Raw genomic sequence first — 57,671 nt, forward strand, 5'->3', positions numbered from 1 at the left:
CTGCGCTATCCTGGTTCCGCTGTCGTCGGCCTGCAGTTCGACGCCTCGCAGTTCCAGTCGATCCCGACCCGGTCCTTCGACCTACGCGGCCGCATCATTCGCGTGCCGAGCAATTACGACCCGGAAAGCCGGCTGTACTCCGGCATCTGGGATGGTTCGTTCAAGTCCGCCTGGACAGATAACCCGGCCTGGATCTTCTATGATCTGCTGCTGCACTTCCGCTATGGCCTGGGCCACCTGCTGAACGAGGGCCAGGTGGACCGGTGGGAGCTGTACCGCATCGGTCAGTACTGCGATCAGTTGGTGCCGGACGGGAAGGGCGGCCAAGAGCCGCGGTTCACCTGCAACCTGTTCCTGCAGACCAGGTCGAACGCGCTGGACGTGCTGCAGGACCTGGCCACGACCTTTCGAGGCATGTCCTACTGGGCCGCCGGCTCGGTCATGGCTATTGCCGACATACCCGAGGACCCGGTTTATACCTATTCGAACGCCAACGTGATCGACGGCAAGTTCGGTTACTTCGGTTCGGCGAAGAAGACCCGTTACACCGTGGCCCTGGTGAGCTGGAACGACCCGGCCGACTTCTACCGGCAGAAGGTCGAGTATGTCGACGACCAGGCCGGGATCACCCGCTACGGGATCCAGCAGACCGAGATCACCGCCACCGGTTGTACTTCCCAGGCCCAGGCGCAGCGCATCGGCAAGTGGGCGCTGCTCACCAACCGCCTGGAAACCGAAAGCGTGGGGTTCTCTGTGGGCCTGGACGGCACCCTGGCACGCCCTGGGCAGATTATCCGCATCGCTGACAACGATAGGGCAGGGCGGCGCATTGGTGGGCGCCTGCGCTCGTCCACGCTCGACACGCTGATCCTTGATGCCGACGTTAAGGCATACCCAGGTGACACCATCACAGTGATCATGCCCACGGGCACCGCTGTCTCCCGCAAGATCAAGTCGGTCGGGTATCCGCTGACCTGGGACCAGAATGGGATCACCTGGGACAACGGCCGGATTACGTTCGACACCACCGGCTTTCCGTCCGACGTCCAGCAGGTAGTGCTGGCACAGAACCTGGACGATCTGCCGCCTCAGCATTCGATGTGGGCGATTGACTCGACAACCCTGGCCACGCAGCTGTTCCGCGTGATGTCGGTGGCGGAGGATTTCTCCGACTCGGAGATCAAGTTCACGATCAGTGCGGTACGCCACAACGCCAGTAAATACGGCGCAATCGACAACGGCACGCGCATCGAGCGGCCACCGGTGACGGTTATCCCGCCGAGCGTCCAGCGTCCCCCGTCGAACGTGACGGTGAGCAATGACCACTTCGTCGACCAGGGCAGCGCGGTCAGTGTCATGACGATTGAGTGGGAGAAGCCCGAGGCTGCGATCGCCTACGAGGTCTACTGGCGCAAGAACGACGGTGACTGGATCTTTGCCGGCCGCACGGGGACCACGTCTATCGACGTGAGCGGGATTTACGCAGGGCGGTATGTGGCCAAGGTGCGGGCCATAAACTCGCTCGACATCGGCTCAGTGTTCGCGACCTCGGTCGAGACTGTCCTGAACGGCAAGACCACGCCGCCGCCAGTGCCGTCGTCCTTCACTGCAGAGTCGATTGTGTTTGGCATCAAGTTGGCTTGGGGTATTCCGGCAGGAGTCACCACCGCGGACCTGCAGCGAACAGAGATCTGGTACAGCGAAACAAGCCAGGTGGCGACGGCGACCAAGTTCGGCGACTACGCCTATCCGCAAACCGATCTGACGATCATGGGGCTGGCCGCCGGCGTGCGGTTCTTCTTCTGGGCCCGTCTGGTTGACCGTATCGGCAATGTGGGGGCCTTCTACGGGCCTGTGATGGGTCAGTCCTCCGCCGATGCAGGTGTGATCCTCGAGTACCTGAACGATCAGATCACCGAGACGCAGTTGAGCCAGCACCTGCTTGAAAAGATCGACTCGGGTGGCGGTGCGCAGGTTGAGATCGAGACCCTGAAAAGCGAGCTCGCGGCCATGTACTCGATCAAGACCCAGCTCACGGTCGACAACAAGCCATACCTAGCCGGCATTGGTGTTGGCGTGGAGAACAACGAAGGGATCATCACCAGCCAGGTGCTGATCGCCGCAAGCCGATTTGCAATCGTCGACCCGAACGCGGCAGAGATCTACTACCCGTTTGTTGTTCAGAACAATGCTGCCTATATCGACACTGCATTCATCAAGAACGGCTCAATCGACATGCTCAAGATCGGCAGCAACTTGCAGTCGAACAACTATGTGCCCGACGTTTCGGGCTGGGCATTTCGACCCGATGGAACGTTCCAGATGATGGGCAATACCCCTGGAGGCGCAAGGCTCATGATCAATAACAAAGGGCTGTATGTGTTCCATCCGAATGGCGTTAAAGCCATCGACTTGAGCGTGGATGCGACATGACGGTCGGTCTGATTACGCGCGACGCAAACAACAACATCACAACCAACATGACCAAGAAGCTGAGCCAGGGGGCTGGCTCGGTCATCACCAATCGCAGCAATGGGTCGATCCCCATTTCGCTGCCGGCCGGTAGATCGTACTTCTACGTTGTTCAGCCACTGGAAGACTCTCAGCGCACAGCGGGCAAGAAACCTGGCGTCACGATTACGCAGAACAGGCTCGAATGGGGGTATGTGATACCGGGCGGCTTTGCGATGAACTGCGAAATTTTCTATGGGTACTACTGATGAATACCGCACTCATAGTCCGCGACGAGAGCGGCAATGTTCTCTATGACACCTCGAAGTCGATCTACGGCCTGATAAAGAGCGGGCCCGTCACCTATCACGGTAGATGGCAAAGGCTTCAATCAGGCGGAGGGTGGAGCGTCTTCTACGACAACATCTACAAGTTCGAGGTTGAGGGCGCAATCAGCCCGCTCGTGTTCGTGACTGGCGCGAGCAACAAGCCGTTTCAGTCAAAGGAGGGCAACAAGACGGTGTTCTACTTTGCCGGCCAAGTCGACGGCATCAAGGTTTACTGCTTTGACATCATGCGGCCAATCTTTACAGGGCCGGCGCTCAAGACGCGAAAGGAGGACGGAGGGTTCACGTTCAACAGCCTGCAGCGACCGCTGAACGTTGTTGGCACGTCGACTCCGCCGGGCCCTGTGACCTTTCCCAATGGAATGCAAACGCCGTTCTCTGGCGGTTCTGTTGCAGTGCTCATCCCTCAGCCGACTGGCTCGAGACTTGGCGGCGTGTTGTGGGCGTATTACACGGTTAACCTCAATCCAAGCAGGACATATGCCGCGCATATCCCATGGGACCGCGGCTGCGGCTTTGTGAGTCAGCTCGGCAGCGATACTGTCTTCAGAGGCGCTGTTCATGAGGGATGTTATGGCCAGCAAGGATCAATTGTGCACTGCATGTGGAACTCGCCGGAAACTACTTACGACGGCGTTCACAGCACGACTCCCCAGGGGTTCATGTCGCTGCTTTCAAACCGTATGCCTTCTTGCTCGTACATAGACACTGCTGAATACCCATACCCCTTTAATCCACAGCTGTAACTGAAGCGTCCGAATGTGCCCGCCCTGAGCGGGCTTTTTATCGCCTGCAGAAAACGAATGCCGATCACTGAGCAGCAGTTGCTGCAGATCCTCCCCCAAGCCCGCCAAGTCGCGGGCTTTTTTGTGCCTGGAGTTTGACAATGACCATTCAAAACGCCCGCGGTGTCCGCAACCGCAACCCCGGCAACATTGACTACAACCCCCGCAACCAGTGGGAGGGCCAGCTCGGCAAGGAGCCGAACGGCCGCTTTGCCATCTTCGACACTGCCGAGAACGGGATTCGTGCCCTGGGCAAGCTGCTGCTCAACTACCGAGGCAAAGACGGTATGCCGGGAGTCGGCGGCCCAGGCATCGACACCCCCCGTGAGTTCATCACTCGCTGGGCGCCCGGGAACGAGAACGACACCGAGGCCTACATCGCCGCAATCGCTAGGCGCCTGGGTGTGAAGGCGAACGACGCGATCGATATCAAGAACCCGGCGACCCTGCGCGCCGTGATGCTCGGGGTCATCGTGCACGAAAACGGCGGCAACCCTTACTCGAGCGAGGTATTCGAGGAAGGCCTGCGCAGGGCCCTGAAGTGAGCGCCGGCGCCTGGCGGGTGGTTGGCATTCTGCTGGCCGTCGTCCTGGTGTTGGCCGCCGGCGCTGCCCTGGGGGGCTGGATGGCTTCCAGGCATTACCGGCCGCTACTCGACACTGCCCAGGCGGAACTGGCCACGGTAAAGGCTGGCCGCGACAACCTGGAAGCCCTGGCGGGGGAGCAGGGTCGAAAGCTGGGTGACTTAGTGCTGGCTGGCCAAGAGCGTGAGCGCCGAGCCGCCCAGGCTCAGGCCGACGCCAAGGAGCTGGCCCAGCACGACTACGCCTCTGCCAATCGCCTGCTTCAGGAGCGCACTGGCAGTGACCCGGCGCCGGCGGCGGAATCGATCATTGATCAGGAGTTGGGGTTATGAAGTGGTTGCTGCTGGGAATTGTGGTTGCGCTGGTGGGATGTGCGGCGCGGGAGCCTGAAGTGCGCACCGTGCGGGTGGAGGTGCCTGTGCAAGTGCTGTGTAGGGCGCCAGTGGTGCCCGTGCCAGCCTGGGCCACGGATAGCCTCAAGAAGACCGACAGCCTGGAACTAAAGGTACGGGCGCTTCTGGCAGAGCGCCGGCAGCGGATCGGATATGAGCGTTTGCTCGCTGCGTCCGTTGCGGCTTGCCAGTGATAAGCAGATGCCGAACAAAGCCGGAGCAGAGGAATGATGGGTGAGCAGGTCTATTGCACTCTAGAAAAGTGAGGTGGCGAAAGCTGGCGGCGAATTATGAGTAGTGCTGTGAAAGAGGGGGCTAGCGTTTTTGAGGGGACGCATTTTATGCTACGGCCATCATGACATGGAGAAGTTTATGGCGAGTAAAAAACGCAAACACAAGCGTGCCAATCCAGTACCAAAAACAGGTATATGCGCTCTGTTGAGAGTCGAAGGTAAATTCGCAAAGTCTCATCTTATACCAGTCGCTTTGACTTCTCCTGATAAGAAAGGAGATAGATTTATAGAGTCGGGGCGAGGTCAAAGGCCAATTAGAAGATTCACGAGCTGGTTTGATCACCAAATGGTTATTGATGAAGGTGAGTCAATTCTTTCGAAAATTGACACTCGTGGAATCGATGAGTTGAGAAAGCATAAGTTGGTATGGAGCGGATGGAATGGTCTTTCGAGGCTTGAAGCTTCAGACTATGATATTCCACCTCCGCCTGGATCTGGCTTTGGTTTTCGAGGACTTGAAGGTGTTGACTCTAAGGCGCTAAGGCTCTTTTTCTTAAGCATTCTGTGGAGGTGCTTGAAAAGTAAAATTAAAGAGTTTGCATTTCTGCCCCGCGAAGGAGTGGATTTGGATTGGATCGGTCAGATGATATTAAATGGGGACTCGGGTAGTTTTGATTATCATCCGATGATACTTGATCAAATGAGTGACTCTGGGGTGACTCACAATTATTCTCCAACCTACGATGAGGACGAGATTCCACTGGATGGCGGGAAAGTAAAGATTGCTTATTATCGTCTTTATATGCAGGGGTTGGTTGTGAAGATCTATCCGGAATCCTGCCCAGAGTTTGTGGCGCAAGCCGGGCCACTTATCCTTGGAGCTAAGGATAAGCTAGTTTTGATTGCTCGTGCCTTTGAAGAGTCCAAACAATTCTTAAAAGCCAGAGATGAAATTCTTACTATATCGAAAACTTGGCCGGGAGCCATTGTATAATTGAAACATGGTTTCGAAATTATTATTTTCTATGTGTCTAAGCGACTAAGGCGCTAACCTGTAGATGCAGCATATTAACTAGGGTGTATGTTATAGAAAGCCGTATCCGCTTGGGATGTTAACCTGTCATTTATCGCCGCATGGGGTCGATCAGTTCTGCCGTCTGATTCCTGACATTCCCGATGGCGGCGTTAACCCTGAACCACTCGAAGGCCTCCGCGGGCTCGGCTTGGTGCAGGGCCATCTGTTCGGCGCGCTCCTTCGGAGTGTCCGGATCGAGCCATTCCCGGGCCAAGTCCGGGGCCAGGACCACCGGCCGGCGGTCGTGAATATCGACCATGCCGCCGGCGCTGTCGGCGGTGATGATCACAAAGCCGTCGTGCTCGCCCTGGTCCGGGGTCGGAAGTTGTCCGATCGAGGCGCAGAGGATGGGGGAGCCGTCGTGGTGCCTGATCAGGTAGGGCTGCTTCTTCGGGCCGCCTTCATCTACCCACTCAAACCAGTTGTCGATTGGGCATATCGCCCGGTGCGGCCATATCTGTCGGAAGAAAGGCCCGTAGGCCACTTTCTCGACCCGGGCATTGATCGGTGCGGCGCGGTCGGTTGCCCAGTGCGGCCGCCAACCCCAGCGCACGGCGTCAGCGTATAACGTGTCGTCGGCGACGTGGAAGAGGGCGAGCTGCATCGTCGGCGCGGCGTTGTAGCGCCCTAGGGGCTGATCACCGACGTTATTTATCAGGGCCCCGGGCATGCTCAGGGCTGCGACGAAGTCGTGGATGCCGCGGTATTGCGAGAGTCTTCCGCACATGGCTGTGTCCTCGGTTGCTCTCAGCGTAGCTTTCCGCGTGCGCCGGCGGGTATCTGTCGGCGCAGATCCTCGTTCGCCCGGTCCTTGCTCCGAACACTCAGTTCAAGGTCGCTGACCTGCTTTCGCAACAATGCAGCTTCTCCGGCCTTTTCACGCAGACGGGCTAGGGCCTCGTCGCGGTCCTTCTCGGTCTGCGCCTGCATGTTGACCAGCTTGTAGATGTTTTCCCGGGCTGCGCGCAGCTGCCGGTTCAGCTCTGCCACTTCATTTTCCAGCAGCAGGATGTGCTGCTTACAGGTTTCCAGAGGCGAGGGGATGCCCAGCCAATCGGCTGTGTCAGTGTCTTCGGTGTGCACGGTACTACCTCGAATCCAGTGCTGTATGTGCATACAGTAATCGAGGCTTGAGCGGGCCGCGATTTACGCCGACGAACTGTAGGGGGTAGGGGGGTACGGTCGGCAGAACGCCGTAGATGGTGTGCGCAAAACCTACGCTGGGGCCCGCGTATTTTCGTTTGCATAAGCACAGAAATGATGGTTTTTTGTCAGCCGTTGTTTAGTGGTTTTTTCTTTTAAAACAATGAGTTATTGATCTATAGGCCCAAGCATGGGGTGCTAGGGGTCGAGTGTTCGAATCACTCCGTCCCGACCATATTTTTCAATGACTTAGCCCAATCTTCACAGGTTGGGCTTTTTCATGTCTGGAGAATACTCCTACATTTCCTCCCACATAGTTTTTCTTCGAGTTGCTGGTATACAGCTCTCTAATTAGGCGGGGCGGCTTGCTGTATTTCCTGCTCTTACTTCTGGTGGCTGCTCCAGTAACCGAGAAAGTTGAGGGCCGACTCACTGGGAAAAACGGCCTCAAGGATTGGAAGATCGTTGTTTATCGTGATAGCTCTTTGCTCGAGGATTGAATCGTCCCGAGTTTTGTAGACGCTTCTATGCCTTAGCCCGAGTGCGATGGCTTTCAGATTTGTCAGGGCTTCGGATAACTTCCTGGTAACAAGATGTTGTGATCAATTTGCTGTACATCGGTGTATCCGCAAAGTGCCAGGGTCAGGTCCATTTCTTTTGCAATGATCTCCAATGCCTTGGTCACTCCTGCTTCGCCCATTGCTCCCAGTCCATAAAGATGGGCGCGCCCGAGCATGACGCCTTGAGCCCCCAGAGCCAGTGACTTGATCACGTCCTGGCCACTACGAATGCCACTGTCGAACCAGACGTTAATCTGCCCGCCGACTGCTTGAGCGATGGCCGGCAGCATGTTGATGCTGGAAGGAGCGCCATCGAGTTGACGCCCGCCGTGGTTGCTAACTATCAGTGCATCTGCGCCACTGGCAACGGCCAGGTGTGCGTCCTCAACATCGAGAATGCCTTTCAGAATCAGTGTTCCGCCCCAGCGATCCTTGATCCACTTGATGTCGTCCCAGCACAGCGTTGGGTCGAACTGCTCGTAGGTCCAATCGGCCAACTGACGCAAGTCATCCACGCCGGCAACGTGTCCCATGATGTTACCGAAGTAGTGACGGCGAGTGCTGAGCATGCCTTTGATCCAGCGTGGTTTAGTCAGGATGTTCAGAAGGTTGGAGGCAGTTAGGCGTGGCGGGGTACTGAGGCCGTTTTTCAAGTCCTTATGTCGTTGACCGCTCAGTTGCAGGTCGAGAGTCAGTACCAGTGCGTCGCAGCCTGCAGTTTTAGCCCGATCGATCAGTCGGCCGACAAAGTCACGATCACGCATTACATAGAGTTGAAACCAGAAAGGTGCCTCGATTGCGTCGGCGACGTCTTCCAGTGAGCAAATGCTGACCGTTGAGAGTGTGTAGCGAATACCGGCCGCAGTCGCAGCACGCGCCGCAAGGATTTCACCATCCGCATGGATCATCCCAGCCAATCCGGTAGGTGCTATGGCCAGCGGCATAGCCATATCAATGCCCAGTCGATTAGCTTTAAGCGATCGATTTTCGAGATTTCTTGCAACGCGCTGGCGCAGTTTGATCTTTGCAAAATCGTCCTGGTTAGCGTGGTAGGTACTTTCGGTCCAAGAGCCTCCATCGACGTAGTCATAGAACATGCGTGGTATGCGCTGCTGCGCCATTTTGCGCAGGTCTTCGATGCAAGTAACGATAGGCAATTGGACTGCTCCCGAGTGATGTTCAGAGTCAGCCTAACCGCCTGATGCATCATCAGCAGGGAAAAAATTTCGCATCTCGCGAGCCGGTTTTTCCTTAGTGCGGATCACTCAAGTAACGCTGCCCGTGCTCCACGGCCTCATGGCATATCTGTGTCAACCAGTGACTGAAGGCTTGTGCGGCCTCTGATCGCTGATGCATGTGCAGTTGGTAGTGGTAGGAAGGAACACTACGAACATTGCCGACCGCGACCAGTCGCCCACTTTCCAGCCAATCACGAGCCAGCGAGGGGCGCGCGAGGACGACCCCCTGAGCATTGGCCGCAGCCTCTAGCATCATCCCCAGATCCAGTAAGGACGGTCCCTGGTCTGGCTCGCTCAAGGCCAGGTGCGCTTGCTGAAACCAGGGTTGCCAGGGCTCTAGCGGTGAGCGCATCAGCGGCAGGCAGGCGAGCTCCTGCGGTAGCCGTATGTCTGGGTAACGGCTCAGCAGCTCTGGCGCAGCCAAGGGCTGCAAAAGCTCGTCGAGTAGCCTGTGTTGAGGCTCCACGGTGGCGCTTTCTCCAGATACCTGGATGTCTCGCAGCGGTGCTTCTGTACCAGACATGGGAGCGCTTAGTTGAATTTCCAGATCGATGTCCGGGTAATGTTGGCTATGTTCTGCAAGGCGGGGGATGAGGATCTGACGGGCAAACGTGGGTGGACAACTGAGTGTCAGGCGCTGCCTGCGTTGTGCCGGGCGTTGATGCACCGGTATGGCGATCAGTTGAGTCAGTACGGGGGTGAGTTGTTCCAGGTACATTTGCCCCTGCGCCGTCAGCGCGAGGGTTCCGCCTTGACGATCAAACAACACCAAGCCAAGCAGTTGCTCAAGACCCGCTATACGTTTTCGTAGTGCGCTTGCGGTCAGCGACAGTGCTTGGGCTGCACGCTCAAAACTCTTCAACTGCGCGGCAGTCTGAAAGGCCAGCAGTGCATCGAGAGAAGGGAGTCGATAGTCGTTGCAGCTCTTCATTCTTCACGGCCTCCTAACGACCAGAGCTCGAACGATGGTTCGATTTTCTAGCCTTGTTTAAGGTCTATTCGGGTTTCGATCTTACGGTCCCTGAGTGATTTGAGTCGTTCTACCCGCACGGCGGCGGAGGAAAAAGATTCCCGTAGATTGAGCTTTTTATTCCCGCTGCTGCGTTGTCGCGTTGGTTAGCATCGTCTTCGAGGTCTTTTAAACCAGAAAAAGGATGATCTGCCATGTTTAAAACTGCGATAGCCAGCCTGACCCTGGTCGCCCTAGGTACTTGCGCCCAAGCCGAGGCACTGACGGTCGTCTCCGTGGGTGGAATAAATAAAAAATCTCAGCAGGAGGCGTTCTACACCCCCTTTGAGAAGCAGCATTCTGTAGTCGTGCGAGCAGCGCAATACAACGGCGAAATCGGCATGATCAAAGCTCAGGTGGATACCCGAAGCGTTACCTGGGATGTGGTTGAAGTTGACCATGCGCAGTTGCAGCGCGGATGCGAGGAAGGATTGTTCGAGCGCTTGCCGGCGATTCCTGGAGTGCGCAAGGAGGACTTCGTCGAAGACGGGGTGAGCGAATGTGGGGTCGGTATTTTTATCTGGTCTACGGCTCTGGTTTATGACCCTAAAGCGGTGTCGAAAGCCCCAAAAGAATGGGCGGACCTCTGGGATCTGGAGAGCTTTCCTGGCAAGAGGGCTCTGCGCAAAGGCGCGAAGCTGACTCTGGAAATCGCCCTGATGGCCGACGGCGTACCACGTGATCAGGTTTATCAGGTGCTGCGACAACCCGGTGGCGTAGACCGGGCCTTTCGCAAACTGGACCAGATCAAAACACAGATACAGTGGTGGGAGTCAGGTGCTCAGCCGATGCAATGGCTGGCGGCTGGAGATGTCAGCATGACGTCTGTGTACATCACCCGGGCAATCAGTGCCCAAAAGGAGGGATACGACTTCCCGTTAGTGTGGAATGGCAGTCTCTATGACATGGATAGCTGGGCCATAGTCAAAGGCAGCCGGAACCAGGAAGCAGCGCTGAAATTCATAGCCTTCGCGAGCTTGCCGCAGCAGCAAAAGATATTCGCCGAAAAGATGTTCAACGGTCCCACTCATAAGCAGACCATGGAACTGATCGCTCCCGAAACGCGCAATAGTTTTCCGACCTCTGAGCAGAACATGACTCAGGCCCTGAAGGTTGATAGCGACTTCTGGATTGATCACGGAACAGAGCTTGAAGAGCGCTTTAACGCTTGGGCTGCGCGGTAAAGCAGACTGCCCGGCACTGAAGTGTCGGGCAGAGGATACGCACACAGAACAGTAAACGGTGCGGACAGCTCATGCCCGAGAGCTGAGTTCCAGAGGGGATTTCCATGCTCACAGCTTTTCCGATTCAAAACGCCATGGGCGAGCATGTGTTCAAGCCCAACATGTCGTTCACCAACGAGCCAAATCCATCGCTGTATAACGAGGGCTTCGGTATCAAGTTAGGCGATACGCTGCTCTGAGTCTGGAGGGCTCAAGCAGCTTGTCCACGTTGGCGCCTGAGCTGAGGATCAGCGACCGGGAAACCGTCTGATGGATATCGTTTGCGCAGTATCCTGCGTCAGGGCAATGTCCTTGCCTCATTGTGGGGCGCCTGATCTTGGCGCCCCACAAAAAATCAGCGCAAGACGCTGTATTCGCCCTGATCATCCCAGCGATACATCACGAAGTCAGGCGTCGCCAGGTCTCCCTTGGCGTCCCAGCGCTTATTGCCAGCAACGGTTTTTACACTGTTGTCCCTTAGCCACTGTCCCAGTACCGCGCCGTCATGGGATTGGGTGGCTTGCATGGTCTGAGCAATGGCTTCAAGCGCCGCGTAGGCATACAGCGTGTATCCCAGAGGTTCGAATCCCTCCTTGCGCAACGCGGCTACTGCAATCTGGCTTTCACTATTTTGTCGTGCGTCTTGGCCGAAGACCATCAAGACCCCCTTGATGAACTGCCCACCACCGGCCGCAACCGGAAAGTCATCGGAGGCGATGCCATCGCCAGCCACAAAGGGAGCGTCGACCCCCGACTCGCGTATCTGTCGGACCAGGGTGCCAGCCTCCACGGCGACACCACCATAAAAGACCGCGTCCACTTGCAAGCCCTTGATCTTGGTGGCCAGGGCATTGAAATCCTTCTCGCCGCGTGTGAGGCCTTCGAACAGGACAGGTTTGATCCCCATTTCTCCCAGGCGCTGTTGTACGGCCAGGGCTACTCCCATGCCGTAGGAGTCCTTGTCATGCACGATGGCGATGCGTTTGGCCTGGAGTTGTTCATGTAGATAATTGGCAGCAACCTCACCTTGCTGGCTGTCGCGTCCGACCATTCGGGTCACAGTGTCCAGGCCACGCTCAGTGATGGTGTTGGCAGTAGATGCAGGAGTCATCATCAGGATGTTGGCGTCCGAGTAGATCTCCGAGGCGGGGAGGGTGGAGGAGGAACAGACGTGGCCGATGACGGCCTGTACATGGTCGGTATCGATCATCCGGTTGGCTACCGCCATCGCTTGCTTGGGTTCGCAGGCATCGTCTCCTTTGACCAGGACAATCAATTTGCCGTTAATGCCGCCCGCGGCGTTTATCTGTTTGGCCGCTGCGTTGGTGCCGTTCCAGACCTGCGCGCCCAGCCTGGAGTAGCTGCCGGTGAAGGGGCCGGCTACACCTATGCGGATCTCCTGATCGGCATAAGCCGCCAGTGATGAACTGAGCATCAATACCAGAGCCGTTGCTCCTGCCATCGATTTCATCGTCATGCTCCTTGCTTGATGTATGAACTCAATACGCAATCCAAGCCGACATTTATCGGCCGGATCAGGAGGACCAAGCTACGTAACTCGAAGGAATTAAAGAATGGCTCTTGTCTTACCTTCAGGTAACCAGAGGCTTACCTATCTAAGCCGTTTCTGATCTGTCTGCTGAAGCATGGCGACAAGGGCGGTGGCACCTCTATAGTGCCGGCTCGCTGGATGTTCTGAACCTTGTGGCTTGGCTGCGGAGGTCTCTTGTGAGAGTGGGTCAGGTAAGTGACATCGATATTCGGTTGCTGCGGGTGTTTCGCGCGGTGGTTGAGTGCGGCGGATTTTCCGCTGCCGAGATAGAGCTGAATATCAGTCGTGCGGCTATCAGTTTGAGCATGGCCAATCTGGAAAGCCGTCTGGGTGTTTGTCTTTGCAAACGTGGGCGCAGTGGTTTCGCTTTGACGGTTGCCGGGCAGAGCATCTACGACGCGTCACTCCAGTTGTTCGCGGCCATAGGCAATTTTCGCACCCAGGTGAACTCCGCCACCACTCAACTGCGGGGGGAGCTCAACATTGGAATTACTGACAATCTGGTGACATCGCCTCACATGCGAATGACTGAGGCACTCAAGATTCTCAGGGCCAAAGGGCCCGATATTCAGGTCAATGTGCATATGACGACGCCAAGCAGCGTGGCCCGCGGCGTATTCGATGGTCATTTCCACATTGGCGCGATACCCACTACTCACAGAGTGAATGGCTTGGACTATCGACCCTTGTATGCCGAGGAGTCGCAGCTTTATTGCAGCCATGAACACCCTCTGTTCGGGGTTGAGGATGAAAGCTCGATCCTCGAACGCTTACCCCTTTGTGACGCGGTCACCATCGCTCAATCCCAGGAACCGGAGGTCATCAAGTACTCCAAGAAGCTGAAGGTAATGGCGACGTCCAGCGATCGCGAGGGGGTGGCGTTCTTGATTCTGAGCGGTGAATACATTGGCTATCTGCCCAGCCATTACGCTCAGCGTTGGGTCGATGCTGAACGCATGCGTGCTTTGTGTCCGGAGCACTACCGATACTGTACTCAGCTTTCGGTGATCACTCGCCCCGACCAAGCAGGAAACCTGCTGTTGGATCACTACCTGCAAGCCTTGGAAAGCATTGCCCCCTAGCGTTCTAGCCACGGTCAATTATCTGGTTACCTGAAGGTAAGCTCTGTGAAATCGAATTGTCAGCTGGAGCTTGGTAGCGTCCGTCCTTACTGACTGGTCCGGCTGTGGCCGGTGGGTCCCTATGGAGAACATGTCTGGGTGGTCCGCTTTTCTTGATGTTGACGGATACCCTTAATGACTTGAACAAGGATGCTTCGATGAACACTGCTCACGCTGACGCGGTTCTGTATTTCGTCAATCCTGGGTATTTGCCTTCTGCTAGTCGTCGCACACGGGAAGTTTTCGATCCGGCGACGCTGGAGCGCATTGGAGTCATCCCGTTATGTGATAAAGCCGACGTCGACGCGGCTATCGCCGTCGCCGACGCTGCACGCATCGAGTGGCGAGCATTCGACGGCAGGGCGCGTGGCCGGTTACTGCATGAAGTCGCCGAGACCATCGAGCAGTCAGTTGAGCATGGCCTTGAGGTTGCTTGCCTGATGGGGGCGGAGACGGGAAGGTCATTTTCTGACGCTATGGCTGAGCTGGCCGGTTGTGCACGGGTTTTTCGACACTACGCCGAACTGGCCAGTGAAGAGTCCAATGACGTCCTCAGTAGTTTGCGGTCTCTGACGCTGCGACACAGGCACTATGAGCCTTATGGAATCAGTGTGCATATTCTCGGAGTCAGTCAGCCGCTGCTATTGATGTGCCGAACCGTAGCGGCGTCATTGGCCGCAGGTAACAGCTGCATAGTGAAACCAGCAGAGACCGCTGCACTCTGTACTTTGAAGTTCATGGAGTACTTCAGAGGATTGCCTTCGGGTTTGGTTTCCTGTCTTCCTGGGGATGGCTTAACGGCACAATTGCTGGTGCAGTCTGCTGCTACTCACGTTGTCGCCTTTAGTGGCGGTGCCGCAGCAGCTAGCGCCGTAGCCGTGACTTGTGCGGAGCTGATGAAACCTTGTGTGATCGAGACCGGATGCAGTGCTCCGGTGATCGTTTCGCGACACGCATTGCTGGATGTTGCAGCAGCCTGTGCGGTCACTGCCGCGTTTCGTCTGGGTGGACAGACCTGTACCTCGGCAAAACGATTCTTTGTCGTGGATGAAGTACACGACCCATTTGTCGAGAGGTTTGCAGAAGGTGTTCGTGCGCTGCGTACTGGTTACAGCCGTGGTTACTCGGAGATTGGACCGTTGGTAAGCGAGGAAGCACGAAAAAAAGTGATGGGCCTTGTGGAGGATGCATTGGCCAAAGGGGCGACACGAGTCTGTGGTGGACAGATACCCGCCGATCACCCTATTGGCTGGTTTTATGAACCAACCCTTCTTACCGAGCTCAGCGAGAACATGGATATTTACCATGAGGAATGTTTTGGCCCAGTAGCCGCCGTTCGCCGTGTGCGGCACTTTGATGAAGCCCTGGAGCTGGCTAATAGTTCACCCTGCAAGCAGGGGGCTGTATTGTTTTCCGGCGATTTGGCCGAAGCAATCACGGCCGCAGATCGGCTTGAGGCAGGTCTGATCTGGGTCAACAACCCTTTGATTTACAACGAGGCGTTGACGGTTGATGGATGGACGTTGTCGGGGCTCGGAAGCGACGTAGGTCTGTGCGGGCTCAATGCCTTTCGCCGATCAAAGACCGTGTTCATCAACCATCCTGCTCGAGAGTGGCAGTGCTGACCCCGTCAGCGTGTTGGCTATCACGCAACTCAGGCTGCTGGACCCGACAACGCAAGCTGTCGGGTCACGTCAGAGGTTTATGGGGGGCTCAACGGTTCAAGGCTTTGCGTGCAATCCGGCACGCGGCCAGGTCCCACGCGGCTGCCATATCGACAAGAATCGCCAGGCGGCGGTGGTGATCGAGGTGCCGCAGCTGGCGGATTTCGACGAGTCGCTGTATCCGCTGCTTCGGGGGCACCCCGGAAGCGCTGTCCCTGGCGACGCTAGAGGTTCTTGCCCACCCCCTGGAAACCATCAGGGTCAGCCGTGACGACCTGTACCGCAGTTGGCAGGCACTGAACTCGGCCGATGATCGACAGGTGGACATCATCTCCCTGGGCAACCCGCATTTTTCCCTCGACGAGTTCAAGCGCCTGGCACAACTGTGCGCCGGTCAGCGCAAGCACCCGCAGGTCTCGATCATGGTTACCTGCGGCAGGACGGTGTCCGAGCAGGCCGAGGCGGCCGGTGCGATCGATGTCCTGGCAGCCTTCGGCGTGGAGTTCATGACCGACACTTGCTGGTGCATGATCGAAAAACCGCTGCTCAAGCCCAACGCCCGCTCCCTGATGACCAACTCCGGCAAGTACGCGCATTACGGTCCCGGAATTTCCGGCTTGGGCATTCACTATGCGGGGCTGGCGACCTGTGCCGAGACCGCACGTACCGGTCTGGCGCCGGCTGCAGCTCCCGCCTGGATTCGTTCGTAAGTTGATGCAGTCCGTGGCCGTATTCGTTGGGATGCGGCCATCGTCACGCAGGCCCGATCGCAGGGTCGCAGCGACCCAAAGGGTTGTGCTGCGCCAGGATGATCGTATTCGCCTGGGTCAATGCGTTTCATTTTCCGCTCGGCCGCGAGTGCCTAAACTAGGGTCATAGGTCTTTCCCGTGTTTACTCAACAGTATTCGTCGCTGCAGAGCCGAGGGGTGTTTCGTGAGCCAAATGCAAAGAGCTGCTGATGTTTTACGTAGGTCCAAGACAATCGTTTTTTTCTCGGGCGCTGGTATCTCGGCTGAGAGCGGAATACCGACGTTTCGCGACAAACTAACTGGGTTATGGGCGAAGCACGACCCTCAACGCCTGGAAACAGCGGACGCCTTTCGGGAGAACCCGGCTCTCGTATGGGGCTGGTACTTGTGGCGGCGGCACCAGGTCAGCGGGGCAAAGCCAAACGCGGCCCACCTGTGCATTCCCCGGTTTCAAGATGCCGGCTGGGAGGTGTCCGTCATTACCCAAAATATCGATGACCTGCATGAGCGGGCAGGTTCATTGGACGTGGTTCATGTTCACGGCAGCTTGATGGGCGCGAAATGCTTTGCGTGTCACCGGCCAGGCGAATTAACACCTGACCAGCTGAGGGTTTCTGAGGAAGGACAGTGGATCGAGCCTCCTCGGTGTGAGCATTGCAACGAAAGGCTTCGGCCAGGGGTGGTCTGGTTCAAGGAGAAGATGCCCGAGGACGCCTGGCGGTCCGCAGTACGGCTCGTGAGAGATTGTGATGTGCTGATTTCAGTGGGGACTTCCGGCGTAGTCATGCCGGCAGCTGGCATTCCGGAAATGGCGCTCGCAGCCGGGGCTGCGGTGATCCATGTCAACCTTGAGGAGGTTGGATGGGTTGGCGCGGACGAGATAATGCTGAAAGGAAGTGCTGGTGTGGTATTGCCCGAGCTGCTCCTGGCGGTCGGGGGAGGCGACAACGTCACAGCTTGATGGATCTATCTAGGAAACCAGGCACGAGACGAGCATGAGGCTTTCCAAACTGAGCCGCTCCGCGCGGATTTATAGCCCTTCACCGCAGTTGTTTCTGCCATCGTGACTTTCCAAGTGACCCTGGCCTTCTTCCAGGCTGAGTCATTCATGTGGTGGAACGTCGTTTCATTCCCCTCGCCATCAGGCTTGCCAAGCGGGAACGCGTAGAGCGGATGCTTTCCGCGCTGCTTCTCGATTACCGACTTGGCCAACTCCCCGACCATGGCAAGGATGCTATAGAAGGGCATTCCACTGGACGAGAAAGCCCTACGGAGTTTGAAAGACTGTCAAAGCATGGCACTCAGCACCCATCCGGCTACACCACCACCGATCACCACCAACCAGGGCGGCTGCTTCCAAAACATCAGAGCGACCAGGCACACCAATGCCAAACCGAAGTCCTGTGGCTTAAGGATCGCGCTCGTCCATACAGGCTGATAAAGCGCCGCTAGAAGCAAGCCAACCACCGCCGCATTGATCCCAAGCAACGCCGCTTGGATATGTACGCTGCGCCGCAGTTGTTCCCAAAACGGTAACGTACCAACGATCAATAGAAACGACGGCAGAAAAATGGCTAGCAAACAAATGAATCCGCCGACCCAGCCAGAGGGTTCGACGCTCATCGAAGCACCTAGAAATGCCGAGAAGGTCAAAAGCGGCCCAGGAACAGCCTGCGTTGCACCATACCCGGCAAGAAAGGTTTCATTGCTGACCCAGCCTGAAGGCACTACTTCGGCCTGCAACAATGGCAACACCACATGACCACCACCAAACACCAGAGACCCGGAGCGATAAAATGCATCTACCATGGAGAGCGTCTGACTGAGTAGCATCTGGCTCATTATCGGTAAGCCGACCAGCAAAGCGAAGAACAGTGATAACCAGAACAAACCTGCTCGGTAACCGACCTTTATAGGCAGTGGATCATGTTCGGCGGCGCGAGCTGGTTTGAATAAAAGCACGCCGGCAAAAGCCGCGACAACAATTGAGCCGATCTGCCCCCATGCAGACGGAACCAACAGCACCACACACGTCGTAATCGCCATGATCGTGATACGCAACGCATCTGGGCATAGATTCCGTGCCATTCCCCATACGGCTTGAGCGACCACCGCAACGGCCACGACTTTCAGGCCGTGCAGTACGCCAGGCGCGATGATATCGCCATGGTTGGAAATACCTAACGCAAACAGGATCAGAAGGATGGCCGAGGGCAGCGTGAAACCTGCCCAGGCGGCCAGCGCCCCAGAGTAGCCCGAACGAGAGAGTCCCAGCGCCATACCAACCTGACTACTCGCGGGGCCTGGCAAGAACTGGCAAAGTGCGACCAGGTCAGCATAGCTACGCTCAGTCAGCCATTGCCGGCGCGTGACGAACTCATCGCGGAAATACCCCAAGTGTGCGATGGGGCCGCCAAATGAGGTCAGTCCCAGGCGCAAAAAGATGAGGAAGATATAAAACGGTCGACGGTCACCTTTGCTGTTCATGTTCATGCACACGCCTTCCGCATTTAATTAGACATTTATGACGATGAGGAAAAGAAGACTGCAAACGGGTCTGCGTCTACGAAAGCGGAGGGCGGAAAAAAGGTCGTGAATCTTCATGTCATAGTTTTCCCTCGCGATTTGCGCCGCGTAGACTAGGGGCGGTAGAGATATACCTCGAATCTGGGCGCCACCATAGCGTTCAATTGAGGTGTCAAAACTCATTAAGCCAGTTCATAAGAACTCGTTGTACCTTGAAAGTCTTACAGTTGCTGCTTTAGGATGAAATCAGGAGATGGCATTCCTCCTTTAACCGCCTTTGTGCTGATGATGCCTACGTGAACCCTGGACAGGGTGCGTAGGTGTGCCGCCCTGTCCTCCAATTTAGGACAGGATTGTGACTCAAAACCTCATATCAGCTCCCTCTCTTAGTGCGCGGTTTTCCGCACCTCCTCGGCTACATCAGCCCAGAGGAGACATGCAACCATGCTGAAATCACTTCTAGTCATTGCTGTAGGCGCATCAGTGGGTGCTTGGTTGCGTTGGCTTTTGGGCATGAAGTTAAACGCCCTGTTTCCTACGATTCCGCCAGGCACTGTGGTCGCGAACATGGTCGGTGGCTACATCATTGGCCTGGCCATCGCGTTTTTGGCCACATCCCCCCTAAGCCCTGAATGGCGCCTGCTGATCATCACGGGCTTCTGTGGCGGACTGACCACCTTTTCCACGTTTTCCGCCGAGACAGTTGCCCTGATTCAGGAGGGCAAATTGCTGTGGGCACTCGGCTCGGTTTCATTGCACGTCGTAGGCTCGTTGGCGATGACCGCCGCAGGGCTTCTGTCCTATCAAATGATCGGTACGCGCTGAGGAAGTGAAAATGAAAGGTTTTCTGGTGATTTTCTTTACCCAACAGAATCGTCGTTATCAGGGAAAGATGCTTGGCGACTGGATCGTTGATGTGGCCAAAGAAATGGGGTTGCGTGGTGCGACCCTCTCTACAGGTATCGAGGGTTTTGGGCATACCGGTCGGCTGCATTCCTCGCATTTTTTTGAGCTGGCGGATCAGCCTACCGAGATTCGCATGGCTATCACCGAGGATGAATCCGAAAGGTTGTTCAAGCGATTGGAGCTCGAGGAAATCTCAGTGTTTTACATTAAGACTCCGATTGAAATGGGCTTCATCGGCAAAAAAGTCACTTAGCCGGGCCTCCTTTTTATGAGGTATGAATCGCCCACGGCTCAGGCTGTGGTGCGGTCAGTTCGCAATTTTCGCTACCTTGGACTGACTTGGATGCGATCAGATAGTCATTCGTCTTATAGCTGATAAATCTGTTGGTTTGGTCAGCGTAAAAAATCGAATCACGTGTATCCGTTGGCAAAACGTCAGCGGCCTTAGCCTTTATAGAAGCTTGGAGATATGAGCATGAGCTACACGGACATTCCAGCTGGTAACGCGATCCCCGATGACTTCTTCACCGTTATCGAGATTCCTGCAAACCACTCGCCGATCAAGTACGAGGTGGACAAGCCAAGCGGACAGATTTTCGTTGACCGCTTCCTCAGCACGCCGATGTTCTATCCGGCCAACTACGGGTTCATTCCAAATACGTTGAGCGATGACGGCGACCCCTTGGACGTTCTGGTGATTTGCCCTTACCCGGTGTCACCTGGCGTTGTCATCCGCAGTCGCCCAGTTGGTGTGATGTACATGACTGACGAAGCTGGAGCGGATGCCAAGGTGATTGCGGTGCCTCATGAAAAACTCAGCTCGATGTATAGCGACGTAAAGGAGTGCTCAGACCTCCCTGCGTTACTCATCGCACAGATCCAGCACTTCTTCGAAAACTACAAGGCACTGGAGCCGGGTAGGTGGGTGAAGATGGGCCGTTGGGGGAGCGCGGATGAAGCGCGGGAAGAGATTCGCAAGTCAGTAGCTGCGTATATCCCCAAATAGCTCTTCCACCAGCTTGAATGCATCAGCAGGGAGTCGCACTGAGGGGCGCGTGATTTGTAATTGGCCTCTCAGTTGCCCGGAACATCAAGTATCGAGGGAACCACGCACATTGAAAAATGGGTGGTTTATGCCTTCCTCTGAATGTTCTTTGCCGGGTTAACTTCTGTGATCGCCAAGATGGGACTCGCAGGCATTTCAGATGAGCTTGGTCTAACAGTTCGCTCCCTGTTCGTGTGTGCTTTTGTACTTGTATTCGCGGCCTGGGCCGTTCCGACACAGGAAGTGGCCAACATCACCAGCCGGAATCTGTCTTGGTTGGGACTGTCAGGCGTCACCACTGCTTTGTCATGGGGCTTCTACTACAAGGCACTTAAGGTTGGGGATGTTGCTACTGTGGCAATGATCGACAAGGGCAGTGTCGTCGTCGCGATGCTGCTCGCCGGTCTGGTGCTTCGAGAGGTCATCACGTTGTGCATGATCGCCGGTGCAGGCCTGATCGTGGCAGAGTTGCTGGTCATAGCCAAGAAGCCCTGACACAGGTGCAAGTCGGTGCTCAGCTATGGCACCAAACCTTTACAGAAGAAACTGGAAGGATGGCTGCCAGCAGTGGCAGCAAGTATGTCGTCCGGATCAGGCCCAGCAACTGACCTCCGACAGGCTTCCCTAAAACAGAATCGACAGCCATAAGCCGGATGAAAGGCTGCTGAGCACGGATAGGAGCGAAGCTGAAATTTATCTCCAGTCGGCTACGGCCAAAGCTCAATCAAAACTTTTCCAGAGCAACCATCTTTGACAATCCAGTTATGGGGCCGTGCTTTCAAGCAATTCATGATCTCTTATTTGACTAAGGTGACCGGTACATCCGAGAGCTGAATTACCTTGGCCGCGACAGATCCGAGAAAGATCCCCGCAAGAAAACCGTTACCATGTGAGCCTAAAATGATGTTGTCACATCCAAGGGATTGGGAGTACGCCACGATTCGGCTGGCTGCATCGCCCTGTAGCGTATGGAATGTGAATGCAATACTTTCTTGCTCAAGAAGCTCGATAGCCTTTTGTGAGTCTTCGGCACTTTTATCACCGTAGTAACGGTCAAGCTCATCCGAGCTCATATCGTGTGCGATTCGAGTGGGTAATAGTGGCTGCACATTCACCAGATAGACCTCAACACTCCCTCCCAGCAATCCACCATCTTGGATCAGCCCAATAAGGTAACGCACCGCCCGTTCCGAATGCTCGGAACCATCGACAGCTACAAGTATTTTATGCATTTTCCAGATCCTCTTTTAGTGGCATGAAGATGTTTGTCGATAGGGTATGACCAGCTTGCAACCCGCTCTACTCGGACAAACGGATTCGAATCTGTTTTTCAATCTCGATTATGGCAAATAACGCAACGCCTACCCCGATGATCAGCAGACCATCAAGGAAGGGGATCGCTTCAGTAGCAAATACCTTTTGCAGCGGTGGTGCGTAGGTAATAGCGAACTGAGCTAAGGTCACCACGGCGACTGTCATCCATACAACCTTGGTGCCACGAATGCCCTTCCAGGTAAGTGATGTGCTGTAGAGATTGCGAATGAAGAACAGGTGGAAAATTTCCATCACAACTAATGTGTTCACTGCGATGGTTCGGGCCAATTCCACTGAGTAGCCACGGTCGAGTGCGTACGAAAAAATACCGTAAACGCCGCAGAGAAACAGAATGGAAACCAGCACCATATGCCAGACCAGCGCCCCGCTGATGAGGGGTTGTTTGCGTGAACGGGGCGCTCTGCGCATGGTGTTTTCTTCTGTGGGTTCGAACGCCAGTGCGATGCCAAGTGTTACAGCGGTTATCAGATTGATCCACAGAATCTGTATCGGCGTCACCGGCAGCGTAATACCAAGTAACAGCGCGACGATGATGGTCATGGTCTCGCCCGCGTTGGTAGGCAGCGTCCAGCTCAGCACTTTCTTTATGTTGTCGTAGACTGTCCGGCCTTCGCGAACCGCAGCCACGATGGATGCGAAATTGTCATCGGCCAGCACCAAATCTGCGGCTTCCTTGGCGGCTTCACTGCCTTTTCCACCCATTGCGATACCGGCATCGGCACGCTTTAGCGCAGGTGCATCGTTCACTCCATCGCCGGTCATGGCCACGGTCATGCCGTTCGACTGCAGCAGCATTACCAGCCTGAGCTTATGTTCAGGGCTGGTGCGAGCGAAGATATTGACGTCCTTTACCGCTTCCTTGAGGGCAGCATCGTTCATGGCGTCCAGGTCAACGCCAGTTAGCACCTTGCCGGGGTTCTGCAGGCCAATCTGGCGACCGATAGCTGTGGCGGTGCCGCCGTGATCGCCAGTGATCATTTTTACGACAATGCCTGCTGCTTGGCATTGTTGAACGGCCTTTATCGTCTCGGGTCTAGGCGGGTCAATCAGTCCGACCATGCCCAGCAAGGTTAACGTCCCTTGCACGTCCCCAAACTCCAAAACAGTGTGTTCGGGCGGAACTGATCGAACTGCAAACGCCAATACACGCTGGCCCTTGGCCGCAATGGCGTTTGCCCGTTCGTGCCAGTAGTCCGCATTGAGCGGTTCAGTCCTGCCAGCGGCGACCAGCTGCTGTGTGCTCATGGCCAGTATTTGCTCTGGCGCGCCTTTCACATAGATAGAGGCATGTCGATCATGGTTGTGATGCAGAGTCGCCATAAAGCGATGTTTCGCGTCAAACGGAATGGCATCGGTGCGGGGCCAGGCCCGATGATCTTCCCCACTGTCGATACCAGTCTTTCCGGAAAAGGCCAGCAAGGCACCCTCCATTGGGTCACCCTCTACCTTCCATAATTCATCATGCTGGCGCAGTACGGCATCGTTGCACAGGGCGGCTGCTCGCCCCAGTTCTGCCAACGCAAAATGATTCGATATATCGACTAGCTGATCTGCAAGGCTGATGCTTCCTGCTGGCTGATAACCTGCGCCATCGACCGTGAAGATGAGGTCGTTCGTCACTACCGATGCGACCATCATTTCGTTGCGGGTGAGTGTGCCGGTCTTGTCGGTGCAGATGACAGATACCGAGCCGAGCGTTTCGATGGCAGGCAGGCGACGCACGATGGCGTTGTGGCGAGCCATTGCCCGAACGCCGACAGCCAGTGTGATGGTCAGGACGGCAGGCAGCCCTTCAGGTATCGCCGCTACGGACATCCCGACCACAACCATGAAGATCTCGGTGAATGCGTAGTGTCCGACATAATGGCCGAACACAAGCAGAAGGCCGCCGACTAACAAGATCAAGATCGTCAGCCAGCGCGCAAATACGTTCATTTGCTGTACCAGCGGAGTGGTCAGCGTTTCTACTCCGGCAAGCAGCGTACTGATGCGTCCGATTTCAGCTGTTGCTGCGGTTGCAACGACAACCCCAGTGGCTTGCCCGCAAGTGACGAGCGTGCCGCTGAATGCCATACAAGTACGATCACCCAGGGCGGCTCCAAGGTCTACTGGTTCCGTATGCTTTTCTATGGGTACGGATTCGCCGGTAAGAATGGCTTCCTGAATCTGAAGTCTGTTTGAGTGCAGCAGGCGCAGATCAGCAGGAACTTTATCTCCGGCCTCCAGCAATACAATATCCCCCGGTACGAGCTCTTCGCCCACTACACTCAAGCGTTCACCTGCGCGAATCACGGCGGCGTGCGGCGCCAGCATTTGCCGGATAGCGTCCATGGCTTTTTCCGCTTTGCCTTCCTGCACGTAGCCGATGATTGCATTTGCAATAACCACTGCGAGAATCACCACCGTGTCCCACAGATGTTGCAGCATCGCGGTAATCGCAGCAGATCCTAGAAGCACATAAATCAGGATGTTGTGAAATTGCAGCAAGAATCGCAGCCACGCAGGTCGCCGTGCCGCTTCTGGCAGGCGGTTGAAGCCAGTGCGGGCGAGCCGGGCTTGAACTTCGGCTGCCTCCAGTCCGACGTGCTCATTGACCTCAAGCAGGTTCGTCACCTGCCCTGCCGGCAGGGAGTGCCAGGGTACGTAATGCGGGGGGATTGGTGTTTGCTCTGCTGCTTCGACCACCTGCTTCATCAATAATTATCTCCTGTGCACGCAGTTCAACTGAAACGGGCTGAGGTGGTCATGAGCGGGCGTAGCTAGATCAGAATGCTGAAAAATCGTTCGCCGTTCTTACATTCTCTCTGCCCTCTAGCTGATACGAACTAAAAGATCCATGCAACCAAGCGCTTGATGATTATTGACTTAAATCAAATTGTTGGCAGTCGGTAGTGTGACAAGGTATTTACGGAGCAATCTATATCTTCGATATAAGCCTCTTGTGTTTTATGGTGTCAGCACCCTGATATTCCTTTCAATAAGTTTGATCTGTTAAAAGTTTGGAACACAGTTGCTGCACAACTTTGAAAAAACATTAAGTTACGGTCCACCTATTGGCTGAACTCGACGTCAGAGTGCAATCATACGGGGTACTTAGCTTGATTGAGCACCGCTGTCGAGCGGATTCTCATCCAGCATTTTTGGTGCTTCTGGCAACTCGGTAATCACGCTGAAGTCGCTCACCTCAATGGCACCCGATCCACAGCCCAGCAAGTGGCATGAAAACGCCTTACTCGACGGCGGCCTGCTTGGGTGTGTCGTAACGCTGCAGGTAGTCTTCAGGAGTCGAATAGGGCCGGTGGGTGCCAACGGTTAAACTTCGCCAGTGCAGCTCTGAGGAGTTTGGGTGTCTACTGACCGCGCTGGCCAGTCTGGCAGTCGCCAGCGTCATAAGTCTCCATGCCAGCAGCACTGGAAGTGCTAAGCACCAAGGGCGGCGATGCAGGAGTACGATGAGCAGGCTCGCCATTCCCAGACCTGAAAGTTAGCTAAGTGGATTCGACCAGCCCGGTGCCGCGCGCAGGCATGATCAGAATCATTCTGAGCAAAGTGATGTGACGTGCACAGGGTTGTCGTAATCAGTGACGGATAACGTTCACGCAAAGACCTTCCATACATTAAGTCTTCATACAACTGTGCTGGATGGTATCAAACGATGTGAAGACTGATCGGGATATTCGAGAAGGGGCTGGGATATCGAGCCGATGGACGGCATGAACATTGTTTCCCATGCTAATAGCCTCTGGCCTTAAACCCCATTCCAGAGCACTAAGTGAAAAGAATGCCCGATTATAGCCATGCACATTAACTGTTTCAGGCGCAGGGCAGATGTTAATATATCGTCTTTTTAGTTGATCCCAAGGACGTTGATGACCAAGCATCAAGCTACAGCCGAAACCCCTAGAGCAGCCGCGATTCTGGCCCGTTTCCTATCGTCGGAATCCGCCGGCGGTCTTGTACTGATGGGCGCAGCTCTGGCTGCTCTGATTGTTGCTAACTCGCCTCTATCCCAAAGTTACTTTGCAGCCTTGCACAGTGTCTGGATGGGCATGTCTGTCGAGCACTGGGTCAATGATGGCCTGATGGCGATCTTCTTTCTGATGGTCGGCCTCGAAATCAAAAGAGAAGTGCTGGCAGGTGGGCTTTCTACTTGGGGCCAGCGCGCCTTGCCGGGATTTGGTGCCTTGGGCGGCATGATTGTTCCTGCGCTGATCTACATCGCAATCAACTGGGGGAATCCTGAGACCTTGAAAGGGTGGGCTATCCCTGCCGCTACCGACATCGCATTCGCCTTGGGCGTCTTGTCGTTGCTGGGTAAGCGAGTCCCGACTTCTCTGAAGGTTTTCCTCGCTGCCTTGGCGATCATTGACGACCTGGGTGCTGTGGTCATCATCGCCTTTTTCTACACTTCTGGTCTTTCCATGCCGATGTTGCTGGCATCGCTCGCAACCCTGGTCATTCTGATCGCAATGAATCGATGGGGCGTCAGACGATTGTTCCCATATTTGCTGGTCGGTGGAGTGCTGTGGTTCTTCGTGCTGCAATCGGGGGTACATGCCACGCTGGCAGGTGTAGCCGTGGCACTGTGCATCCCCATGGGCAAGCCTGAAGAGGAAGCCCGATCTCCGCTGCTTTTCCTTGAGGAGAAGTTGCACATGTGGGTAGCGTTCGCTGTGGTACCGATTTTTGGTTTCGCCAACGCGGGTGTTTCATTGGCCGGTATTTCAATGGAGAACCTGGTCGATCCGGTTCCGCTGGGTGTAGCTCTGGGGCTGTTGATGGGCAAGCAGATAGGTATTTTCCTATTGGCAGCTCTGGCCATTCGCATGGGCCTGGCCAAGCTGCCGGAAGGGAGTACCTGGGTCCAACTTTATGGCGTAGCACTGTTGTGCGGCATCGGTTTCACTATGAGCCTATTTATTGGCAATCTGGCGTTCGCCGGATCAGCTCTTTTGATTGATGAAGTCAAAGTCGGTGTGTTGATCGGATCGATTCTGGCAGCGTTGGGCGGTGTTATAGTCCTTCGCCGCAGCAGCGTCCTAACGCGTGCTGCCGCAGCCAAATAATCTCGCTTGCGATGACCACAGTATTTCTCGAAGCCTGGAGATACTGTGGTCTAGAAACCTGAGTCAGCGAAGCAGCAAAACAGGCATGCTGACTGTTCAAAGCATTTTCCTAGTCGTGTTATCCGCCAAGAACTGCGGGATGCGAGTTTGCCGTTCTGTTGTTCTTTTATCTGACGTTTGTCGGCGGACGCTCAGGCTCGACGGCTGGCGGACTGAAGATCTTCCGCTTCCAAGTTGCTACCGCTTTACTCGTGAGTAGTTTAAAGCAGTTGATCCATCCTCGATCCGTGATCCAGAAGAAGTACAACGGTCACCCCCATTGACGAGGAGACCTTGCCCTCACTTTTATGGCTTCAGTCTGCAGAACGTCATCAATCTGCTGTTGTTGAGTCGTGGTGCACTCAATAACATCATTTTTAAGTACAGAGAGCCCTGCTAGGGTAATGCCAGTCAGCTGAGCTGACTGGCATTTTTTCGAGGGTGGGAATCCCGATTAGGCGTCATCGCAGCGACCGATTGACAAGCCTAAAAGTATTAGGCTAATTCAACTTCCCACTCAAGGCGTTGGTTTCGACTACAGTAGAAAGACTCTGCATAAAGCCATAACAAGACGGAGAGTTTTCTATGCAAGTAACTAAACGCTTTAGCCTCTTTGCGGCCACCGCTGCGTTGACAGTCTCGTGCGCAGCTAACGCCGCACCTGTGTTCATAAACATCCTCACCGGTGGTACTAGCGGGGTTTATTACCCCATTGGGGTAGGGCTGTCGCAGATCTACAGCGATGGGGTTCCGGGAGTGAAGACGTCTGTCCAGGCGACCAAAGCCTCGGTTGAAAATCTCAACCTTTTACAAGCGGGTCGTGGGGAGCTCGCTCTGGCGCTTGGGGACTCTGTGGCTGATGCAAAAAACGGAGTGGAAGAAGCTGGATTTAAGGCTCCGCTGACAAAGTTGCGAGCCATTGCCGGCGCCTATCCGAACTACATTCAAATTGTGGCGAACAAAGAGTCTGGTATTAAAACCTTGGCGGATCTGAAAGGGAAAACCATCTCAGTTGGCGCCCCAAAATCCGGTACCGAACTCAATGCCCGTGCGATCTTCAAAGCTGCAGGATTGACATACGAAGATATGAGCAAAGTCCAATACTTACCCTTTGCGGAGTCGGTCGAGCTGATCAAAAACCGTCAGTTAGATGCCACGCTTCAGTCCTCGGGGTTAGGAATGGCGGCCATCCGCGATCTGTCCTCGACCATGCCATTGAACTACGTCTCCATCCCTCCTGATGTGGTTTCGAAAATCGGCAATGCCGCGTATCAGCCTGCACAAATTCCAGCCAATACCTATGACGGACAGCCTGAGTCAGTGCCTACGGTGGCGATCACTAACATTCTGGTGACGCGCGAGGATGTCTCGGATGAGGTTGCCTACCAGATGACCAAGCTGATGTTCGAAAACCTCACTCGTTTAGGGAACTCTCACTCAGCCGCCAAGGACATCAAGTTGCAAAATGCTGCCAAGAATCTGCCCATTCCACTTCACCCCGGTGCCGAGCGCTACTACAAGGAAGCTGGAGCGCTGTAATCCAAAAATGCGCCACGGGGATGGTCGCTAGAGCGATAGAGCGGTTCGTACCCTTCTAGGTAGTTTTGAGGCAGGTACCCAATGAGCGAAGATCATCATGGCATCGCCGCCAACCCACGCGACTGGCCTAAGACGCTGTTCTACGTGGCGTTGTTGTTTTCAGTTTTCCAGATTGTCACCGCTGCGTTTACGCCTGTTTCCAGCCAGGTGCTGCGCGCGGTGCACGTTGGTTTCCTGCTGTGGGTGGTGTTTTTGAGCTACCCGGCGTATGGCAGAGCACGTCCTTGGCAGCCGTTGGCCTGGATATTGAGTCTCGCTGGGATCAGCACTGCTTTGTATCAATGGTTCTTCGAAGCGGATCTGATCCAGCGTTCAGGTGACCTGACATATGCAGACATGGTCGTCGGGCTGATATTGATCGCGTTGGTGTTTGAGGCGGCTCGTCGGGTGATGGGTATCGCATTGCCCGTCATCTGTGGACTGTTTTTGGCATACGGTCTGTTGGGTGAATACCTGCCAGGCGACCTGGCACATCGAGGCTACGGTTTCGATCAAATCATCAACCAGTTGTCATTCGGCACCGAAGGTCTCTACGGGACACCAACCTACGTTTCCGCGACCTATATTTTCCTGTTCATTTTGTTCGGCTCCTTTCTCGAACAGGCGGGAATGATCAAGTTGTTCACTGACTTCGCCATGGGTTTGTTTGGCCACAAACTCGGGGGACCGGCAAAAGTATCGGTCGCGTCATCGGCTTTGATGGGGACGATCACAGGCTCAGGCATTGCAAACGTTGTCACGACCGGACAGTTCACGATTCCGTTGATGAAGCGCTTCGGCTACAAGGCAGCATTTGCTGGCGGCGTAGAGGCGACTTCGAGCATGGGCAGCCAACTGATGCCGCCGGTGATGGGGGCTGTCGCCTTCATTATGGCGGAAACAATTAATGTCCCGTTCGTAGAGATCGCCAAAGCTGCGTTAATTCCAGCCATCCTGTATTTCGGTTCGGTGTTCTGGATGGTTCACCTCGAGGCAAAACGCTCCGCCCTTAAAGGTCTACCCAAAGACCAATGTCCTAGCGCATGGGGTGCGCTAAAGGAACGTTGGTATTTGCTGATTCCGCTTTTTGTCCTGGTCTATCTGTTGTTTTCAGGACGTACTCCGCTGTTCTCCGGAATGGTGGGGCTGGCGCTGACAGCCATCGTTATTCTCGGTTCGGCAATCATTCTTCGGGTGTCCAGTTTCACATTGCGGTGTGCGTTTTGGATCGCACTTGGTGTTCTCTGCGTCGGTTTTTTCCAGTTGGGTATTGGCGTGATCTTTGCGGTGATCGCCACGTTAGTGCTCATCTGCTGGTTCATCCAGGGAGGACGAGAAACCCTGAGTATTTGCCTGCACGCATTGGTCGAAGGTGCTCGTCATGCTGTGCCGGTCGGGATTGCTTGCGCTCTGGTGGGAATCATCATCGGAGTTGTGTCATTGACGGGCATAGCCTCGACCTTCGCCGGTTACATACTGGCCATTGGCAGGGATAACTTGTTGTTGTCACTCATACTGACGATGGTTACCTGCCTGGTGTTGGGTATGGGTATCCCGACGATCCCCAACTACATCATCACCAGTTCGATTGCAGCACCCGCTTTGCTTGAGTTGGGTGTGCCGCTGATTGTGTCGCACATGTTCGTTTTCTATTTCGGAATTCTTGCAGACCTTACCCCACCGGTTGCTTTGGCATGCTTTGCCGCAGCGCCCATTGCCAAGGAAACAGGATTCAAGATCAGTCTGTGGGCGGTTCGTATTGCACTGGCAGGCTTTGTCATTCCGTTCATGGCGGTCTACAACCCTGCGCTCATGATGCAAGGCGACAACTTGTGGATGACGACCTATATGTTGGTGAAGACGATGTTGGCCGTTGGCCTTTGGGGAATGGCGTCCACAGGTTATCTGCAACAGAAGATGCCGGTTTGGGAGCGTTTGTTGTGTTTCGCTGCAGGTGCTTTGCTGGTCGTTGCGCTGCCGTTGACCGACGAAATCGGTTTTGTGCTGGGTGTGTTGCTGATCTTTCAGCATGTCTGGCGGTCTCGCCGTGGCGGATTGGCCAGAGCATGATCGGCTTGTGCCTGGGTCTGGCCGGCGTCGCCTGGGCTCAACTCCCAATCTCAAGCTTTACGCTGGCTTGGAATCACACAATCGAAAAAATTCGTTGGGAAGAAGATTACCGCGTCTCGGAGCAAGGGCTCGTTCTTATGGAGGCGAGGGTCAAAGGCAATGGCGCAGGTATGGAAATTCCCGCAGAGGCTAGATTGGAAAAAGGTAGCTGGCACTATCAGCGCCACCTGCCGCCCATGCAACCGTTGAACCTGGGGCGCACCCCGCAAGCAGGTGACTACCAGCTGTGCTTCGATCAGCAATGTCATGAGATGAGCGAGTGGCTGGGACCACCGGTCAGCAATCCGTCCTCAGTGGAGCTATGGAGTTGCGTGACGGACTCAGAGCAACAATAAGTAAAACGTGAAAGCCTGTCCGGATACGAACGTCCAGTATCCGGACAGGCTGGCATCAACTCATTCCCAGCCAGTTTGGCAAAGCCAGGGAGATCCAGGGCACGTAGGTAATCAGAATCAGGAACAGGAGCAGAATCATCAGCCACGGCATGGCTGCTCTGATCGTTGCAGGCAGCGTCATACCCGTCACAGCAGAGGTCACGAACAGGTTCAGGCCCACGGGCGGCGTGATCAAGCCGATTTCCAGATTCACCACCATAATGATGCCCAGGTGAATGGGATCAATACCCAGCTTCATGGCGATGGGAAACAGGATCGGTGCCAGGATCAGGATGATGGCCGAGGGTTCCATAAAGGCCCCTGCAATCAACAGCACAATGTTCACCACCAGCAGGAACATCACCGGTGTCAGCCCCGCTTCAATCACCCACGCGGTGATCTGTTGCGGTAGCTGTTCAGTGGTCAGAACGTGCGCGAAGAGCATGGCGTTGGCAATGATGAACATCAGCATGATGCTCAGCTTGGCCGAGTCCAGCAGGACCTTTGGCGTTTCGCGGAACGTTAAGTCTTTGTAGACGAACAAGGCGATGAAGGCCGAGTACACGGCCGCCACCGCCGCAGCTTCGGTCGGGGTAAACATCCCGGAGTAGATACCTCCCAAGATGATGAACATCAGCAGTAGACCCCAGATCGCCTTGCGTGCCGTGCTAAGCCATTCACGGAACGTCGCGCGCGGCATGGCGGGCAGCTTTTTCTTCACGGCGACGATGTAGATCGCGACCATCAACGCCAGCCCCAGCAGCAGGCCTGGTAACACGCCAGCCATAAACAGTTTGCCGACAGACGTTTCGGTCGCGGCGGCGTAGACCACCATGACGATCGAGGGTGGAATCAGGATACCCAAGGTCCCGGCGTTACAGACGATCCCCGCACCGAAGGCCTGCGGATAACCGGAGCGCACCATGCCGGCAATGGCAATTGAACCCACCGCCGCCACAGTGGCCGGGCTCGATCCGGAAAGGGCAGCGAACAACATGCACGCCAACACAGCAGCGATAGCCAGACCGCCACGGATATGGCCGACACAGGCATTGGCAAAGTCAATCAGCCGCCGAGCGACGCCACCGGTGGTCATGAAGGCCCCCGCGAGCAGAAAGAACGGGATGGCCAGCAGTGTGTAGTGCTCCGACGTCTCGAACAGTTTGATCGCCAGTGAGCGCACGGAGTCCGGGCTGAAAAAAACGATGGTCAGTGAACCCGCCAACCCCAGGGAGATGGCAATGGGAACGCCGATCAACATCAGCACGAACAGTGATGCAAACAGGAAGGCAATGGTCATGACTTGTCATCCTCGTGTTCAGTCAGTTTCATCGCATCGGCGGCTTCATCGGCCAGGCCCAGGCCGGTCTGCCTGTTTTGCAGGATGCGCACGAGAATTTCAGCGAAACGGATGAAGACCAAGGCAAAGCCTACAGGGACGATCAATCCGATGTGCCATTGCATGATCCCGTACTGGCCCAGGTCTTCGGCACCTATGCGCGCAATCATCAGGGTTTGGATCCACCCGAAACTGGCAATGCTGAGCAGTCCGGCGTAAGTCAGGCAGAACAGACAGGCGATGATGCCAATGATCCGTTGCATCGGTTTGCTGGCCAGCCTGACCAGCGCGTCGACGCCTATATGGCCAGCCGTGCGGACGCCATACGACAGCCCGAAAAATATCAGCCAGCCAAACAAGGCCTTGGTCAGCGAGGTGCTCCAGGTCATCGCCTGGGCCATTGCCATGACCCCATCGCCGATGGTGAACAGCGATTCGCTGGCGCCTTCCCAGCTCTCGGCGAGGCGGTAGAACAGGGTGTAGAGATTGTTGAGGACAACGTAGACGAATGTTACCAAGGTCATTGCAGCCAGCAGGAAGACGATGAAGCCTTCCTCGAAGTGTTCCCAGATGCGACGAAGAGCATTCATGGATGTCATCTCCTGTAGCAGACGACAGGCAGGTGTTGCCAGAACAGCACCTGCCGACGACCGATCATTGGGCCTGGTTGGCAGCTTCAGCGGCAGTGATCAACTGGGCGCCGATATCGTTTTCGAACTTTTTCCACACCGGCTTCATCGCGACACGCCATTGTTCGCGTTGCTCAGGTGTCAGGGTAATGATCTCGGTGGTTTTGGCCGCGATGATGCTCTGTTTGGCATCCTGGTTCAGTTTTTCGGCCTCTTTGTTCACATGAGCGGTGACTTCGACGAGTATCTTTTCCAGCTCGCTGCGAAGCTCCGGCGACAAGCCGTTCCAAAACTTGGTGTTGGTGATCAGCATGTAGTCCAGTACACCGTGATTGGATTCGGTGATGTATTTCTGCACTTCATGCATCTTCTGGCTGTAGATGTTGGAGTAGGGGTTTTCCGCTCCGTTTACTACTCCGGTTTGCAAGCCCTGATACACCTCGGCGAAGCTCATCTTGCGCGGATTGGCGCGTATGGCCTTGAACTGCTCCTCAAGCACGGCCGAAGCCTGCACCCGGAACTTCAAGCCACGGGCATCACCCGGTACTCGCAGCGCCTTGTTCGCGGACAGTTGTTTCATCCCGTTGTGCCAATAGGCCAGTCCAGTGATGTTTTTGTCTTCCATGGACTTGAGCAGTGCCTGGCCCTGCGGGCTTAGTTGGAAGCGGTCAACTGCGGTGATGTCATCAAACAGGAAAGGCAGGTCGAACAGTTGGACGGTCTTGGTGTAGTGCTCAAACTTGGCCAGCGACGGTGCAATCATCTGTACGTCTCCGAGCAGTAGGGCCTCCATCTCTTTGCCATCGCCAAACAATGAGGAGTTGGGGTAGACCTCGACTTTGACCTCGCCGGGCAAGCGTTCTTCCACCAGTTTCTTGAACAACAGGGCGCCCTGGCCTTTGGGCGTCTGCTCCGCAACGACGTGGGAGAATTTTATAATCACCGGATCTGCGGCCATGGCCGTGCTCATGGTGCCAAGGACAAGGGCGCAGGCGACTGCTTTCCACATAGGTTTGAACATGGGGGGGATTCCTCTTGTTTTAGTTTTTCGTGCAGTTTCACGCTCTGAAAAGCGTGTGCACGGCGGACAAGAGCAAGTCTAGGCAGAAAACTGACATTTGGAGGGTGATGACTGAATTGAAAAACTCATCATCGATCGCTACACAAGCTAGGCATCTACTTAGGCTCTGTACGAAAAGTTTTGAGACGAAGGTCAGGCAAGGCGAAAACGGTCGAGGAAGCGGAGTTTACGGGTTGTAAATGAGCATTCCGATCGGACTCGCGCACGAGACCGTTTTCAACGCAGCATCACCGAGTATCAAGGCTTTTCGTACAGAGCCTAGCTATGCTCATCGCTGCAGAATAAGAGGGTATGTAGGTTAGTTGGATTTTTTGGGGCGACGATGCCTATTTCGATTGGGTTCTTAATAAAAAACACGGAAATTTCCTCGTCCTCCAATAACTTGAACAACGACGACTATTGGCGCTAATGCGGTTTTGATCCTCCAGGCTATTTGAAATCCCGACCTACCTGAATACTCCGTAATCGATGGACTTGTGCATGTCTTCACAGACCACCCAAGGGGCAGCGCAAGTCCGCAACTTGGGTCAAAACCACATCAGCATTAACAGCCGGCTGCGATAGTGGCGGTTTTTTCGTTCATTGATCCGCTTCTCCCGTGATGGCCAGAACGCTGCACGGCACCTGATGCAGAACATGCTCCGTAGTACTGCCAATAAGCTTGTCCACCCCTTTGTGATGAGTATTTCCCATTACGAAGACATCTGCTCGAGTATGAGTGGCAAATTCGGCCATCGCTTTGGTTGGCGGCCCTGCAATGAAGTGTCGCCGCTCAGGTGGCACGCCATGGCGTTCCGCCAAGGCAATGAAGCACTTTTCAAGTGACCGGCGCACGTCGTCGCTGAAGCCTGGCATCGTCACGGCGCCGGCACCCGCATCAGAGAAATGTGTGTGTGTCAGTTCATAGGCATACAGCATGTGCAATTCAGCCTCACATTGCGTCGCCAGTTGGTTCGCCGCCTGAATGATGCTGTCGTTGATTCCGCTGATCTGACCCTCTGGATGCGATGGATCAACCGCCGCCACAATCATCCGAGGAAGCGGACACCTGACTTCGCTGACCAGATGTAAGGGGGTCGGACATTGACGCAACAACTGCCAATCCAAAGGTGTGACGAATACGCGTTTGAGCGCTGATTCATGATGTACGTCCTTGATAATCAGGTCCGGCTGCATTTCAGCCACATGCTCAAGGATTGCTTGCAGCGGGTCACGGGTCACTGCAACTTCGGTGGTCACGTTGATGCCCTGCCTGCGCATGAGTTCGGCCTCATCCGTCAACCACTGCAGGTTCTCCTGCCGGCAACTCTCACGAAGTTGTTCGCTGTTGCTCATTAACCGCATAAGGTCGAAGTCTTCGATGAACACTGCGATATGCAGCGCGGCGCCCGTAGCGTCGGCCAGGGCGATTGCTCGCTCCATCGCCGGCGAGTGACGCATGGTGGGACCTGCGATCAGAAAGAGTCGTTGATATTGCCTCATGTGACACCTCCAGCGTTTCGGGTTATCCGCTAGCGCCCCCAGCACTCTCGCTTGTCCCACCATTGGCGACCTTTTATCGCCTCAACTACTTGGATCGACACTATCAATATACGCCTGCATCAGCGGCTGACCAGTTGCCAAGACTGTCGAAGTGTCTAGCAGACCTTTGCAGGTGCATGCCTACAGCAGAGAGTTTGTGGGCAGCGACGTCAATGGCAACGATCTGCTCATCGCTGGAGGTGGGGCAGAGGCCCGGGTGGCATGCCGCTAGCGCCCACAGATTGCGGTTGCGCCTGGAGCAATTCGTCGAGCACCCCCATGAAGGCGTCCACCAGTTGGCTGCGCCCTTGCTTGCGGGTCAGTACCAGCAGTTGCGCCGTGGCGCCGGGGTCCGTCAGCGGTCGGTAGGTCACGCCTTTTTTGGCCAGGGTCTGGGTGCAGCGGGGCACCAGGGCAATGCCCCGGCCGGCGGCGACCAGGGCGATGATCGAGGTGATCTGCCGGCCGCTGGGGCCCGGTCGCAGGGGCAGGCCGTTGCGCCGGTAGAGTTGTTCGATCGCCTCGTTGAGCCCCGAGCCGTAGTCCGCCGGAAACAGGATCAACGGGTGTTCGCTGAGCTCGGCCAGGGTCACCTGATCCTGGGCGGCCAGGGGGCTGTCGCTGGAGATGGCCGCCACCAGGGGTTCGTCCCCCAGGGACAGGGCCTGGATTTCGCTCTGCTCGCTGGGTGGCTGCATCCGGCTCATGCCGATATCGATTCGCCCGTCGACGATCTGTGACCACTGGCTGACCGACGCGCCCTCGACTAGGGTCAGTTGCACGTCCGGGTAGCGCTGGGCGAAGGCCTGGATCGCCTGGCTGAACAGGTCCGATAGGGCGATCGAGCTGGCGTAGCCGAGGGCCAGTTGCCCGGCGCTGCCCTTGGCCAGCTTGCTGGCCATGACCTGGGTCAGGTCCACCTGTTCCAGCACGGCCCGGGCGTAAGGCAAAAAGTGCCGGCCCTGGGCGGTGAGGGAGACGGTGCGACTGGTGCGGTCGAACAGGCGAAACCCCAGTTCGGCTTCCAGTGCCGAAATCTGCCGGGTCAGCGGCGGTTGCGCGAGGTGCAGGCGCAGGGCGGCACGGCCAAAGTGCAGCTCCTCGGCGACGGTCAGAAAGTAACGCAACTTGCGTAGATCGAGCATCCTGTTCCCTGGGTATTGATCGGTCGTAAATCGGTATTGGTCTTGGGGTCGCGGGGTATTTTATAAAGGCCTTTCGTCATAAAACGAGAGGTTTCATGAATCCGCGCCAGCATTGTGCTCGCATCGCCCTGTTTTTGTGCGGTTGTGCGGCCTTTCTCAACCTGTATGCAACCCAGGGCATTCTTCAGGAGTTCGCCCAGAGCTTTCAGGTGAGTATCAGGGACGCGGGCTGGAGCATCACCGTGACCACCCTGGCGGTGGCCATCACCGCACCTTTTGTCAGCCGTTTCACCGGCCGTTTCCAGCAGCGCTCGGTGATGGTCCTGGCGTCCCTGCTTTTGGCGCTGCCGGCGCTGCTGGCGGCCTGTGCCGGCAGCTTTGCCCAGTTGCTGTTCTGGCGCTTTATCGAAGGCATGCTGATCCCGGTGGTGTTCGCCACCAGCGTGGCCTACATCGGCGATCGCTGGAGCGGCGGCACCGTCACCGAAGTCACCAGTCTCTACGTGGCCGGCACCGTGCTGGGCGGTTTCGCCGGACGTTTCGTCACCGGCTTCATGACCGAGTACGTCGGCTGGCGCGAGGCCTTCGCGCTGTTGGCCGGCCTGAGTCTGCTGATCGGCGTGGCCATCCATTTCCTGCTGCCGGCCAATGCGCCCGTGGTCAGCCGCCGTGCACAGAACCGCATGCGGGATCTGCGCGAGCTGTGCCGCCGGCCCTTGCTGGCGGCCTATGGCGTGGGCTTCTGCGTGCTGTTCTCCCAGGTGGCCACCTTCACTTACGCCGGACTCTACCTCAGCCTGCCGCCCTTCGACCTGGGCGCCGCGGCCCTGGGGGCCATCTACAGCGTATTCCTGCTGGCACTGGTGGTGATTCCCATCGCCGGCCGCCTGAGCAAATCCCGGCCCCAGGCCGAGTTGCTCAAGGTCGCGGCCCTGCTCGGGGTCGGCGGCTCGGCCCTGACCCTGTTGCCTTCGCTGTGGCTGATCGTGCTGGGCCTGGCCTTGAGTTCCACCGGGGTGTTTATGGCCCAGGCCGCCGCCAACTCCTTTACCACCGCCACCGCCCGCCACAACAAGGCCGGGGCGGTGGGGTTGTACCTGACGTTCTATTACCTGGGAGGCAGTTTCGGCGCTGTGGTCCCGGCACTGCTCTGGAGCCATTGGGGCTGGCAGGGCTGTGTGGCGCTGATCGTGGTGTTCCAACTGCTGTCGCTGCTGATTGCCTGGGGCGGCTGGAAGCCCCTCGAACCCGAAGCACCGGTCGCCGATCCCAGGCCGGTGAACCCCCTAGATGCATCATCCAACAAGGAATACGTGAGGTGACCATGAATAACGTACTGACCCGGCAGAGCCAGTTGTTGAAGATTGTCGAACCTGTGTTGAACGACATGCCGGCCAGTGTCTTGAAGCATGCGCTGTTCGAGGCGTTCTGGAGCGAAGAGAACGCCCTGGTGGACATCGAGAATGCCTTCGAGAAGCTCACCTCGCGCCGCCACGCGCCTGCCGTGCTGCGCAAGTTCTTTGCCAGCTGGTCGAAGACCAACAATTCCGCCACTAGCGTGTCCGGCCTGGCCAACCGCATCACCTTGCTGGCCCGCTCGGGGCAGGGTTCGGCAGCCGCCGACGGCCTCTATCGCGCCTGCGGCAGCCTGCAGCGCATTACCGATGAAGACCTGGGCGCTCTGGGCAACACCCTGCATTCAGACCTGTTCTACAACATGGCAACGCCCATTTGCGGCGACGATCAGTGGCTGCTCAAGGAAAACTGCCTGCCCTCGGCGCAAGGCTTCAAGGACTGGACCGACTTCCGCCGTCTGCGCGATCGCGATCTGCTCCAGGGCCTGCTGACCACCCTGATCCACGAGGTCTATACCCACGGTGAAGTGGAGTTCATCCACCCGCTGTACAAGCAATGGTTCGTACGCGACATGGGCGTGCCGGCGGAAAAGGCCCGGACCACCGTGGCCTGGGTCACGGTGCACACCGGCGGCACCGAGAGCAACCACTTCGCCCATGCGGTGGCGGCGGTCGAGGAATTCGTCGATGCCATGCAGGTGCGTGTCGACCCCAACGTAGCGCGGGAAATCTTCTGCGAATACCTGCAGCGCAAGGCCCGGGTGATGCGCGACTGCACCCAACTGTTGCGCTGATGGCGTGCGGCCCGGCCCTGGCAACGGGGCTTGTGGCCGGCCTTGGCTTGCCTATCCTGTGACTGATTCCTATCCCTTCGACCTCGCAGCCCGCCCCCAAGATGAATGACCTGAAACACAGCGCCTCCCTGGAGGCCTTGCCGGCCACCGACACTTCGGTACGTCGCCGCTCCCTGGTGGCCGGTTGCAGTGCTCATGCGGTACACGACGGTCTCACCGATGTGATCTACGTGCTGCTGCCGATCTGGCAGGCGCAGTTCGCCCTGAGCTATGCCCAGATCGGCCTGTTGCGCGGGGCCTATTCCGGGATGATGGCCGGGTTCCAACTGCTGGCCAGCCGTGCTGCCAAGCGCTGGGGCCGCGAGCGCCTGCTGGTGGGCGGCACGGCCCTGGCCGGGCTGGCCTACCTGCTGGCGGGGCAGGCCGGGGGCTTGAGCGTGTTGCTCCTGGCCCTGCTGCTGGGCGGCCTGGGGGCCAGTACCCAGCATCCGCTGGCGTCTTCCTTGATCACCGACACCCATGAAGCCGGAGGCGGGGTCAAGGAGGCCCTGTCCCAGTACAACTTTGCCGGGGACATCGGCAAGACCCTGATTCCCGGTCTGGTGGGCCTGTTGCTGACGGTGATCAGTTGGCGCGCCAGTGTCACCCTGATCGGCCTCCTGGGGCTGGCCGCCGCGCTGTTGCTGTGGTGGCTGATTCCCTCCCGGGCCGTCACCGCGGCCATGAGCGAGAAAGCGCCCAAGGCGGTCAAGGGCCAAGGCTCGGCCAGCGGAATGCGCGCGTTGATCCTCACCGGCACCCTGGACAGTGCGGTGCGCATGGGCTTTTTGACCTTCCTGCCGTTTTTGCTCAAGGCCAAGGGCGCCGGCACCGCCGGCATCGGCCTGGCCCTGACCCTGTTGTTTGTCGGCGGCGCCTTCGGCAAGTTGCTGTGCGGTTACCTGGGGGCGCGCATCGGCATGATGAAGACGGTGTGGATCACCGAATTCACCACCGCCAGCCTGATCGTGCTGGCGGTATTTCTGCCCTACAACGGCCTGATGCTGATGTTGCCCCTGCTGGGCCTGGCGCTGAACGGCACCTCCTCGGTGCTGTACGGCGCGGTGCCGGACCTGGCGGGGGCCGGCAAACGCGAGCATGCGTTCTCGTTGTTCTATACCGGCACCATCGGTGGCGGGGCGCTGGCCCCGGTGCTGTTCGGCAGCCTGGGGGACGTTACCGGGATACCCCTGGCGGTGATGGCCCTGGCCGCCACGCTGCTGCTGACGCTGCCGCTGTCCTGGTACGTGCAGCGCGGCCTGGACGCCGATGCTCGGGCATTGTCCAGCCCTGGCTGATGCTTGCTGTCGACCCTTGAATCATCAGGCCCGGGGCTGTTCTGCCCGGGCCTGATGCGTTCTGCGCCCGGGCTCGCGGCAGGGGCCTCGCGGCCATCAGATATTTCTTACTTTTGCAGTATCAATCACGACGCAAACGGTATTGGCCGGACATTCTGACTGTCATCAGAATGTAAGAAGACCTGGCTGGAGCCCCCATCCAGGTTGGCTGCGCAGGGTGTTTCCCGAATTCGGGGCGCCTTGTTTCCAGATCGTTTTCGCAGGTAAGAACATGAATAACAGCGAAGCCACTGCAAGCCGATTTTCCTTGTCCAAGCGTGCCCTGGGCCTCAGTGCCCCCGGTACGTCCAGCATGCGCAGCAAAGCCAACGCCCTGAAGGAAAGCGGGGTCAAGGTGATCAACTTCGCCGCCGGTGAATTGTCCTTCGACGCCTGCCAGGACATGCGCACCGGGGCCATCGACGCCATCGAAAACGCGCGCAATCGCTACACCCCGCCCATTGGCCTGCCGGCCCTGCGGGAAAAGCTCGCCCAGCAGGTCAGCCAGCGCACCGGCGTGACTTTTGCGGCCAATGAAGTGGCGGTGACCGCCGGGGCCAAGCAGGCCCTGTACAACGCCTGCATGGTGCTGCTCAACCCCGGTGACGAGGTGATCGTGCCGACCCCGTACTGGGAAACCTTTCCCACCCAGATCCGCCTGGCGGGCGCCACGCCCGTGTTGGTCGAGACCCGGGGCGACGACTACCGGCTGACCCTTGAGGCGGTGCAGGGCGCGCTGAGCGAGCGCACCCGGATGATCGTCATCAACACCCCCAACAACCCCACGGGCACCGTCTATCAACGCCAGCAACTGCTGGCGATCGCTCAGTTGGCCTTCAACCAGGGGCTCTGGGTGATGTTCGACGAGTGCTATCGCGGCCTGGTGCGCGAGCCCCATGAGCATCACAACATCCTTTCGCTGTTCCCGGCGCTGAAACCGCAAACCGTGCTGATCGACTCCTTTTCCAAGAGCCAGGCAGTGACCGGCTGGCGGATCGGCTACGCCTGCGCCCCGGCGCCGGTGATCGCGGCCATGCACAACCTCCAGGGCCACACCACCTCCAACCCCAGCAGCCTGTCCCAATACGCCGCGCTCAACACCCTGAACGCCGATTCATCGCAGTTCGCCGACCAGGTCAATCCGTTCCTGCAACGGCAGCTGCACGCTGCCCGCACCTACCTGGATCGCCTGGAAGGCATCCGCTACGCACCACCGGAAGGGGCCTTCTATCTCTACCTGGATGTCTCCTCCCGCCTGGGGGGCTACTACCGCGGCGAGCAGGTGCGGGATGTCGAGCACCTGGCCGACCTGCTGCTGACCGAGGCGCATATCGCCGTGGTCCCGGGCTCGGGGTGTGGCGACCCGCATTGCATCCGGATTTCCTACGCCGTCGAGTACCAGGAGTTGATCGAGGGGCTGGGTCGCTTCAACCAGTTCATGTCGGCCATCGTCATGGACTGACGGCGCTTCAAGTCGCCCGCCGTTGCACCGTCATCACCGCTGTTCCCGCGCCCCTGTGGTGGCCCGGGTGGCGTCGCTCGTCTTGCTGTCCGTGAAGTGAACAATAAATACAGGAGAGAAACATGGAGAGTTCCCGCAAAGCGTTCATCGGCTACGTGCACCAGGCCCTGGTGGATGTCGAAGACCGGAATCTGGTGGAGGCCCTGCTGACCGGCTTTGAAAACCATCCCGACAAGCTGGACGGCTACTGCCAGACCTATCAGCGCATGACATCCAGCCGCTGGTCCGAGGATTCGCTGTGCACCTTTTTCTGCGGCTGGCGCAGCCCTGATGGCGCGGCTCACGCCGTGTCCAGCATCATCGTGCGGCTGTTGCAGGAGTCCGCGGACCTGCCCGGCGACGACAACAAACTCAAGCTGCTGGAGGCCGCCCGGCATTGCGGCGAGATCATCGTCGAAGATGTCGGCCTCGGCGAAATGCACGGCCATCCCCACCATTCCAAGCTGTACCACCGCATGGCCTCGGCCATCTGCGGCTCCGACAACTGGCGCCTGCAGGACAAGTACCTGAACCCCATCACCAAGGAGTTCTCCACCTGGGTCGGGGAGAAGCGCCCCCTGGCGCCGAATCTGGTGGAAGCCCTGGAGATGATGGCCCTGACCGAGCTGTTCAACACCGGCGAATACAACCTGATGACACCGCTGTGGAAGAACTGGCTGCGCGAGTCCTGCGGTTATCCGGCGGGGGAGGCCAACCGCATCGCCGGTTTCCTCAGCGTCCATTGCGGCGCCGTCGAGGCCCGGCATTTCCGCCACGCCACCGACGCCCTGAAGCTCTACACCCAGGCCACCGGCCAGCAGATCGACTACCGGCGCATCGCCGCGCTCTCCGACGAGTACGTGGTGCGGGCCTGCGCGCACCTGGAAAAAATGGCCTCCGTGCTCAAGGCGTAGGGCCCCTGCAAACCATGCCGGGCGCGGCGACGGCCCGGCCTCCCATGACTGACTGTGCTGCATAGCAAAGACTGGAGAACCATGAACATGCGTCTTGAATCCGACTCGATGGGTTCCATTTCCGTACCGTCCAACAGGTACTGGGGGGCTCAGACCGAGCGCTCCATCCTCAACTTCCCCATCGGCCGTTCGCGCTTCCAGTGGGGCGCACCGATGATCCGTGCCATGGGCATCCTGAAAAAGGCCGCGGCCCTGGCCAACCTCAAGCTTGGCGAACTGCCCGAGGCCATCGCGCTGCCCATCGTCAAGGCGGCGGACGAAGTCATCAGCGGGCAGTTGGATGATCACTTCCCGCTGGTGGTGTTCCAGACCGGCTCCGGCACCCAGTCCAACATGAACGCCAACGAAGTGATCGCCAACCGGGCCATCGAGATGCTCGGCGGCGAGCTGGGCAGCAAGAAGCCCATCCACCCCAACGATCACGTCAACCGTGGGCAATCGTCCAACGACACCTTTCCCACGGCCATGTACATGGTGGTGGTGACGGAAATCTTCGAGACCCTGCTGCCCGGGGTGGCAACCCTGCGAGACACCCTGTTCGAAAAATCCCAGCAGTATCGCGACGTGGTCAAGGTCGGCCGGACTCACCTGCAGGACGCCACCCCGATCACCCTCGGCCAGGAAATCGGCGGCTGGGTCGAACAGATCGACTACGCCCTGGGAGCCATCGAACTCAACCTCGGCGGCCTCTACGACCTGGCCATCGGCGGCACGGCGGTGGGCACCGGGCTCAACTCCCACCCGCAGTTCGGCGACGAGTGCGCGCGAATCATCGCCGAGCTCACCGGCTACCCGTTCAAGTCCTGCGCCAACAAGTTCTTCGCCCTGTCGGCCCATGACGCGCTGATCAACACCTCGGCGGCGATCCGTACCCTGGCCATGGCCCTGATGAAGATCGCCAACGACGTGCGCTGGCTGGCCAGCGGCCCGCGCTGCGGCATCGGCGAGATCGACATTCCCGAGAACGAGCCGGGCTCTTCGATCATGCCGGGCAAGGTCAACCCGACCCAGTGCGAGGCGCTGACCATGGTCTGTGCCCAGGTCTTCGGCAACGACGCCAGCGTGGCCTTCGCCGGCAGCCAGGGCAATTTCCAGCTCAACGTCTACAAGCCGGTGATGGTGCACAACGTACTGGAAAGCATCACCTTGTTGGCCGAATCCTGCCGCGCCTTCAACGACCATTGCGCAGTGGGCATCGAGCCCAACCGGGCGCGGATCGAGGCCAACATCGAGAAGAACCTGATGCTGGTGACCGCCCTCAACCGGCACATCGGTTACGACAAGGCGGCCATCATCGCCAAGACCGCCCACCAGGAGGGCAAGTCCCTGCGGGAGGTGGCGCAACAGCTTGGCTACGTTTCGGCCGCGGATTTCGACCGCTATGTGGTGGCCCTGGACATGACCCATCCCTGAGCCCTGGCCGCCGCAGCCAACCCGCTGTTCCTACTCACAAGAGGCGCGTGAATCCCATGCAGGACGCTGATATTCGCCGAACCCACCTCAGCCAGTTGCTGCGCCGCAAGCGCTGTCTGCGGGTCCTTGAAGCCCACAGCCCGATCTCGGCGCTGCTGGCCGAACAATCCAGGCTGGAGCGCGGGCCCGGGCCCAGCCTGAGTTACGACGCCATCTGGTCCAGTTCCCTGACCGACTCGACCCACAAGGGCCTGCCGGACATCGAGATCCTCTCGCCCAGCAACCGCCTGCACGGCATTCGCGAGATCTTCGATGTCTGTTCGCTGCCGATGATTTTCGACGGCGACACCGGGGGCAAGGCCGAGCACTTCGCCATCCACGTGAAGATGCTGGACCGGGCCGGGGTCTCGGCGGTGGTCATCGAGGACAAGTGCGGGCTGAAGAAGAACTCCCTGTTCGGTACCGCCGTGAGCCAGGTCCAGGACAGCATCGAGGAATTCTGCGAGAAGATCCGCGTGGGCTGCGCCAGCCGCAGCCATGCAGAACTGCTGATCATCGCGCGCTGTGAAAGCCTGATCCTCGACAAGGGCATGGACGATGCCATCGAGCGCTGCCTGGCCTATGTCGCCGCCGGCGCCGACGGGATCATGATCCACAGTCGGAAAAAGGACGGCCTGGAGATTCTCGAATTCGCCCGGCAGTTCCGTCGCCAATGCCCGCGGGTGCCGCTGATCTGCGTACCCACCAGTTATGCCCACTTGAGTTTCGACGAGCTGGAAGGAGCCGGCTTCAACGCGGTGATCTACGCCAACCACATGCTGCGCAGTGCCTACATGGCCATGCGTGATGTGGCGGTGGGCATTCTCGAACATGGCCGGACCCTGGAGGTGGAACCCCGTTGCCTGGGCATCGAGGAGATCCTTGATCTGGTGCCGGGCACCCGTTGACCGCGGGCGACAGCGGCGGTCCCGAGCATTCTTGGAAGATTCTGGTTTTATCCCCGTCGACTGCGCGACTGAGGATATGCAGGAATAAGAATTTTCTTACATACGTTGCCAGGACCGCCGCTTAGAATTGCCCCGTTCGCCCGGCCAGCCACCACAGGCTCCATGCCCAGTGGTGGTTTCTGGTCAGGGCGGGCTGCAACATCGCAATACCTGCCTGCCCGGTCCGTGTTCTGCCTACTGCCCTTGGCTGGCCGGGTCGGCACTTCAGGTTCGATGCGTTCAACATCCCCCGCTAGCCGCTACTTCCCCCTCCAACCTAGAACCTCAATTCGGACCTCAAGCCGAGGACCGCGTCAGGGTTGTGCCTGAGTGCCGGCCAGGCTCGGTGCTGCGCTCCAGGCGCCCCCCAGGGCCCGGTACAGGTCGACCTCGGCCAGCAGCTGCGCCAGGTGGTCGTTGATCAGGCCCTGCTGGGCGCTGAACAGCGAGCGTTGGGCATCGAGGAACACCAGGTTGCTGTCCACGCCGATGCGATAGCGATGCTCGGCCAGGTTGTAGTAGTCCTGGCTGGCCTGCACCAGATTGCCCTGGGCGATCAATTGCTGCTGATAGGTCTGGCGAGCGGCCAGGCCGTCGGCCACTTCCTGGAAGGCGGTCTGAATCGCCTTTTCATACTGGGCGACGCTGATGTCCTTCTGCAGCCGGGCGTAGTCCAGGCTGGCGCGCAGGCTGCCGGCATTGAAGATCGGCAGGTTGATCTGCGGTTGAAAGGTCCAGCCGCCAGCCCCTCCCTTGAACAGCCCGGAAAGCTCCTTGCTGGAGCTGCCAGCATTGGCAGTCAGGCTGACGCTGGGGAAGAACGCCGCTCTTGCCGCGCCGATGTTGGCGTTGGCGGCCTGCAGTTGGTACTCGGCCTGGAGAATGTCCGGGCGTCGCTGCAACAGGCTCGAAGGCAGGCCCGCGGGCACCTGGGCCAACATGCCTTCGGCCAGCCTGCGCTGGGGCAGGTCGGCGGGGAGGGGCGCCCCCACCAACAGGGTCAGGTTGTTCAGGTCCTGGGCCACCTGGCGCTGGTAGCGGGCCAGGTTGGCCCGGGCGCTGTCGACGCGGGTGCGGGCCTGGGCCACGTCCAGGGCCGAGATCTTCCCGGCATGGCCGTTGCGGGTGGTCAAACGCAGGCTCTGCTCATCCGCGGCCAGGGTCTTGCGGGTCAGTTCCAGCAGTTCCTGATCGGCGCACCAGGTCAGGTAGGCGCTGGCGACATTGGCCACCAGGCTCAACTGCGCGCTGCGCCGGGCTTGCTCGCTGGACAGGTAGGTCATCAACGCCTGTTGGCTGAGGCTGCGGATGCGGCCGAAGAAATCCAGCTCGTAGGCGCTGATGCCCAGGTTCGCCCCATAGCTGGAATTGATCAGCGCCTTGCCACCGGTCATCTGCTCGGGCAGCCGCTGGCGCTTGCCGTTGACACTGGCCGATACCGCCGGCAGCAGGTCGGCGCGCTGGATGCGGTACTGGGCCTGATAGGCCGCGACGTTCAGCGCCGCCACCCGCAGGTCGCGGTTGTTGTCCAGGGCACTGTGGATCAACTGTTGCAGCAAGGGGTCCTGGAACAGGCCGCGCCAGTCGGCCCCCGCGGTGCCTATGGCCGAGGCGTAGGCCGGGCCTTGAGGGTAATGGGCAGCAACCGGCGGCGCTGGGCGCTGGTAGTCCGGGATCAGCGAGCAGCCGCCGAGGGCCAGGGCCGCCAGGATCAATGGAGGGGTACGCATATCAGCCTCGTGACAAGGACATCCTGAAGGTGGACGACAGGGGCGCGGAACCGCGCCTCAGGCGCCGACCATCCACTTGGCCAGGCCGTGGCGGCCACTGACCCCGAGCTTGGCGGCGGCACGCTTGAGGTAGGTTTCGATGGAGCTGTTCTTGACGCTCAGGCGCTGGGCCATTTCCGGCACCGTGCCTCCGGTCAACAGCCCCAGGCAGACTTCTTTTTCCCGGGCCGAAAGGCTGATGTCCCCCAGGGACAGGCGTTCGTCGAACTCCCGTTGCAGGGGCGTCTGCTGACGCGCATCCAGGGGGCGGCTGCTCCAGCTGCGCAGGTTCTTCAGGGCCTGTTGCCGGTGCAGTTGGGCATGGCGCTCCAACAGCGGCAGCAGGGTCGCCGACAGGCTCTTGAGAAAGGACAGTTCGGCCAGGGAAAAACCGCCCTGGGAGGGTTCGCGGTAGAGGGCGATGACACAGCGGCGGTTGGCTTTGCGCGAGACCAGATGGCATTGGTGCGGGGTGTGGCGCGATGTTCCGCCCTGGGCCTGGGCATTCATCTGAATCAGCAGCGAGTCGTCCATTTCCAGCATCTTGTGCAGCAGCGGATCATGGCGTCGCGGGGGCTCCGGCAGAGGCTGGTCCTCCTGCAGCCCGGCCCGCCCCAGCAAGGTGATTGCCAGGGAGCTGGCCTGGCGTTCGTCGAGGGTCCACTCACTGAGCAGCAGTTGGCTGACCGGCACCAGCTTGTCCACCAGTTGCAGCATGTCCCTGGCGAATCCGCAATGGCCGGTACTGGAGATCAACTGCCCCAGTTCGAAGTAGAAGGGTGGAGTTTCCATGTTGGCGATACTGCTGGTCAGACCCATATCCTTATCATCCTTGATCGAGACAAATCGCTGATCGAAACGCGGTCGCCACGGTGGCCCGCAGCACAGTGTTCATGTACCTGATTTGGTCGGAAAAATCTGATTTAAGCCTAAGAATTTACTTCGCGTCTGTAGGGGTAAACCGGGACACGCAGGCCGCATCAGAGCGCTGCCGGGCTGCCCCCGTGGGCCGGCAACAGGCGCGCAATCCCCGCTGGCGTTCGTCCTCGCGGTTGTGCAAGGCGCTGCCGACACAGGCTCATCAGGCCTTGGCGGCAAGGCAGGCGAGGCCAGGAGCCTCATGTACGGGTGGTCAATGTCCTACAGCTATTTCAGCCGATCCGCAGCAGCGTCCCGGCGCTGATGGTGCCTGCCCGGGGGCTTGCCTGGCGGCCTGCCAGAGCCGTTCTCAAGGCCTTGAGCCAGCTCCGACAGGGCCCAGGAATGTCCGGGTTTCGGGTGACATACAGGGTGTGGGGCCGATGCTTAAATCCGCGGACGCTGGTGCCCGGGCCCATCACATGAGAAGGATCTTATGATGCGTTTTTCTGCCTTTGCCGTGGCCGATCTGGTCGCGCCAATCACCCTTGTCATCCACGGTGCGCTGCCTGCTGGACGTTCAGCGCCGGTGATGGCATGAGCGCCGGGGCGGAGCAGGCCCAAGGCTTGCCGCTGACCACCGGGCAACGGGATATCTGGCTCGATCAACTGAGCCGCGGTGACTCGCCGCTGTACAACATTGGCGGCTATGCCGACCTCAAGGGACCGCTCCAGCCCGAGCTGATGCAGCGCACGGTGGAGGCGCTGGTGCGCAAGCATGATGTGCTGCGCACGGTGCTGTCCCTGGAGGGCAGCAGCGACGGCTTGCCGTTGCAGTACTTCGACCGCGACTGGCCGGTGCAGTTGGCATTTCACGACCTGTCCGCCGAGGCCGACCCGCTGGCCACTGCCCTGGCGCGGATTCACTGGCAGATGCAGCAGCCGTTCAAACTCAGTGGCGAACGCCTGTGCCGTTTCTCGCTGTTTCGCCTGAGCCCCGAGCATCACCTGATGCAAGCCGAGGCCCATCACCTGATCCTCGACGGTTGGGGCTTTGCCCAGTTGTCCCAGTCCTTGGGTAGCCTCTACAGCGCTTTGGCGCGGGGCGAACAGCCCGGCCCTGGCGCACCGTCCTTTGTCGATTTCATCGAGGACGACGCGCGCTACCAGCAGTCCAGCCGTTATGCCCGGGACCGCGACTACTGGCTGGCCAAGTACCAGAGCCTGCCGGAGCCGCTGTTGCGCCCGCGCCATCGTCCGGGCCAGGAAGCCGGGACGCCCGGGGCGACCCTGGTGCAGGCCTTTCCCGCGGCCCTGCATGAGCGGATGAAAGCCCTGGGCACAAGCACCGGGGCTTCGGCCTTCCACGTGCTGCTGGCGGCCTTGCATGTGTATTTCGCCCGCACCGGCCAGCGCGACCAGTGGGTCCTGGGCATGCCGGTGCTGAACCGGCCCAACGCCGCCTTCAAGGTGACCCTGGGCTGTTTCACCCAGGTCAGTGCGGTGCACATGGACTTCGGCCGCGAGCTGAGTTTCGAGGCGCTGGTGGCGGCGGTGCGGGACGTGCTCAAGCAGGATTATCGCCATCAGCGCTTTCCCCTGAGCGAGCTCAATCGCGCCCTCGGCCTGCTGCGTGAAGACCGCGGGCAATTGTTCGAACTGACCCTGTCCTATGAACTGGAGGACCTGCAATACCGCTACGGCGATGCCGTGGCCTCGTCGGTGAAAGTCTCCAATCGCCACGAGCCGACGCCCCTGGCCATTCACCTGCGCAGCAACCGTTTCGACGACAACGCCTGGATGCATTACGTCTACGACACGGGGTATTTCCAGCCCCATGAGATCGAGGCCCTGGCCGCTTGCCTGATCCATGTGCTGGAGCAGGGGTTGGCAAACGTGGCCTTGCCGGTGCAGCAGTTTTCGCTGCTGAGCGCAGAGCAGGGCGCGCGTTTGCAAGGGTGGAACGCCACCCGCCAGCCGCTGGCTGCCGAGCAGCGCATCCACAAGCGGGTCGAGGCCTGGGCCCAGCGCACTCCGGGCGCCGTGGCCCTGGTTGCCCAGGGCCAGCAGCTGAGCTACGACCAGCTCAACCGCCGGGCCAATGCCCTGGCCCTGCACCTGCAAGGGCTTGGGGTCGGTCCCGATCAGCGGGTGGCGATCCTGGCCCGGCGCAGCCTGGAGACCCTGGTCGGCCTGCTGGCGATCCTCAAGGCCGGCGCTTGTTACGTGCCGCTGGACCCGGCGTATCCCCCTGAGCGACTGGCCTACCTGCTGGAGGACTGCGGGCCGGTGGCGCTGCTGACCCAGGCCGGTTTGCGCGAGCGCCTGCCGAGCCTGGCGGTGTCGCTGATCGAGCTGGACGATCAGCAGTGGCAGTCAGGCTCGGCGCCCGGTCCCCAGGTGCCCGGGCTGACGGCGCAGCACCTGGCCTACGTGATCTACACCTCCGGCTCCAGCGGTTTGCCCAAGGGCGTGATGGTAGAGCACCAGAGCCTGTCCGCCCTGGTGGACTGGCATTGCCGGGCCTTCGAGCTGCAGGCCGGCAGCCACACCTCCTGCCTGGCCGGCTTCGGTTTCGATGCCATGGCCTGGGAAGTCTGGCCGGCCCTGTGCGCCGGGGCGACCCTGCACCTGGCCCCGGCCAGTGACGGCCCCGAAGACCTCAATGGGTTGCTCGCCTGGTGGCGGGCCCAGCCGCTGCAGGTGAGCTTCCTGCCCACGCCGGTGGCCGAGTACGCCTTGAGCCAGCGGCTCGGTCATCCGACCTTGCGCACCCTGTTGATCGGTGGCGATCGCCTGCGCCAGTTACCCGAGGCACAGCGCTTTGCCCTGATCAACAACTACGGCCCCACCGAAGCCACGGTGGTGGCCACCTCCGGGAGCATCGAGGCCGGGCAGCCGCTGCATATCGGCCGGCCCATCGCCAATACCCAGGTCTATCTGCTGGATGAGCGACAACGCCCGCTGCCCATTGGCATTGCCGGCGAACTCTATATCGGTGGCCACGGGGTGGCCCGGGGCTACCTCAATCGCGACGAGCTGACGGCCGAGCGTTTCCTCGACGATCCCTTTAGCGACCGGCCCGGTGCGCGCATGTACCGCACCGGCGATCTGGCTCGCTGGCTGGAGGACGGCCGCCTGGAGTACCTGGGGCGCAATGACGATCAGGTGAAGATCCGTGGCCAGCGCGTCGAGCTGGGAGAAATCGAAACTCGCCTGGGCGCCCATCCCGCGCTGCAGGAGGTGCTGGTCCAGGCTCGGGACGGCCAGTTGGTGGCCTGGTTCACCGCCCGCGAGGCCGTGCCGATCAGTGACCTGCGGGACTTCCTGCGCCGGCAGTTGCCCGACGCCCTGGTGCCCGTGGCCTATGTACGGCTCGAGGCATTGCCCCTCACCGCCAACGGCAAGCTGGACCGCCAGGCCTTGCCCGCACCCGGGCCCGAGGCCCTGGTCAGCCGCGAGTACCAGGCCCCCCAGGGCCCACTGGAAACCACCCTGGCCCAGCTCTGGGCCCAGGTGCTGCAGGTGCAACAGGTGGGCCGCCACGACCATTTCTTTGAACTGGGCGGCCATTCGTTGCTGGCCCTGGAGCTGATCCAGCGCATGCAGGAGCAGGGGCTGCATGCCGATGTGCGGGTGCTGTTCGGCCAGCCGACCCTGGCCAGCCTGGCGGCGGCGGTGGAGGGCCGGCAGGACGTGGAAATCCCGGCCAATGGCATACCTGCCGATTGCCGGCACATTACCCCGCAGATGCTGACCCTGGTGGACCTGGACCAGGAGAGCATCGACCGGGTACTGGCCACGGTTCCCGGCGGCGTGAGCAACGTGCAGGACATCTATCCCCTGGCGCCGCTGCAGGAGGGCTTGCTCTACCACCACATGACCTTTGCCGCGCATGACCCGTACCAGCAGCACGCGCTGCTGGCCTTTTCCCGTCGCGAGGACCTGGACGCCTTCGCCCAGGCCTTGCAGGCGGTGATCGAGCGCCATGACATTCTGCGCACCAGCCTGGTCTGGGAGGCGGCAGAGCAGCCGCTGCAGGTGGTCTGGCGCCAGGCCCGGTTGCCGGTGGAGCAGTGGCAGCCGACGGCCGAGGGCGGCTCGCTGGCGGAGCAGTTGCGCGAACATTACCACCCGCGGCACAACCCGCTGGATATCCGCCAGGCACCGCTGCTGGCCCTGGCCTGGGCCGAGGACCGGCCGAACCAGCGCTGGCTCGCGCTGCTGCGCTTTCATCATCTGGTCAACGATGCCACGTCCACGGCCTTGCTGATGGCGGAAATCGCCGCCCACATGAACGGCCGGCAACAGCCACTGGCGCCAGCCTTTGCCTACCGTGACTACGTGGCCCGCACGCGGTTGGGGCAGGCCTCCCATGCTGCGTTCTTCCGTGAATACCTGGCCTCGGTGGACCAGCCGACCCTGGCCTTCGAGTGGCAGGAGCGTGCGGGCGAGCCGGTGGATCAGCAGCATGCCAGTGCTCTGCTGGATCACGACTTGAGCCTGCGCCTGCGTCATCAGGTGCGGCAGTTCGGGGTCAGTGCCGCCAGCCTGTTCCACCTGGCCTGGGGCCTGGTGCTGGGACGCTCCAGCGGCCGCGAGGACCTGCTGTTCGGCACGGTGCTGCTGGGTCGCTTGCAGGCCGGTGCGGGAGCGGACCGGGCCCTGGGCATGTTCATCAACACCTTGCCGCTGCGTCTGGAACTGGCGGGGCTGACGGTGGCGGCCGGGTTGCGCCAGACCCAGGAACGCCTCAGCGCGCTGCTGGCCCATGAGCAGGGGCCCCTGTCCCTGGCTCAGCGTTGCAGCGGCGTGGCGGCGCCGACGCCGCTGTTCAATGCCTTGCTCAACTACCGGCACAACGTCGCCGCCGACGCCCAGGCCCTGTTGCAGGGGGTGCCAGGGGCGCAATGGCTGAGCAGCGAAGAAGTGCTCAGCTACCCCTTGATGCTGGCGGTGGACGACCTGGAACCGGGCTTTCGCCTGGGAGCCCGGGCGCCCCGGCGGATCGGCGCGCAGCGCCTGCTGGACTACCTGAGCTGCGCCCTGGAGGGGCTGGTCCAGGCCTTGGAACAGGCACCGCAGACCCTGCTGCAGAGCCTGTCCATCCTGCCGGCGGCGGAGTATCGGCAGCAGATGCTGGCGTTCAACGCCACCGCCTCCGACTACCCCAGCGAGCTGACCCTGCATGGGCTGTTCGAAGCCCAGGTCCGCCGCACGCCCCAGGCGATTGCCCTGCAGGCCGGCGAGCAATGCCTGAGCTACGCCCAGCTCAACCAGCGGGCCAATCAACTGGCCCATCACTTGCGCGAGCAAGGGGTGGGGCCGGACGTGCGGGTCGGGCTGTGCGTGGAGCGCGGCCTGGAAATGCTCATCGGCCTGCTGGGCATCCTCAAGGCCGGTGGCGCCTATGTGCCCCTGGACCCGGAGTACCCGCCGGAGCGGTTGAGCTTCCTGATCAATGACAGCCAGCCACTGGCCGTGCTGGTGCACCAGCCCACCCGGGCGCTGCTGCAGGCCCAGGCCGTGCCGCTGATCGATTTCGACCGCGACCACTGGCAGCACCCGGGCCAGGACGACCCTGTGGTGCCGGGGCTCGGGGTCAGGCACCTGGCCTATGTGATCTACACCTCGGGCTCCACCGGCAACCCCAAGGGGGTGATGGTGGAGCACCGTGGCCTGGGCAACCTGATGCACTGGAGTTCGCGACTGTGTGGGGCATGCCCGGGCGGCACCTTGCTGCAAAAGGCCCCGTTCAGTTTCGACGGCTCGGTGTGGGAGCTGTTCTGGCCCCTGGTCAGCGGCATGCGCCTGCTCCTGGCGCGGCCCGACGGCCAGCGTGATCCGGGCTACCTGGCGCAGTTGGTGCAAGCGCAGCAGGTGACCATGATCAAGTTCGTGCCGGCGATGCTCCTGCAATTCCTGCAACTGGAGGAGAGCGGGCACTGCCACAGCCTGACCGACGTCTTCTGCGGTGGTGGCGAGCTCACCGAGGCCATCGCCCGGCTGTTCCAGCGGCGCCTGCCCAAGGCCCGGTTGCACAACGTCTACGGTCCCACCGAGGCCACGGTGGACAGCAGTGCCTGGACCCTGGAACCCGGGGCCCCTGTACCGCCGGTGCAGTTGCCCATTGGCCGGGCCATTACCAATACCCGGCTGTATGTGCTCGATGCCCATGACCAGCCGGTGCCCCTGGGGGTCAGTGGCCAGTTGCATATTGGCGGCGTCGGCGTGGCCCGGGGCTACCTGGGCTTGCCGCAGTTGCAGGCCGAGCGCTTTATCGACAGCCCCTTCGTGGCCGGTGACCGCCTGTACCGCAGCGGCGATCTGGTGCGCTACAACGCCGACGGCGACCTGGAGTTCCTCGGCCGCAACGACTTCCAGGTCAAGCTGCGCGGGTTGCGCCTGGAACTGGGGGAGATCGAGGCACGGCTGGCGCAACACCCGGCCCTGCGCGAGGTGGCGGTGCTGATGCGCGATGAGCGCCTGGTGGCCTATTTCAGCCTGCACCCGGATCAGGCGCCGCCGGGTATCGAGGCACTGCGGGCCCATGTCCTGGAGCAGTTGCCGGAGTACATGGTGCCGGCTGCCTATGTGCGGCTGGCATCGCTGCCCCTGAGTGCCAACGGCAAGCTGGACCGCAAGGCGTTGCCGGAACCCGGGGTGGACGCGGTGCTGAGCCGCGAGTTCGAGGCGCCCCAGGGCGAGCTGGAAACGACCCTGGCGCGGCTCTGGGCCGAGGTGCTGCAGGTCGAGCGGGTAGGGCGCCATGACCATTTCTTCGAACTGGGCGGGCACTCCCTGCTGGCGGTCAGCCTGGTGGCGCGCATGCGCCAGGAGGGCCTGCATGCCGATGCCCGGCTGCTGTTCAGCCAGCCGACCCTGGCGGCCCTGGCGGCCCATACCCAGTGCCAGTTGCAGCGCCTGGAGATTCCCGCCACCACCATTCCCCAGCTCAAGCGCCAGCGACGTCTCTGAGCCCATCTTCGGCCTTGCAGGTGCGCCGGCCCCAGGGCCGGCGCTCGCCGTGGGCGCCACAGGACGGGGGCCGGGACAACGCCGGGGGCATGTCCCGGCTTCCCATGTCAGACACTCAAGGACGGATGTTTTAGCGTTTCCAGGCTGCCGGGAGCCCTGGCGGGATCAGTGTCTGCGGCGTTTGCCCGAGCCGCTGGCCGCTGAGCGCTCGGGCCCTGCGCCGCCTCTGAAAGGTTGCATCTGAAACAAGGACGTTCTCTTCAACCATTTCCGAATTCTCAGGCAGGTTACGACATGCAGTTCAGCGAATTGATGGCCGTTCTTTCGACCCTCGCGATCCGTCTTCAACGGGACGGCGAGGATCTGCTGGTGCAGGGCGATGACGAGGCCCTGGACGACGCACTCTGGGACAGCCTGATCCAGCACAAGGCGCAGCTTCTGCAGCAGGTGAGCGAACAGGGCGGCCACTGGCTGAGCCCGGCCTTCAGGATCACCCCGGACATGCTGCCCCTGGTGTCACTGGAGCAGCCGGCCATCGACCGCATCGTCGCCGGCGTGCCAGGGGGCGCCGCCAATGTGCAGGACATCTACCCCCTGGCGCCGCTGCAGGAGGGCATGCTCTATCACTACCTGTCCGCGCCCCAGGGCGATCCCTATGTGCTCCAGGCGCATTTCGCCTTTGCCGACCGGCAACGGCTGCAGGCCTTTGCCGAGGCCTTGCAATGGGTGATCGAGCGCCACGACATCCTGCGTACCGCGATCGTCTGGGAAAGCCTCGATGAACCGCTGCAGGTGGTCCTGCGCCAAGCGCCGCTGCAGTGTGAAGCCCTACCGCTGGACGCCGCCGGGGGCGATGCCCTGGCCCAGTTGCAGCAGCGCTACGATTCCCGGCATTTCCGCCTGGACCTGCGCCAGGCGCCGCTGTTGCGCCTGGTGCACGCCGAGGACCCGATCAACTCGCGCCAGGTGGCGTTGCTGCTGTTCCATCACATGGCCCTGGACCACGCCGCCCTGGATGTGGTGCGCCAGGAAATCCAGGCCTGTCTGCTGGGCCAGCGCGAGCAGTTGCCGCTGCCGGTGCCGTTTCGCAACCACCTGGCCCAGGCCCGCCTGGGGCAGAGCGAGGAGCGCCACGCAGCCTTCTTCCGCGACATGCTCGGGGATATCGATGAGCCGACCCTGCCGTTCGGCCTGGGGGATGTGCAGGGCGCAACCGGCCGCATTGAAGAACACCGGCTGCCTCTGGATCGCCAGCTCAGCCAGCGCCTGCGCAGCCAGGCCCGGCAACTGGGGGTGAGTGTGGCAAGCCTGATGCACCTGGCCCTGGGCCGGGTCCTGGGCCAGCTGTCCGGGCGCGAGGCGGTGGTGTTCGGCACCGTGCTGCTGGGGCGCATGGAGGTGGGCGAGGGCGGTGAGCGGGCCCTGGGCATGTTCATCAACACCCTGCCGCTGCGGGTGGATGTGGGAGCGCAAAGCGTGCGCGCCGGGGTGCTGGCGACCCATGCTCGGCTGAGCGCCTTGCTGGCCCATGAGCACGCCTCCCTGGCCCTGGCCCAGCGTTGCAGCGCAGTCAGTGCGCCGACCCCGCTGTTCAGCGCCATGCTCAACTACCGCCACAGCCACCGGGCCGATGGCGACCAGGTCCAGGAGCTGGTGCCGGGCATCCAGGTACTGGGTGCCCAGGAGCGCACCAACTACCCGCTGACCGTCAACATCGACGATCTGGGCGAGGACCTGCAGATCACCGCCCTGGTGGACGCCAGCCTGGGTGCCGAGCGCATCAGCGGCTACCTGCTGACCACCCTGGAAAGCCTGGCCCTGGCCCTGCAGGCAAATTCCGAGGCGCCGTTGTACAGCCTGGAAATGCTCCCGGCCAGCGAGCGGCGTTACCTGCTGCAGGGCCTGAACACGCCCCTGGGGCAGTACCCCGACAGCCCGCTGATCCATCAGCAGGTGGAGGCCCAGGCCCGGGTCCAGCCCGAGGCGCCGGCGCTGCTTTTCCAGGCACAGCGCCTGAGTTACGGCGAGCTCAACCGCCGCGCCAATCAGGTGGCCCATCGCTTGCTGGCGCTGGGGGTGCGTGCGGACCAGCGCGTGGCGATCTGCGTCGAGCGCGGCCTGGAAATGATCATCGGCCTGCTGGGCATCCTCAAGGCCGGTGGCGCCTACGTGCCCATCGACCCGGCCTATCCCCGGGAACGCATCGCCTACACCCTGGAGGACAGCGCCCCGGTGGCACTGCTGGTGCAGGCCGATACCCAGGCCCTGGTGGCCGACCTGCGGGTGCCGCTGATCGACCTCGACAGCCGCACCCTGGCCCACGAGTCCCCGGACAACCCCGACGTGCCGGGGCTGACCCCGGCCAACCTGGCCTATGTGATCTACACCTCCGGCTCCACCGGCCTGCCCAAGGGCGTGATGGTGGAACACCGCAACGTCGCCCGGCTGTTTTCCGCCACCCGCGACTGGTTCGATTTCAACTGGCGCGACGTCTGGGCGCTGTTCCACTCCTTCGCCTTCGACTTCTCGGTGTGGGAGATCTGGGGCGCCCTGATCCATGGCGGCCAGTTGCTGGTGGTGCCCCAGGTCGTCAGCCGTTCCCCGCAAGCTTGCTACGCACTGCTGTGCGAGGCCCGGGTGAGCATCCTCAACCAGACTCCCAGTGCCTTCCGCTCGCTGATTGCGGCCCAGGACCAGAGCGGGCTCAAGCACTCCCTGCGCCAGGTGATCTTCGGCGGCGAAGCCCTGGAGCCGGGGATGCTCAAGCCCTGGTACGCCCGGCTGGAGAACGTCGGCACGCAACTGGTGAACATGTACGGCATCACC

At 59.4% G+C, this 57,671-nt stretch carries 45 protein-coding genes, 1 pseudogene and 1 riboswitch (2 of these 47 running past the window's edge); of the genes and pseudogenes, 31 read left to right on the forward strand and 15 right to left on the reverse strand.

What is annotated here, in order from left to right; all coding sequences use genetic code 11:
• The 7 genes from PQT43_RS27295 to PQT43_RS27325 form a co-directional block, all read left to right on the forward strand.
• Positions 1–2,433, forward strand: the 3' portion of a protein-coding gene (locus PQT43_RS27295) for a host specificity protein J (protein WP_272755130.1). 660 nt of this gene lie to the left of the window's left edge; the window shows 2,433 of its 3,093 coding nt (coding positions 661–3,093); the start codon falls outside the window, past its left edge; the stop codon is at positions 2,431–2,433.
• Positions 2,430–2,720 (forward strand): hypothetical protein, encoded by a 291-nt coding sequence (locus PQT43_RS27300; RefSeq protein WP_272755132.1) that lies wholly within the window; start codon positions 2,430–2,432, stop codon positions 2,718–2,720. Before PQT43_RS27295 ends, PQT43_RS27300 begins: the two co-directional genes overlap by 4 nt.
• Positions 2,720–3,544 (forward strand): hypothetical protein, encoded by an 825-nt coding sequence (locus PQT43_RS27305; RefSeq protein WP_272755133.1) that lies wholly within the window; start codon positions 2,720–2,722, stop codon positions 3,542–3,544. The genes PQT43_RS27300 and PQT43_RS27305 overlap by 1 nt, the downstream gene beginning before the upstream one ends.
• A gap of 140 nt (positions 3,545–3,684) precedes the next feature.
• Entirely contained in the window at positions 3,685–4,128 is a 444-nt protein-coding gene (locus tag PQT43_RS27310) for a structural protein P5 (protein WP_272755134.1), read from the forward strand.
• On the forward strand, positions 4,125–4,499 hold the full coding sequence (locus tag PQT43_RS27315; RefSeq protein WP_272755135.1) for a hypothetical protein: 375 nt from the start codon (positions 4,125–4,127) through the stop codon (positions 4,497–4,499). The genes PQT43_RS27310 and PQT43_RS27315 overlap by 4 nt, the downstream gene beginning before the upstream one ends.
• Positions 4,496–4,753 carry a hypothetical protein gene (locus PQT43_RS27320; RefSeq protein WP_272755137.1) on the forward strand — a complete coding sequence of 86 codons (258 nt, stop codon included), beginning with the start codon at positions 4,496–4,498 and terminating at the stop codon, positions 4,751–4,753. Before PQT43_RS27315 ends, PQT43_RS27320 begins: the two co-directional genes overlap by 4 nt.
• A gap of 178 nt (positions 4,754–4,931) precedes the next feature.
• The gene (locus PQT43_RS27325; protein ID WP_272755138.1) at positions 4,932–5,786 is read left to right on the forward strand and encodes a hypothetical protein; all 855 of its coding nucleotides are present in this window, start codon (positions 4,932–4,934) and stop codon (positions 5,784–5,786) included.
• A 130-nt stretch (positions 5,787–5,916) separates the two neighbouring features.
• Here the strand turns inward: PQT43_RS27325 and PQT43_RS27330 are convergent, their stop codons facing one another.
• The 4 genes from PQT43_RS27330 to PQT43_RS27345 all read right to left on the reverse strand — a co-directional run bounded on the left by PQT43_RS27330 (position 5,917) and on the right by PQT43_RS27345 (position 9,739).
• Positions 5,917–6,594 carry an SOS response-associated peptidase family protein gene (locus PQT43_RS27330; RefSeq protein WP_272755140.1) on the reverse strand — a complete coding sequence of 226 codons (678 nt, stop codon included), beginning with the start codon at positions 6,592–6,594 and terminating at the stop codon, positions 5,917–5,919.
• Between the two features lie 20 nt (positions 6,595–6,614).
• Positions 6,615–6,950 (reverse strand): hypothetical protein, encoded by a 336-nt coding sequence (locus PQT43_RS27335; RefSeq protein ID WP_272755141.1) that lies wholly within the window; start codon positions 6,948–6,950, stop codon positions 6,615–6,617.
• 622 nt (positions 6,951–7,572) lie between these two features.
• On the reverse strand, positions 7,573–8,727 hold the full coding sequence (locus tag PQT43_RS27340) for an alpha-hydroxy acid oxidase (RefSeq protein WP_272755143.1): 1,155 nt from the start codon (positions 8,725–8,727) through the stop codon (positions 7,573–7,575).
• Between the two features lie 94 nt (positions 8,728–8,821).
• The gene (locus tag PQT43_RS27345; RefSeq protein WP_253084559.1) at positions 8,822–9,739 is read right to left on the reverse strand and encodes a LysR substrate-binding domain-containing protein; all 918 of its coding nucleotides are present in this window, start codon (positions 9,737–9,739) and stop codon (positions 8,822–8,824) included.
• A gap of 233 nt (positions 9,740–9,972) precedes the next feature.
• Here PQT43_RS27345 and PQT43_RS27350 point away from each other — a divergent pair, with 233 nt between their 5' ends.
• Together PQT43_RS27350 and PQT43_RS27355 are read left to right on the forward strand one after the other, a co-directional pair.
• The gene (locus tag PQT43_RS27350) at positions 9,973–11,001 is read left to right on the forward strand and encodes an ABC transporter substrate-binding protein (RefSeq protein ID WP_253084560.1); all 1,029 of its coding nucleotides are present in this window, start codon (positions 9,973–9,975) and stop codon (positions 10,999–11,001) included.
• A gap of 104 nt (positions 11,002–11,105) precedes the next feature.
• Entirely contained in the window at positions 11,106–11,240 is a 135-nt protein-coding gene (locus PQT43_RS27355) for a hypothetical protein (RefSeq protein WP_258379457.1), read from the forward strand.
• 155 nt (positions 11,241–11,395) lie between these two features.
• On the opposite strand, the gene PQT43_RS27360 is transcribed toward PQT43_RS27355, so the two are convergent.
• The gene (locus tag PQT43_RS27360; protein WP_253084561.1) at positions 11,396–12,511 is read right to left on the reverse strand and encodes a branched-chain amino acid ABC transporter substrate-binding protein; all 1,116 of its coding nucleotides are present in this window, start codon (positions 12,509–12,511) and stop codon (positions 11,396–11,398) included.
• A gap of 257 nt (positions 12,512–12,768) precedes the next feature.
• On the opposite strand from PQT43_RS27360, the gene PQT43_RS27365 reads away from it, so the two are divergent.
• From PQT43_RS27365 to PQT43_RS27380, 4 genes are all read left to right on the forward strand, one after another.
• Positions 12,769–13,674, forward strand: a complete 906-nt coding sequence (locus PQT43_RS27365) for a LysR family transcriptional regulator (RefSeq protein WP_110596821.1) — start codon at positions 12,769–12,771, stop codon at positions 13,672–13,674.
• A 197-nt stretch (positions 13,675–13,871) separates the two neighbouring features.
• A complete protein-coding gene (locus tag PQT43_RS27370; protein WP_253084563.1) occupies positions 13,872–15,338 on the forward strand; it encodes an aldehyde dehydrogenase family protein in 1,467 nt (488 codons plus the stop codon).
• A 218-nt stretch (positions 15,339–15,556) separates the two neighbouring features.
• Complete coding sequence (locus PQT43_RS27375; RefSeq protein WP_272755161.1) at positions 15,557–16,087, forward strand: aconitase X; 531 nt, start codon at positions 15,557–15,559, stop codon at positions 16,085–16,087.
• A gap of 224 nt (positions 16,088–16,311) precedes the next feature.
• Entirely contained in the window at positions 16,312–17,088 is a 777-nt protein-coding gene (locus PQT43_RS27380) for an SIR2 family NAD-dependent protein deacylase (RefSeq protein WP_102882430.1), read from the forward strand.
• A gap of 326 nt (positions 17,089–17,414) precedes the next feature.
• Here PQT43_RS27380 and chrA read toward each other — a convergent pair whose 3' ends face one another.
• Positions 17,415–18,620, reverse strand: a complete 1,206-nt coding sequence (chrA, locus tag PQT43_RS27385) for a chromate efflux transporter (RefSeq protein WP_253084564.1) — start codon at positions 18,618–18,620, stop codon at positions 17,415–17,417.
• Between the two features lie 273 nt (positions 18,621–18,893).
• A riboswitch (Fluoride riboswitch) is annotated at positions 18,894–18,955 on the forward strand.
• 142 nt (positions 18,956–19,097) lie between these two features.
• Here chrA and crcB point away from each other — a divergent pair.
• The 4 genes from crcB to PQT43_RS27405 all read left to right on the forward strand — a co-directional run bounded on the left by crcB (position 19,098) and on the right by PQT43_RS27405 (position 21,099).
• Entirely contained in the window at positions 19,098–19,478 is a 381-nt protein-coding gene (crcB, locus tag PQT43_RS27390; RefSeq protein WP_253084565.1) for a fluoride efflux transporter CrcB, read from the forward strand.
• Between the two features lie 10 nt (positions 19,479–19,488).
• The gene (locus PQT43_RS27395; RefSeq protein WP_253084566.1) at positions 19,489–19,812 is read left to right on the forward strand and encodes a DUF190 domain-containing protein; all 324 of its coding nucleotides are present in this window, start codon (positions 19,489–19,491) and stop codon (positions 19,810–19,812) included.
• A gap of 222 nt (positions 19,813–20,034) precedes the next feature.
• A complete protein-coding gene (ppa, locus tag PQT43_RS27400) occupies positions 20,035–20,565 on the forward strand; it encodes an inorganic diphosphatase (RefSeq protein ID WP_253084567.1) in 531 nt (176 codons plus the stop codon).
• Positions 20,566–20,706: 141 nt separating this feature from the next.
• Positions 20,707–21,099, forward strand: coding sequence for an EamA family transporter (locus tag PQT43_RS27405; RefSeq protein WP_262924993.1), 393 nt, complete (start codon positions 20,707–20,709; stop codon positions 21,097–21,099).
• A gap of 302 nt (positions 21,100–21,401) precedes the next feature.
• Here the strand turns inward: PQT43_RS27405 and PQT43_RS27410 are convergent, their stop codons facing one another.
• A complete protein-coding gene (locus PQT43_RS27410; protein ID WP_253084569.1) occupies positions 21,402–21,836 on the reverse strand; it encodes a universal stress protein in 435 nt (144 codons plus the stop codon).
• A gap of 67 nt (positions 21,837–21,903) precedes the next feature.
• Positions 21,904–24,633: a cation-transporting P-type ATPase gene (locus PQT43_RS27415; protein ID WP_253084570.1), complete on the reverse strand. Its 2,730-nt coding sequence runs from the start codon at positions 24,631–24,633 to the stop codon at positions 21,904–21,906.
• Between the two features lie 1,175 nt (positions 24,634–25,808).
• Between PQT43_RS27415 and nhaA the strand changes: the two genes are divergently transcribed.
• From nhaA to PQT43_RS27440, 5 genes and pseudogenes are all read left to right on the forward strand, one after another.
• Positions 25,809–27,005, forward strand: coding sequence for a Na+/H+ antiporter NhaA (gene nhaA, locus PQT43_RS27420; protein WP_267269705.1), 1,197 nt, complete (start codon positions 25,809–25,811; stop codon positions 27,003–27,005).
• A 146-nt stretch (positions 27,006–27,151) separates the two neighbouring features.
• Positions 27,152–27,353: pseudogene (locus PQT43_RS27425) on the forward strand (potassium transporter TrkG); the annotation flags it as partial.
• 276 nt (positions 27,354–27,629) lie between these two features.
• Entirely contained in the window at positions 27,630–28,583 is a 954-nt protein-coding gene (locus tag PQT43_RS27430; RefSeq protein WP_253084572.1) for a TAXI family TRAP transporter solute-binding subunit, read from the forward strand.
• 81 nt (positions 28,584–28,664) lie between these two features.
• Entirely contained in the window at positions 28,665–30,692 is a 2,028-nt protein-coding gene (locus PQT43_RS27435; RefSeq protein WP_253084573.1) for a TRAP transporter permease, read from the forward strand.
• Entirely contained in the window at positions 30,689–31,087 is a 399-nt protein-coding gene (locus tag PQT43_RS27440; RefSeq protein WP_253084574.1) for a DUF1850 domain-containing protein, read from the forward strand. The genes PQT43_RS27435 and PQT43_RS27440 overlap by 4 nt, the downstream gene beginning before the upstream one ends.
• Before the next feature lie 55 nt (positions 31,088–31,142).
• Here PQT43_RS27440 and dctM read toward each other — a convergent pair whose 3' ends face one another.
• The 5 genes from dctM to PQT43_RS27465 all read right to left on the reverse strand — a co-directional run bounded on the left by dctM (position 31,143) and on the right by PQT43_RS27465 (position 36,841).
• Complete coding sequence (gene dctM / locus PQT43_RS27445) at positions 31,143–32,426, reverse strand: C4-dicarboxylate TRAP transporter large permease protein DctM (RefSeq protein WP_221808647.1); 1,284 nt, start codon at positions 32,424–32,426, stop codon at positions 31,143–31,145.
• Positions 32,423–33,055: a TRAP transporter small permease gene (locus tag PQT43_RS27450; RefSeq protein WP_253084593.1), complete on the reverse strand. Its 633-nt coding sequence runs from the start codon at positions 33,053–33,055 to the stop codon at positions 32,423–32,425. Before PQT43_RS27450 ends, dctM begins: the two co-directional genes overlap by 4 nt.
• Positions 33,056–33,119: 64 nt before the next feature.
• Positions 33,120–34,115 (reverse strand): TRAP transporter substrate-binding protein, encoded by a 996-nt coding sequence (locus PQT43_RS27455; RefSeq protein WP_267269707.1) that lies wholly within the window; start codon positions 34,113–34,115, stop codon positions 33,120–33,122.
• 639 nt (positions 34,116–34,754) lie between these two features.
• Entirely contained in the window at positions 34,755–35,657 is a 903-nt protein-coding gene (locus tag PQT43_RS27460; protein ID WP_110596825.1) for a universal stress protein, read from the reverse strand.
• Positions 35,658–35,884: 227 nt separating this feature from the next.
• Positions 35,885–36,841, reverse strand: coding sequence for a LysR family transcriptional regulator (locus PQT43_RS27465; protein ID WP_102863606.1), 957 nt, complete (start codon positions 36,839–36,841; stop codon positions 35,885–35,887).
• A 95-nt stretch (positions 36,842–36,936) separates the two neighbouring features.
• Between PQT43_RS27465 and PQT43_RS27470 the strand changes: the two genes are divergently transcribed.
• From PQT43_RS27470 to aepX, 7 genes are all read left to right on the forward strand, one after another.
• The gene (locus PQT43_RS27470) at positions 36,937–38,163 is read left to right on the forward strand and encodes an MFS transporter (protein WP_272755150.1); all 1,227 of its coding nucleotides are present in this window, start codon (positions 36,937–36,939) and stop codon (positions 38,161–38,163) included.
• A gap of 2 nt (positions 38,164–38,165) precedes the next feature.
• Positions 38,166–38,990 carry a hypothetical protein gene (locus PQT43_RS27475; RefSeq protein WP_102882425.1) on the forward strand — a complete coding sequence of 275 codons (825 nt, stop codon included), beginning with the start codon at positions 38,166–38,168 and terminating at the stop codon, positions 38,988–38,990.
• 101 nt (positions 38,991–39,091) lie between these two features.
• Positions 39,092–40,327, forward strand: coding sequence for an MFS transporter (locus PQT43_RS27480; protein ID WP_253084576.1), 1,236 nt, complete (start codon positions 39,092–39,094; stop codon positions 40,325–40,327).
• Positions 40,328–40,598: 271 nt separating this feature from the next.
• Positions 40,599–41,828 carry a pyridoxal phosphate-dependent aminotransferase gene (locus PQT43_RS27485; protein WP_102863602.1) on the forward strand — a complete coding sequence of 410 codons (1,230 nt, stop codon included), beginning with the start codon at positions 40,599–40,601 and terminating at the stop codon, positions 41,826–41,828.
• Positions 41,829–41,950: 122 nt separating this feature from the next.
• Complete coding sequence (locus PQT43_RS27490) at positions 41,951–42,781, forward strand: hypothetical protein (RefSeq protein WP_102882422.1); 831 nt, start codon at positions 41,951–41,953, stop codon at positions 42,779–42,781.
• Positions 42,782–42,868: 87 nt separating this feature from the next.
• The gene (gene fumC, locus PQT43_RS27495) at positions 42,869–44,254 is read left to right on the forward strand and encodes a class II fumarate hydratase (RefSeq protein WP_110596843.1); all 1,386 of its coding nucleotides are present in this window, start codon (positions 42,869–42,871) and stop codon (positions 44,252–44,254) included.
• A 56-nt stretch (positions 44,255–44,310) separates the two neighbouring features.
• A complete protein-coding gene (gene aepX / locus PQT43_RS27500; RefSeq protein WP_110652615.1) occupies positions 44,311–45,201 on the forward strand; it encodes a phosphoenolpyruvate mutase in 891 nt (296 codons plus the stop codon).
• A gap of 353 nt (positions 45,202–45,554) precedes the next feature.
• Here the strand turns inward: aepX and PQT43_RS27505 are convergent, their stop codons facing one another.
• Both PQT43_RS27505 and PQT43_RS27510 read right to left on the reverse strand, forming a co-directional pair.
• A complete protein-coding gene (locus PQT43_RS27505; protein ID WP_253084577.1) occupies positions 45,555–46,970 on the reverse strand; it encodes an efflux transporter outer membrane subunit in 1,416 nt (471 codons plus the stop codon).
• 57 nt (positions 46,971–47,027) lie between these two features.
• A complete protein-coding gene (locus tag PQT43_RS27510) occupies positions 47,028–47,828 on the reverse strand; it encodes a helix-turn-helix transcriptional regulator (RefSeq protein WP_253084578.1) in 801 nt (266 codons plus the stop codon).
• 636 nt (positions 47,829–48,464) lie between these two features.
• Here PQT43_RS27510 and PQT43_RS27515 point away from each other — a divergent pair.
• Together PQT43_RS27515 and PQT43_RS27520 are read left to right on the forward strand one after the other, a co-directional pair.
• Positions 48,465–54,845, forward strand: a complete 6,381-nt coding sequence (locus PQT43_RS27515) for a non-ribosomal peptide synthetase (RefSeq protein ID WP_272755151.1) — start codon at positions 48,465–48,467, stop codon at positions 54,843–54,845.
• Between the two features lie 294 nt (positions 54,846–55,139).
• Positions 55,140–57,671 carry the start of a non-ribosomal peptide synthetase gene (locus tag PQT43_RS27520; RefSeq protein WP_272755153.1) on the forward strand. 10,584 nt of this gene lie beyond the right edge of the window, so the window shows 2,532 of its 13,116 coding nt (coding positions 1–2,532); its start codon is at positions 55,140–55,142; its stop codon lies beyond the right edge, outside the window.

Source organism: Pseudomonas sp. BLCC-B112 (genome assembly GCF_028550695.1).
GTDB classification, from domain to species: Bacteria; Pseudomonadota; Gammaproteobacteria; order Pseudomonadales; family Pseudomonadaceae; genus Aquipseudomonas; species Aquipseudomonas danubii.

Excerpts from the sequence above, each read along its gene's own strand:
- PQT43_RS27300 (WP_272755132.1), top strand. The coding sequence starts at position 2,430 with ATGACGGTCGGTCTGATTACGCGCGACGCAAACAACAACATCACAACC.
- PQT43_RS27305 (WP_272755133.1), top strand. The coding sequence starts at position 2,720 with ATGAATACCGCACTCATAGTCCGCGACGAGAGCGGCAATGTTCTCTAT.
- PQT43_RS27310 (WP_272755134.1), top strand. The coding sequence starts at position 3,685 with ATGACCATTCAAAACGCCCGCGGTGTCCGCAACCGCAACCCCGGCAAC.
- PQT43_RS27320 (WP_272755137.1), top strand. The coding sequence starts at position 4,496 with ATGAAGTGGTTGCTGCTGGGAATTGTGGTTGCGCTGGTGGGATGTGCG.
- PQT43_RS27325 (WP_272755138.1), top strand. The coding sequence starts at position 4,932 with ATGGCGAGTAAAAAACGCAAACACAAGCGTGCCAATCCAGTACCAAAA.
- PQT43_RS27330 (WP_272755140.1), bottom strand. The coding sequence starts at position 6,594 with ATGTGCGGAAGACTCTCGCAATACCGCGGCATCCACGACTTCGTCGCA.
- PQT43_RS27345 (WP_253084559.1), bottom strand. The coding sequence starts at position 9,739 with ATGAAGAGCTGCAACGACTATCGACTCCCTTCTCTCGATGCACTGCTG.
- PQT43_RS27350 (WP_253084560.1), top strand. The coding sequence starts at position 9,973 with ATGTTTAAAACTGCGATAGCCAGCCTGACCCTGGTCGCCCTAGGTACT.
- PQT43_RS27355 (WP_258379457.1), top strand. The coding sequence starts at position 11,106 with ATGCTCACAGCTTTTCCGATTCAAAACGCCATGGGCGAGCATGTGTTC.
- PQT43_RS27360 (WP_253084561.1), bottom strand. The coding sequence starts at position 12,511 with ATGAAATCGATGGCAGGAGCAACGGCTCTGGTATTGATGCTCAGTTCA.
- PQT43_RS27370 (WP_253084563.1), top strand. The coding sequence starts at position 13,872 with ATGAACACTGCTCACGCTGACGCGGTTCTGTATTTCGTCAATCCTGGG.
- chrA (WP_253084564.1), bottom strand. The coding sequence starts at position 18,620 with ATGAACATGAACAGCAAAGGTGACCGTCGACCGTTTTATATCTTCCTC.
- crcB (WP_253084565.1), top strand. The coding sequence starts at position 19,098 with ATGCTGAAATCACTTCTAGTCATTGCTGTAGGCGCATCAGTGGGTGCT.
- PQT43_RS27395 (WP_253084566.1), top strand. The coding sequence starts at position 19,489 with ATGAAAGGTTTTCTGGTGATTTTCTTTACCCAACAGAATCGTCGTTAT.
- ppa (WP_253084567.1), top strand. The coding sequence starts at position 20,035 with ATGAGCTACACGGACATTCCAGCTGGTAACGCGATCCCCGATGACTTC.
- PQT43_RS27405 (WP_262924993.1), top strand. The coding sequence starts at position 20,707 with ATGTTCTTTGCCGGGTTAACTTCTGTGATCGCCAAGATGGGACTCGCA.
- PQT43_RS27410 (WP_253084569.1), bottom strand. The coding sequence starts at position 21,836 with ATGCATAAAATACTTGTAGCTGTCGATGGTTCCGAGCATTCGGAACGG.
- PQT43_RS27415 (WP_253084570.1), bottom strand. The coding sequence starts at position 24,633 with ATGAAGCAGGTGGTCGAAGCAGCAGAGCAAACACCAATCCCCCCGCAT.
- nhaA (WP_267269705.1), top strand. The coding sequence starts at position 25,809 with ATGACCAAGCATCAAGCTACAGCCGAAACCCCTAGAGCAGCCGCGATT.
- PQT43_RS27430 (WP_253084572.1), top strand. The coding sequence starts at position 27,630 with ATGCAAGTAACTAAACGCTTTAGCCTCTTTGCGGCCACCGCTGCGTTG.
- PQT43_RS27435 (WP_253084573.1), top strand. The coding sequence starts at position 28,665 with ATGAGCGAAGATCATCATGGCATCGCCGCCAACCCACGCGACTGGCCT.
- PQT43_RS27440 (WP_253084574.1), top strand. The coding sequence starts at position 30,689 with ATGATCGGCTTGTGCCTGGGTCTGGCCGGCGTCGCCTGGGCTCAACTC.
- dctM (WP_221808647.1), bottom strand. The coding sequence starts at position 32,426 with ATGACCATTGCCTTCCTGTTTGCATCACTGTTCGTGCTGATGTTGATC.
- PQT43_RS27450 (WP_253084593.1), bottom strand. The coding sequence starts at position 33,055 with ATGAATGCTCTTCGTCGCATCTGGGAACACTTCGAGGAAGGCTTCATC.
- PQT43_RS27455 (WP_267269707.1), bottom strand. The coding sequence starts at position 34,115 with ATGTTCAAACCTATGTGGAAAGCAGTCGCCTGCGCCCTTGTCCTTGGC.
- PQT43_RS27460 (WP_110596825.1), bottom strand. The coding sequence starts at position 35,657 with ATGAGGCAATATCAACGACTCTTTCTGATCGCAGGTCCCACCATGCGT.
- PQT43_RS27465 (WP_102863606.1), bottom strand. The coding sequence starts at position 36,841 with ATGCTCGATCTACGCAAGTTGCGTTACTTTCTGACCGTCGCCGAGGAG.
- PQT43_RS27470 (WP_272755150.1), top strand. The coding sequence starts at position 36,937 with ATGAATCCGCGCCAGCATTGTGCTCGCATCGCCCTGTTTTTGTGCGGT.
- PQT43_RS27475 (WP_102882425.1), top strand. The coding sequence starts at position 38,166 with ATGAATAACGTACTGACCCGGCAGAGCCAGTTGTTGAAGATTGTCGAA.
- PQT43_RS27480 (WP_253084576.1), top strand. The coding sequence starts at position 39,092 with ATGAATGACCTGAAACACAGCGCCTCCCTGGAGGCCTTGCCGGCCACC.
- PQT43_RS27485 (WP_102863602.1), top strand. The coding sequence starts at position 40,599 with ATGAATAACAGCGAAGCCACTGCAAGCCGATTTTCCTTGTCCAAGCGT.
- PQT43_RS27490 (WP_102882422.1), top strand. The coding sequence starts at position 41,951 with ATGGAGAGTTCCCGCAAAGCGTTCATCGGCTACGTGCACCAGGCCCTG.
- fumC (WP_110596843.1), top strand. The coding sequence starts at position 42,869 with ATGCGTCTTGAATCCGACTCGATGGGTTCCATTTCCGTACCGTCCAAC.
- aepX (WP_110652615.1), top strand. The coding sequence starts at position 44,311 with ATGCAGGACGCTGATATTCGCCGAACCCACCTCAGCCAGTTGCTGCGC.
- PQT43_RS27505 (WP_253084577.1), bottom strand. The coding sequence starts at position 46,970 with ATGCGTACCCCTCCATTGATCCTGGCGGCCCTGGCCCTCGGCGGCTGC.
- PQT43_RS27510 (WP_253084578.1), bottom strand. The coding sequence starts at position 47,828 with ATGGGTCTGACCAGCAGTATCGCCAACATGGAAACTCCACCCTTCTAC.
- PQT43_RS27515 (WP_272755151.1), top strand. The coding sequence starts at position 48,465 with ATGAGCGCCGGGGCGGAGCAGGCCCAAGGCTTGCCGCTGACCACCGGG.